At 56.3% G+C, this 57,671-nt stretch carries 46 protein-coding genes (1 of these 46 cut by a window edge); 18 read left to right on the forward strand and 28 right to left on the reverse strand.

The window, feature by feature from the left end; all coding sequences use genetic code 11:
- Window positions 1–27: 27 nt before the first annotated feature.
- A complete protein-coding gene (locus B3K78_RS15475; protein ID WP_204996649.1) occupies window positions 28–621 on the reverse strand; it encodes a metal-independent carbonic anhydrase family protein in 594 nt (197 codons plus the stop codon).
- Window positions 622–746: 125 nt separating this feature from the next.
- On the opposite strand from B3K78_RS15475, the gene B3K78_RS15480 reads away from it, so the two are divergent.
- From B3K78_RS15480 to B3K78_RS15515, 8 genes are all read left to right on the forward strand, one after another.
- Entirely contained in the window at window positions 747–2,360 is a 1,614-nt protein-coding gene (locus B3K78_RS15480) for a sensor histidine kinase (RefSeq protein ID WP_286696144.1), read from the forward strand.
- Window positions 2,357–3,034, forward strand: a complete 678-nt coding sequence (locus tag B3K78_RS15485) for a response regulator transcription factor (RefSeq protein WP_286696145.1) — start codon at window positions 2,357–2,359, stop codon at window positions 3,032–3,034. Before B3K78_RS15480 ends, B3K78_RS15485 begins: the two co-directional genes overlap by 4 nt.
- Window positions 3,035–3,215: 181 nt before the next feature.
- Window positions 3,216–3,731 (forward strand): DUF2939 domain-containing protein, encoded by a 516-nt coding sequence (locus B3K78_RS15490; protein ID WP_286696146.1) that lies wholly within the window; start codon window positions 3,216–3,218, stop codon window positions 3,729–3,731.
- A 105-nt stretch (window positions 3,732–3,836) separates the two neighbouring features.
- A complete protein-coding gene (locus B3K78_RS15495) occupies window positions 3,837–4,961 on the forward strand; it encodes a CaiB/BaiF CoA transferase family protein (protein WP_286696147.1) in 1,125 nt (374 codons plus the stop codon).
- A gap of 138 nt (window positions 4,962–5,099) precedes the next feature.
- Window positions 5,100–6,383, forward strand: a complete 1,284-nt coding sequence (locus tag B3K78_RS15500) for a YncE family protein (protein ID WP_286696148.1) — start codon at window positions 5,100–5,102, stop codon at window positions 6,381–6,383.
- Between the two features lie 195 nt (window positions 6,384–6,578).
- On the forward strand, window positions 6,579–7,652 hold the full coding sequence (locus tag B3K78_RS15505; RefSeq protein WP_286696149.1) for an efflux RND transporter periplasmic adaptor subunit: 1,074 nt from the start codon (window positions 6,579–6,581) through the stop codon (window positions 7,650–7,652).
- Window positions 7,649–10,786 (forward strand): efflux RND transporter permease subunit, encoded by a 3,138-nt coding sequence (locus tag B3K78_RS15510; protein ID WP_286696150.1) that lies wholly within the window; start codon window positions 7,649–7,651, stop codon window positions 10,784–10,786. Before B3K78_RS15505 ends, B3K78_RS15510 begins: the two co-directional genes overlap by 4 nt.
- Before the next feature lie 130 nt (window positions 10,787–10,916).
- Window positions 10,917–11,195: a DUF3081 family protein gene (locus tag B3K78_RS15515; RefSeq protein ID WP_286696151.1), complete on the forward strand. Its 279-nt coding sequence runs from the start codon at window positions 10,917–10,919 to the stop codon at window positions 11,193–11,195.
- Between the two features lie 71 nt (window positions 11,196–11,266).
- Here the strand turns inward: B3K78_RS15515 and B3K78_RS15520 are convergent, their stop codons facing one another.
- The 8 genes from B3K78_RS15520 to B3K78_RS15555 all read right to left on the reverse strand — a co-directional run bounded on the left by B3K78_RS15520 (window position 11,267) and on the right by B3K78_RS15555 (window position 18,772).
- A complete protein-coding gene (locus tag B3K78_RS15520) occupies window positions 11,267–11,662 on the reverse strand; it encodes a PaaI family thioesterase (protein ID WP_027874239.1) in 396 nt (131 codons plus the stop codon).
- Entirely contained in the window at window positions 11,663–12,160 is a 498-nt protein-coding gene (locus B3K78_RS15525; protein WP_286696152.1) for a PaaI family thioesterase, read from the reverse strand.
- 31 nt (window positions 12,161–12,191) lie between these two features.
- Window positions 12,192–12,836 (reverse strand): exonuclease domain-containing protein, encoded by a 645-nt coding sequence (locus B3K78_RS15530; protein WP_286696153.1) that lies wholly within the window; start codon window positions 12,834–12,836, stop codon window positions 12,192–12,194.
- Between the two features lies 1 nt (window position 12,837).
- The gene (locus B3K78_RS15535) at window positions 12,838–14,688 is read right to left on the reverse strand and encodes a putative nucleotidyltransferase substrate binding domain-containing protein (protein ID WP_286696154.1); all 1,851 of its coding nucleotides are present in this window, start codon (window positions 14,686–14,688) and stop codon (window positions 12,838–12,840) included.
- A gap of 23 nt (window positions 14,689–14,711) precedes the next feature.
- Window positions 14,712–15,230 carry a hypothetical protein gene (locus B3K78_RS15540; protein ID WP_051171202.1) on the reverse strand — a complete coding sequence of 173 codons (519 nt, stop codon included), beginning with the start codon at window positions 15,228–15,230 and terminating at the stop codon, window positions 14,712–14,714.
- Window positions 15,231–15,361: 131 nt separating this feature from the next.
- A complete protein-coding gene (locus B3K78_RS15545; protein WP_286696155.1) occupies window positions 15,362–17,095 on the reverse strand; it encodes a sodium:solute symporter family protein in 1,734 nt (577 codons plus the stop codon).
- A gap of 15 nt (window positions 17,096–17,110) precedes the next feature.
- Entirely contained in the window at window positions 17,111–17,380 is a 270-nt protein-coding gene (locus B3K78_RS15550) for a DUF4212 domain-containing protein (protein ID WP_204996638.1), read from the reverse strand.
- Window positions 17,381–17,476: 96 nt separating this feature from the next.
- Window positions 17,477–18,772 carry a DcaP family trimeric outer membrane transporter gene (locus B3K78_RS15555; protein WP_286696156.1) on the reverse strand — a complete coding sequence of 432 codons (1,296 nt, stop codon included), beginning with the start codon at window positions 18,770–18,772 and terminating at the stop codon, window positions 17,477–17,479.
- A 206-nt stretch (window positions 18,773–18,978) separates the two neighbouring features.
- On the opposite strand from B3K78_RS15555, the gene acs reads away from it, so the two are divergent.
- Together acs and B3K78_RS15565 are read left to right on the forward strand one after the other, a co-directional pair.
- The gene (acs, locus tag B3K78_RS15560) at window positions 18,979–20,940 is read left to right on the forward strand and encodes an acetate--CoA ligase (RefSeq protein ID WP_286696157.1); all 1,962 of its coding nucleotides are present in this window, start codon (window positions 18,979–18,981) and stop codon (window positions 20,938–20,940) included.
- Window positions 20,941–21,089: 149 nt separating this feature from the next.
- Window positions 21,090–21,740: a response regulator gene (locus B3K78_RS15565; protein WP_286696158.1), complete on the forward strand. Its 651-nt coding sequence runs from the start codon at window positions 21,090–21,092 to the stop codon at window positions 21,738–21,740.
- 35 nt (window positions 21,741–21,775) lie between these two features.
- Here the strand turns inward: B3K78_RS15565 and B3K78_RS15570 are convergent, their stop codons facing one another.
- Both B3K78_RS15570 and B3K78_RS15575 read right to left on the reverse strand, forming a co-directional pair.
- Window positions 21,776–23,728: a metallophosphoesterase family protein gene (locus B3K78_RS15570; RefSeq protein ID WP_286696159.1), complete on the reverse strand. Its 1,953-nt coding sequence runs from the start codon at window positions 23,726–23,728 to the stop codon at window positions 21,776–21,778.
- A gap of 152 nt (window positions 23,729–23,880) precedes the next feature.
- Window positions 23,881–27,432, reverse strand: coding sequence for a PAS domain-containing hybrid sensor histidine kinase/response regulator (locus B3K78_RS15575; RefSeq protein ID WP_286696160.1), 3,552 nt, complete (start codon window positions 27,430–27,432; stop codon window positions 23,881–23,883).
- A gap of 197 nt (window positions 27,433–27,629) precedes the next feature.
- On the opposite strand from B3K78_RS15575, the gene rapA reads away from it, so the two are divergent.
- Together rapA and B3K78_RS15585 are read left to right on the forward strand one after the other, a co-directional pair.
- Window positions 27,630–30,503: an RNA polymerase-associated protein RapA gene (gene rapA / locus B3K78_RS15580; protein ID WP_286696161.1), complete on the forward strand. Its 2,874-nt coding sequence runs from the start codon at window positions 27,630–27,632 to the stop codon at window positions 30,501–30,503.
- A gap of 24 nt (window positions 30,504–30,527) precedes the next feature.
- The gene (locus tag B3K78_RS15585) at window positions 30,528–30,797 is read left to right on the forward strand and encodes a hypothetical protein (protein ID WP_027874226.1); all 270 of its coding nucleotides are present in this window, start codon (window positions 30,528–30,530) and stop codon (window positions 30,795–30,797) included.
- Between the two features lie 27 nt (window positions 30,798–30,824).
- Here B3K78_RS15585 and trxC read toward each other — a convergent pair whose 3' ends face one another.
- From trxC to B3K78_RS15605, 4 genes are all read right to left on the reverse strand, one after another.
- Window positions 30,825–31,268, reverse strand: coding sequence for a thioredoxin TrxC (gene trxC, locus B3K78_RS15590; RefSeq protein ID WP_286696162.1), 444 nt, complete (start codon window positions 31,266–31,268; stop codon window positions 30,825–30,827).
- Window positions 31,269–31,329: 61 nt separating this feature from the next.
- On the reverse strand, window positions 31,330–32,397 hold the full coding sequence (locus tag B3K78_RS15595; RefSeq protein ID WP_286696163.1) for an alpha/beta fold hydrolase: 1,068 nt from the start codon (window positions 32,395–32,397) through the stop codon (window positions 31,330–31,332).
- A 42-nt stretch (window positions 32,398–32,439) separates the two neighbouring features.
- On the reverse strand, window positions 32,440–33,075 hold the full coding sequence (gene tmpT, locus B3K78_RS15600; RefSeq protein WP_286696164.1) for a thiopurine S-methyltransferase: 636 nt from the start codon (window positions 33,073–33,075) through the stop codon (window positions 32,440–32,442).
- A 39-nt stretch (window positions 33,076–33,114) separates the two neighbouring features.
- Window positions 33,115–33,381 (reverse strand): DUF2798 domain-containing protein, encoded by a 267-nt coding sequence (locus B3K78_RS15605; RefSeq protein ID WP_286696165.1) that lies wholly within the window; start codon window positions 33,379–33,381, stop codon window positions 33,115–33,117.
- Between the two features lie 137 nt (window positions 33,382–33,518).
- Here B3K78_RS15605 and B3K78_RS15610 point away from each other — a divergent pair, with 137 nt between their 5' ends.
- Together B3K78_RS15610 and B3K78_RS15615 are read left to right on the forward strand one after the other, a co-directional pair.
- Window positions 33,519–34,403, forward strand: a complete 885-nt coding sequence (locus tag B3K78_RS15610) for a LysR family transcriptional regulator (RefSeq protein WP_286696166.1) — start codon at window positions 33,519–33,521, stop codon at window positions 34,401–34,403.
- Window positions 34,404–34,501: 98 nt separating this feature from the next.
- Entirely contained in the window at window positions 34,502–34,858 is a 357-nt protein-coding gene (locus B3K78_RS15615) for a nuclear transport factor 2 family protein (protein WP_027874224.1), read from the forward strand.
- Between the two features lie 57 nt (window positions 34,859–34,915).
- Here the strand turns inward: B3K78_RS15615 and ilvN are convergent, their stop codons facing one another.
- Both ilvN and B3K78_RS15625 read right to left on the reverse strand, forming a co-directional pair.
- On the reverse strand, window positions 34,916–35,407 hold the full coding sequence (gene ilvN, locus B3K78_RS15620) for an acetolactate synthase small subunit (protein ID WP_022959484.1): 492 nt from the start codon (window positions 35,405–35,407) through the stop codon (window positions 34,916–34,918).
- A complete protein-coding gene (locus B3K78_RS15625) occupies window positions 35,407–37,155 on the reverse strand; it encodes an acetolactate synthase 3 large subunit (RefSeq protein WP_027874222.1) in 1,749 nt (582 codons plus the stop codon). The genes ilvN and B3K78_RS15625 overlap by 1 nt, the downstream gene beginning before the upstream one ends.
- A gap of 496 nt (window positions 37,156–37,651) precedes the next feature.
- Between B3K78_RS15625 and B3K78_RS15630 the strand changes: the two genes are divergently transcribed.
- Entirely contained in the window at window positions 37,652–38,098 is a 447-nt protein-coding gene (locus tag B3K78_RS15630) for a DUF4124 domain-containing protein (RefSeq protein WP_286696167.1), read from the forward strand.
- Between the two features lie 9 nt (window positions 38,099–38,107).
- On the opposite strand, the gene B3K78_RS15635 is transcribed toward B3K78_RS15630, so the two are convergent.
- The 7 genes from B3K78_RS15635 to rluD all read right to left on the reverse strand — a co-directional run bounded on the left by B3K78_RS15635 (window position 38,108) and on the right by rluD (window position 46,708).
- Complete coding sequence (locus tag B3K78_RS15635) at window positions 38,108–39,175, reverse strand: HupE/UreJ family protein (RefSeq protein WP_286696168.1); 1,068 nt, start codon at window positions 39,173–39,175, stop codon at window positions 38,108–38,110.
- Window positions 39,172–40,278 (reverse strand): hypothetical protein, encoded by a 1,107-nt coding sequence (locus B3K78_RS15640; RefSeq protein ID WP_286696169.1) that lies wholly within the window; start codon window positions 40,276–40,278, stop codon window positions 39,172–39,174. The genes B3K78_RS15635 and B3K78_RS15640 overlap by 4 nt, the downstream gene beginning before the upstream one ends.
- A gap of 58 nt (window positions 40,279–40,336) precedes the next feature.
- A complete protein-coding gene (locus tag B3K78_RS15645) occupies window positions 40,337–40,555 on the reverse strand; it encodes a hypothetical protein (protein WP_204996625.1) in 219 nt (72 codons plus the stop codon).
- Between the two features lie 20 nt (window positions 40,556–40,575).
- Window positions 40,576–42,117 (reverse strand): DUF4331 domain-containing protein, encoded by a 1,542-nt coding sequence (locus B3K78_RS15650; RefSeq protein ID WP_286696170.1) that lies wholly within the window; start codon window positions 42,115–42,117, stop codon window positions 40,576–40,578.
- 155 nt (window positions 42,118–42,272) lie between these two features.
- Window positions 42,273–44,861, reverse strand: coding sequence for an ATP-dependent chaperone ClpB (gene clpB / locus B3K78_RS15655; protein WP_286696171.1), 2,589 nt, complete (start codon window positions 44,859–44,861; stop codon window positions 42,273–42,275).
- A gap of 120 nt (window positions 44,862–44,981) precedes the next feature.
- Entirely contained in the window at window positions 44,982–45,755 is a 774-nt protein-coding gene (gene pgeF, locus B3K78_RS15660; RefSeq protein ID WP_286696172.1) for a peptidoglycan editing factor PgeF, read from the reverse strand.
- Window positions 45,752–46,708 carry a 23S rRNA pseudouridine(1911/1915/1917) synthase RluD gene (rluD, locus tag B3K78_RS15665; RefSeq protein WP_027874215.1) on the reverse strand — a complete coding sequence of 319 codons (957 nt, stop codon included), beginning with the start codon at window positions 46,706–46,708 and terminating at the stop codon, window positions 45,752–45,754. The genes pgeF and rluD overlap by 4 nt, the downstream gene beginning before the upstream one ends.
- A 97-nt stretch (window positions 46,709–46,805) precedes the next feature.
- Between rluD and bamD the strand changes: the two genes are divergently transcribed.
- Window positions 46,806–47,675: an outer membrane protein assembly factor BamD gene (gene bamD / locus B3K78_RS15670; protein ID WP_027874214.1), complete on the forward strand. Its 870-nt coding sequence runs from the start codon at window positions 46,806–46,808 to the stop codon at window positions 47,673–47,675.
- Between the two features lie 62 nt (window positions 47,676–47,737).
- Here bamD and B3K78_RS15675 read toward each other — a convergent pair whose 3' ends face one another.
- Window positions 47,738–49,366: an NAD+ synthase gene (locus B3K78_RS15675; protein WP_286696173.1), complete on the reverse strand. Its 1,629-nt coding sequence runs from the start codon at window positions 49,364–49,366 to the stop codon at window positions 47,738–47,740.
- Between the two features lie 126 nt (window positions 49,367–49,492).
- On the opposite strand from B3K78_RS15675, the gene B3K78_RS15680 reads away from it, so the two are divergent.
- Window positions 49,493–51,085 (forward strand): sensor histidine kinase, encoded by a 1,593-nt coding sequence (locus B3K78_RS15680; RefSeq protein WP_204996618.1) that lies wholly within the window; start codon window positions 49,493–49,495, stop codon window positions 51,083–51,085.
- 15 nt (window positions 51,086–51,100) lie between these two features.
- Window positions 51,101–52,453: a sigma-54-dependent transcriptional regulator gene (locus tag B3K78_RS15685; protein ID WP_286696174.1), complete on the forward strand. Its 1,353-nt coding sequence runs from the start codon at window positions 51,101–51,103 to the stop codon at window positions 52,451–52,453.
- A 43-nt stretch (window positions 52,454–52,496) separates the two neighbouring features.
- Here B3K78_RS15685 and B3K78_RS15690 read toward each other — a convergent pair whose 3' ends face one another.
- The 3 genes in view from B3K78_RS15690 to B3K78_RS15700 are tightly spaced (at most 37 nt apart) and all read right to left on the reverse strand, a layout consistent with a single transcriptional unit that may run on beyond the window.
- A complete protein-coding gene (locus B3K78_RS15690) occupies window positions 52,497–56,324 on the reverse strand; it encodes a pilus assembly protein (RefSeq protein ID WP_286696175.1) in 3,828 nt (1,275 codons plus the stop codon).
- A gap of 37 nt (window positions 56,325–56,361) precedes the next feature.
- The gene (locus B3K78_RS15695) at window positions 56,362–56,913 is read right to left on the reverse strand and encodes a hypothetical protein (protein ID WP_204996615.1); all 552 of its coding nucleotides are present in this window, start codon (window positions 56,911–56,913) and stop codon (window positions 56,362–56,364) included.
- Window positions 56,910–57,671, reverse strand: partial view of a PilW family protein gene (locus B3K78_RS15700; protein WP_286696176.1) — the 3' portion only. It continues 279 nt past the right edge of the window; the window shows 762 of its 1,041 coding nt (coding positions 280–1,041); its start codon lies beyond the right edge, outside the window; its stop codon occupies window positions 56,910–56,912. Before B3K78_RS15700 ends, B3K78_RS15695 begins: the two co-directional genes overlap by 4 nt.

The raw sequence follows: 57,671 nt of genomic DNA on the forward strand, positions 1-57,671 counted from the left end.
GGGGTGGCCTGGGTTGCTAGCCTCTCATTAGCCACTGTGAGGCAGCGAGGAGTGATGCACATTGATGCGCAGGTTGCCGTCTTCATCGCGAACATAGCCAAAGGTAAATTCCACCTTCACTTCGTCGCTCGCGCCCTCGGGCGTGAAGAAGTAGTTCCCCATCGCTACCGCCGAGTCGGAGTCGGTAATGATTTGCTGCTCGCCAAAGCGCACCTTCGACCACGGCTTGATAGCGAAGCCCTTGTCTTCTTCTATCTCACCGCCTACAAAGTAAGACAGTGCACCACCGAAGCTGTCGCGGAACTGCTGATCGCTGGCGAGCGTCGGCTTGAACAGCACTTCAGATTTGCCGTAGGAGTACAGGCTGCTGATGTGCTCACTGGCGCGGGCAGCGTAATCACCACCTTCTTCATAAACATCGCCAATCGCTACGATCCCGTCACCCCAGGCCTTTTGCGCGGCCAGAACATCCGCTTTAGAAATTGCCGCCGAGTTTTTATAACCGGCCTCTGTTTGGCTACAGGCAGTTAATCCCAGCGCGACTGATCCAACGATCACCGCGGTAGCCGCTTTGGCAGTAAAGCGCCCTTTGCCCAGTTTGTTAGATTTCATGGTTTTCATCGTTCATCTCCAGATGGTTTAGTAACACGCTCGGCGGTCATTGCCGCGCCTCGAGATGAATATTAAGGAGAGTTCGATGAACTGCGCCTGTTCAGAAGATGAACCGAACATGAACAGCGCCGCGTATGAAAACACCAAGCCACCGGGAACGTGCTATCGTTGTGTTCATGACTTATCGATCAAAAATTGGCGTCGTCGTCGCGTTTTCAACGCTTGCGGTTTTACTGGCCGCGGTCTTGTCTATTTGGTCGGTTAAAGCCACCGACCGCCACATCCATCAAGCCAACCTCGCACAAGACTTATTAAACGAACACTTGCAGCTTTCTGTTCACACATACCGGCTTTTCAAACAACTTACCGACGAAGTGCTACTGGGCAGCACGGCCAACCAGAGTGTGGTGCGCAACAAGCGTCAAGCGATCGCGGAATCGCTGGGCAAAATTAAAGCACTGGAGATAGAACAGCGCGACGCAATAGGCGAGGAATTTGCACCCGGCGCGGTAGAGGACACCGTAGAACTGGAACAGCTTATCGACCTGATCATTCGAGACTTTACGTCGGCACTGCAGTTACCGCCCAGCTCCGAACGCTCACAGCGCGTTGACGCGATCCTGGAGGAGCGCATTGACGTTGGATTTCGCGAACAAGTGAATGCAGCCCTGGCACGTCAGCGCTCGGTCGTTGCGCTGATGAACAACCGGATTCAAAGCGTTCACTCTCAAGCGCTGGGCGTTGCCGTTGGGCTGGTACTGATTACTACCGTGCTGGGTCTGGCAATGGCATGGGTATTGGTGCGAGGGATTGCGCGGCCGCTTGATACCCTAAACCACGCGGCCAACCTTTGGATTGACGGCAAATTTGACTACCGCATTCCATCCACCCCCGATGCGGAGTTCAACCAGATCAGCACCAATTTCAACACGATGGCTGAGCGCCTCGCGCGATTTACCGCCCAGCAGGCACGCACCGAGCGCGAGTTGCAGGAGGCCGTGGATTCCAGAACGCGAGAATTGATGGAGGCCAACCAAGCGCTGGAGCGCTCGGACAATGTGCGGCGGCAATTTTTCGCCGACGTTAGTCATGAGTTGCGAACCCCACTCACCGTCATTCGCGGTGAGGCACAGGTTGCACTGCGTGGCGACTCCCGAACCAAAGCAGACTATCAGGATGCCCTGGCCATTGTGCTCGAGCAGTCTATCGGCCTCAGCCGACTGGTTGACGACATGTTATTTATCGCCCGAACAGACGCCGAGCGAATTCGCTTAATGCGCGAAAACGTGGCGCTGAATACGCTACTGGAAAGCGTGGTCAAAGAGTCGAGTGTGCTAACGGCCGATAATCACGTCGCGATACACACAAACCTTGACCCTGCCATTCCCGATTTACTGCTCGACCCGGCGAGAATTCGTCAGCTGTTGGTAATTCTCATCGACAATGCCCGACGCTTTAGCCCCTCGCAGGGATGCATTCACCTGCAAACAAAACGCGAAGATCAAGGCGTTGTAATCACCGTTGAAGATCAGGGGCCGGGCATCGACCCTCAGGAATTGCCCTATATCTTCGACCGGTTTTTCCGCGGCACCTCAGCCAATAGTCGCGACAACAGTGAAAGTGCAGGGCTCGGTTTGGGCCTTGCAGTTGCCAAAGCGATCGCACTGGCCCACGGCGGCGATATCCGCGCAGACAGTCACCCCGATAGCGGCACGACGATGACCATCACCTTACCAATACGACCATGAAGCTGTTAATTGTTGAAGACGACAAACGACTGGCGGCAATGATCTCGCGAGGCATGTCCTCGGAGGGCTATTCCTGCTCGATTGCGGAAAATGTGGCAAGTGGGCTCGCCGCCGCAACAGACGTGGACCTTATTATCCTCGACCGCATGCTGCCCGGTGGTGATGGCGTAGAACTTTGCCGTCAGCTGCGCGCCAAAGGCAACCGCGTGCCGATTATTATGCTCACTGCGCTGGCCGACGTGGATGAGCGCATCGACGGCCTGCGCGCCGGCGCCGATGACTACCTGGGAAAACCCTTCGACTTTGAGGAGCTGCTTGCGCGCGTGGAAGCACTGGTGCGACGAGCCGCCCCCCAGGTTGAAAGCCCCAAGCTGCAATGCGGAGACCTGTCCATTAACACCGAGGAACATACTGCGCAGCTGCGCGGGGTGGACGTGCCCCTCACTGCCCTGGAATTCGACCTTCTTAAATTGTTAGCCCGCCACCCCAACCGGTTTTGGTCCCGTGAACGAATCATGAGCCGCGTGTGGCCCAGCACAGCGGAGCCCGAAACCAATGTTGTTGATGTGTATATCAGTCGACTGCGCCGAAAGCTCAGCGCAGCGGGCGCGACCTCCATCATTGAGACCCGGCGCGGCGTGGGCTATCGCTTGCTCAGCCCGGTAAACGACTAGGGCGCCTCCCCAACGGCTGTTCAGCCATCGTCATCTTCGATGCTCTCACGGCATTGCCGGGAACTGGCCAGAGTCGTGCCGAAACGTATCTTTGTTTACAATGCGCGCCCCGTGCGCAAATCAGCCAGGCAGGAAGTGGCCAAGCACTGATGCGAGCGCCGCGTGTTTTAATGGAGCCCCCATGAAGAAAGTTATCGTCATCGCGATAGTATTCGCTGCGTATGTCGCCGCATCGCCCTACCTCACCGCATACCAACTGTTCACGTCTGCAGAAAACAAGGATGCCGAGGCGCTGGCCGAAAACATCGAATTCCCGATCCTGCGGGAAAACGTAAAAAGCCAGTTAAACGCCTCCCTTTCGCAGCAGCTCGCCAGCGCGGGCAATGACAATCCCTTTGCCGCCATGGGCGCCGCATTTGGCTCGGTGGTCGTCAATTCTATGGTGGATGCGTTCATCACCCCGGAAGCCATTGGCCGCATGCTCGACACCAACGAGGGCCAGCAAGCCAAAAGCCGCGAGCAACAAGAGGCGCAAAAAGCAGAATTCAGAGAAACGTTTAAAGACGCCAAATTGGCATACGCCGCCTGGGACACCTTTCATATCACGCTGCATGAAGGCACTGCAGAGCAAGGCATTTTCGTGTTAAGCCGACGCAACCTGGACTGGAAACTGACCAATATTATTATGAATTTTTAATGCCTCGTAACTTGCTAAGCCGGCGATGAGGGTACAGGCTGAGCGCTGCGTATAGCGCATTTTAGACGCGACAAATAATAACGATTACTCGAGGTCAGCCATTTCATGGGACCACTCAAAGGCTTGCGAATAATAGAAATTGCCGGCATTGGCCCCGGGCCCTTTGCCGGTATGTTGCTGGCCGATATGGGTGCAGAGGTCATACGCATTGAACGGCCAACAGGGCCGACCTTCCCGCTCGATGCAAAACTGGACTTTATGAATCGCGGCAAACGCTGCATCAGCCTTAACTTAAAACACCCCCAGGGCATCGATGCGGCGCTAAAGCTGTGTGAGTCGGCAGACGGCCTGATTGAGGGCTTTCGCCCGGGCGTTACCGAAAAACTGGGCATCGGCCCAGAAGACGCAACCGCAATCAATGAGCGATTGGTCTACGGCCGTATGACCGGCTGGGGACAACAGGGGCCCTGGGCGCGCGAGGCCGGTCACGACATCAATTACATCGCCATTTCAGGTGCGCTGTATTCAATAGGCGAAAAGGGAGGTAAGCCGATACTGCCTCTCACCCTGGTCGGCGACTTCGGTGGCGGCGGTATGCTGCTTGCCTACGGCATGGTTTGCGCGCTGCTGGAGGCCAAAACCTCGGGGAAAGGGCAAGTCGTCGACGCCTCGATCTTAGATGGTAGCACCACACTGATGGCCACCTTCTTCTCGACGCTGCAAACCGGCTTCTGGCAGGAGCAGCGCGGCAGCAACATCCTCGATGGCGGAGCACCGTTCTACGACACCTATGAATGCTCAGACGGTGAGTACATTGCCATCGGCGCGATAGAACCCCAATTTTATTCAGCGATGCTGAGCGGGCTCGGCCTTAGTGAAGAAGCGCTCCCCCACCAGATGGACCAAAAACACTGGCCAGAGATGAAAGCCAAAATAGCTGCCGCGGTGGCAACCCGCAGCCGTGACGAATGGGCCGAGCAATTCAGCGGTAAGGAAGCCTGTGTAACCCCAGTGCTGAAAATGTCTGAAGTGGCGGAGCATCAACATGTTCGCGAGCGAGGGGTGTTGCTTGATATCGACGGCGTACAGCAGCCTGCCCCCGCCCCCCGCTTTAGCCGCACCCAACCGGACGTGCCCCACCAGGCCCATGTATTGGGGGCGGATAATCACGACATCCTATCCAGCCTGGGCCTCGACCCTGAGGCCATGAAGCAAGCGGGAGCAACCTAGGGCCAGTTAACAGGCCCCAATGCCCTAGCGACACTCGGCGAACTGTCACCAAGGCGACAATTACACACCTCCCCTTTTGATATGATTCAGCCCGAAAGCGCGATTGCTGCGCCTGACTAATAACTAAAGGGTTTCATCATGCGACTGTTTAAGACTTTGCTGCTGTCATTGCTGGTGGTGGTTGCCATCGCACTGTTTCTTCTCTCCCGACCGTTAAGCCCCGTAGGCCCGCAGCTGGCGGCAAACACGCCGATCGACCCCGACACAACCACGCTGCGCAACGCCGTTGTTGTCGGCAGCAACTGGGATGGAACGGCCGAAGTTTTCGACCCGGAGACCTTTGAGGTGCTGGCGCGTTTTAACCTAGTGCCAGATATCGACGAGCGCTTCGCCGAAATTAATGACAGCCTGTACCGCCGCATTGCCGCGCGTTTTATTCGCCACGTTATTGGTGAAGGCAACGACCAGTTGGTCGACGACTTGTTTCCATCTAAAGATGGCCGCTACCTCTATGTGTCGCGCCCCAGCCTTGCCGATGCCATCGCCCTGGATGTGCTGACCGGGAAAATTGCCTGGCGCACCAAAGTGAAGGGTGTGCGTTCCGATCACGCAGCCCTGTCGCCGGATGGCAGTATTTTCCTGATTTCCGCCTCAACGGGGGGCGTTGTACACGCCATTGATACCGCCACCGGCGAGATCGTCGACAATTTCTATCCCGGCGATCAGCCCCATGAAAGCAATTACTCCAAAGACGGCCAGCGCATTTATCACGCTTCGATTGGCCGCGTGTTCGTCCCCACCACGTCTGACTGGCTGGATTGGCTGAAGGGCGAGCGGCGCTTTGTGATAGCCGACGCCAACAGCTACAAGGTGCTCAACACCATTGATATGCGCGAAAAGCTCGAAGAGTACGGCATGGACTGGGTGGACTCAGCAGTGCGGCCGATGGCGGTAATGCCCGATGAGAGCTTTGCCTACCTGCAAATCTCTTTCTTTCATGGCTTCTTCGAGTACGACCTGAAGGCGCACCGCATCACCCGTCACATCGACCTGCCAGTGCCGCCACAAATCGCCGCCCTGCCACTGCGCAAATACCAGCTTAATTCCGCCCACCACGGGCTGGCGCTGAATCACGCTGGCACCAAGCTCTGCGTCGCGGCCACCATGTCCGGCTATGCCGCGATCGTTGACCGGGAAACCTTCGAATACAAGACCGTTACCCTGTCAGAGCAGCCGCTGGGCTCCAAGCCGTATTGGTCTACAGAAAGCGAAGACGGCCGACACTGCTATGTATCCAGTAGCGAGCAGGACCGCGTGGTCGTCATCGACTTCGAAACCGCCGAACAGGTCGCCAGTGTTCCCGTCGGCAACCATCCCCAGCGCATTCGCACCGGCCAGCTACTGCTCGCCAACCCACAATAACGCCGCTGCCGCCAATGCCCGGTCGTTGGCGGCAGTTCAAGCACAGCGATTCCCTATAGCCGGAAACCACTCTCCGGCTTCCCGTCACCCCTTCCGGCCTTATGGCCCCCGTTTGCAAACGGATAATTAATTCACTGGTAATTTATATTGTGAAGTAAACAGGTATCCTCTCCCCCTTGAGGAAGAGGACGAACAATGAATATAAAACCGTGGCTGCTGCTGGCAATCGTCAATTTTCTATCCGCCTGTTCCGAGCCGCCACCGCCCGTGCCCGAGGCTGCCGTTGAGCAGCTATCCGTCAACGTAAAACGCTTCCCCGCCGTCCCCTGGTCTTACCCACTGGAAACCTCCGGTGTGCTGCAGTCGGCGGAAACGGTCGATATTGCCGCAGAGGCTGCCGGCGTAGTGACCAAGGTTCTCGTCAAAGAAGGCCAAGCGGTTCAACAAGGCCAGCTGCTCATGCGCCTGGACAACGAGAAGCAAAATTTGCGTGTCGAGCGCGCCCGCGCCATTCGCGCCAGCAGTGAGGCCGACATGGATCAGGCGCAGCGGCAATGGCAAAAATTCAGCCAATTGCGAGAAACCGGCGCGGTCTCTGATGACCAGTTGGACAATGCGCGCTCCCACTACGACGCGCTTAAAGCACGGTTTCAGTCTGCGCAAGCGGAGTTAGAGCTGGCACAGCGTGAACTCGCCGACCGGGATATACGCAGCCCGATAGCGGGTGTGGTTGACGGCGAGCCCATCGAGCAGGGCGAGCGCGTACAACCGGGGCAGGCACTGATCGAGATTCAGGCCCAGGAAGCACTGCAAGTCATCACATGGGTCAACCAGGCCGAAGTGAATCAGCTAAAGTTGGGCACCCCCGTGGAAGTGCGCAGCGATGCCAGCAATAAGGTGTACCGCGCCAGAGTAGAGGCGATTGCCCAGTCAGCCCACCCCCGCACGGGAAACTTTGAAGTAAAGTGCCGCCTGTCCGACGCCGATGTGCTGCTTAGAGAGGGCATGTCAGCCAGTGTGCGCATAGACGTTGAAAGCAACCGTAAAGTGCTCTTTATTCCTCGCACAGCCGTGGTCGACAGACAGCGTAAGGCGGTAGTCTTTGTGGTCAACCAAGGAATCGCCGAGCGTCGCGAGCCGCGCTTTGGCCTACCCAGTGGCGACAAAATTCCGGTGTTGTCTGGCCTCGAGTCCGATGAAATGCTGATCCTTTCTCCCCTGGAACTGATTACCGACGGGCTAGCCGTTACTGTCGAGACTCAGCCATGAAGTCCTTTTACGCTTGGTTTATCGACCGCCCCCTGATCGTCAATCTGGTGATGATCATGGGCATTTTGCTGGGTTTTTACAGCCTGCAAACCGGCGCCATTAAAAGCGCCCCCGACCTGTCCAACGGCCGCTTTTCCATCACCACGCTGCGGCCCGGCGCCAGCGCCGAGAAAATGGAGCTCAGCGTTACCGTGCCGCTGGAGGAAGAGCTGGAGTCTGTCGACGGTATTCGCGAACTGCGCTCGAATAGCGCCGAAGGCATGTCGCTGATTCAGGTCAACGCCGACCCCGAGGCGGATAAGGCGCAGCTGGCCGAAATGGCCAGAGACCTGCAGCGCGCCATAGACCGCGCCCAATCCCGCCTGCCGACAGACCTGCTGGAAAAACCCTTGCTGGTGGAAGCCAAGTCGGCAGACTTCCCTGTGGCCATTGTGATGCTGTACGGCCAAGCGCCGGAAGCCACGCTGCGCAAACTGGCGCGCTCGCTGCAAGACCAATTGCGCTCGCTTCGCGGCGTTCGCGGTGTCGACCGCCTAGGGTATCGCGACCGCGAAATCCATATTCAACTCGACCCGCTGAAACTGGACCGCCTTGGCGTGTCCTACGCAGAAATAGAACGCGCCATCAAAAGCCGCAATGTCACTGAAACGGGCGGCTCGCTGGCCTCCTTTGTCGGGGAACAAGACATCGTTGCAGTGGGCGAGTTTAGCGAACCCAAAGAAGTCGCCTCGGTGATCGTCCGCAGTGACGGCTACGGCAACCACTTGCGAATAAAAGACCTGGCAAAGGTGACCGAGGGCTTCTCCGAAGCCACCGTCTCGTATTACAAAGGTGGCTTGCAGGGCATTGTGCTCACCGTTCGCGCGCAGGCAGACAGCAACGAATTGACGCTGTCGGAAGATATTAAAAGCCTGCTCAATACATTCAGGAAAAACCTGCCCAGCACCGTGCAGTTATCGGTCGTCGACGACGGCGCCGATATTACCAAGGTGGTGATCTCGACTCTGCTGGACAACGCCATGCTGGGCGCGATCCTGATCACTTTAGTGCTGTTATTCTTCTTCCCCTGGCGCTCTACCTTCTGGGTTGTCGTCGGCATACCCGTCGCCGTGCTGCTCGGCATCGCGCTGATGCCGATCTTCGGCGTGACCTACAACACCGTCGCCTTCGTCGCCATCATTCTGATGCTCGGCCTGCTCGTGGATGACGCCATTGTCACCAGCGAGAGCATCTACAGCCATTTTGAATCAGGTATGTCGATTCGAGACGCTGCTGTGAACGGGGTAAACAGTGTTTCCAGCCCGGTTATTACCGGTGCCTTAACCACTGTGTTTGCCATGATGCCCCTGCTCCTGATCGGCGGGGAAGACGCCAAGTTTATGTGGGTGATCCCGGCAACCGTCGTGCTGATTATTCTCGCCTCGCTTTTCGAGTGTTTGATTTTACTGCCCTCCCACATCGCCGGATCGCTGAAACGCGCCGAGGCCGGGCGCGATAAGGCAAGCTGGTTTCGCCATGTGCAACACTTTTATGCCGCCACCCTGACGCCCATGCTGAGGCGACCCATGATCGCCATGTCGGGTGGGCTGGCACTCTTTTTCCTGTCCATCGTCATGCTCTCGCACTACCTGCAATTTGAAAGCTACCCCGACACCGATGCCACCGACATCACCATTGGTATCGAGATGCCCGCAGGCACGACTATCGATACCACGGCCGCCGTGATCAATCGCATTGAGCAACGCGCGCTGGAAACCATTCCCGATGGCATTATCACCGGCCACTTCTCTGTTGTGGGTGAATGGAGCGATCCAAATAGCGACGATATGATCCAAGTTAAATCTCCGTCGCTGGGTAAAGTGCAACTTACCCTGGTGTCCGGGCGACACCGGGAGCTGAGCGCCGCCGAGATTCGCGACCGCCTCAAGCAACTGCGGCCGGAGTTTACGCAGGCGATTCGCTTTGTCGTCGACATTGAAAACGAGCAACCGCCGGTGGGTACGCCGGTTGAAGCGCGGGTGATTGCCCACTCCGATGAAGTGCGCGGCGAAATTGCCGACGCGCTGATGGCCTGGCTGAGCAAACAGCGCGGTGTTACCGAGGTATGGACCAGCTACACCCCCGGCAAAAACCTGATCGAACTCAAACTGGATTATGCCGCAACCGCCAATGCCGGTATCGCAGTCGCGGATGTCACCCGCGCACTGCGTATTGCCTATGACGGCCTACTGGTCGAGGAACTGCAAACCGTCGAGGAGCGCATTCGCTATCGCCTGGAGCTACAGGACAAGTACCGCAACGACATCAATGCGCTGCGCTCACTCACTGTATTGAACCCAAGTGGCGAGCAAGTGCCACTGCGCAATATTGCCCAATTCCAGGTGCGCCAGGGCCAAGCGGTTATCGCCCACTACGGCGGTCGCCGCGCTGAAACCATCCGCGCGGAGGTGAACCGCGACCAACTGTCGGTGGTGGACATCAATCACCGCCTACAAGCCTGGTTAGATGAAAAACAATTTGCAGCGAAATACCCGGGAGTCCGGGTTGAGTTGGGCGGCGAACTGGTCGCGCAGGCCGAAACCGCTGAGTCGATGGGCACCGGTCTGATGATTGTACTGGTCAGCATCTTTTTCCTGATGGTGTTGCTGTTCAATTCCCTCAGTCAGCCTTTGATTATTATGGCGGTCATCCCGCTGGCGTTTGTCGCCGTGCTGATCGTGCTAACCCTGCACGGTTTCGTGCTGGGCGTTTCGGCCATTGTCGGCTTCCTTGGCTTGGCCGGCGTGCTGGTGAACAGCTCACTGGTTCTGGTGGATAAAGTGAATAAGCTCCACCACCAAAGCGGGCAGCCAGGTGCGATTGTTGAGCGCAGCGCCATTGCCGAAGCCGCCGCCGTGCGGCTGCGCCCCATTTTAATTACCGCCCTTACCACCAGCGCCGGGCTCGGCCCTGCAGCCTACGGTATTGCCGGTGCGCACCCCACACAGACGCCGATGATCATGGTGATGTTCTGGGGCGGGATTGTCGGCGCGATCACCACCCTGTATACCGTGCCGCTGATGCTGGCCATCGACAGCGATATCCGCCTCTGGTGGCAAAGCCAGCGCCAGCGACGCAGCAGTGCCGTCCAGTAGTGCTACGCCAGACTCCGCGTTTGCTCGCCAGCAACGCGATGCGGCACAGCCTGTTGGGCAGCAAAGGCGGTAACATCCGGCCCTTCGCTTCGCGACGTATTAATACTGAACGATGAGAGGGCGACTTCCCATGGAAAAACGCAAGTTCAGGCCAGCCGAGCTGTTACGCAGCTTTGAACTGGTTCAGCAATACGGCGTGGCGAGCAGTGATGGCTGGGGGCGGGAATACGGCCCCATCAAGGTAAGTTCAGGGATCGATGGCTACACCATTACCCTGGAAAACCGTCGCGCATCGGTTACCGTTAATTTCCACAATACCCTGTCTTTTAGCACCACCGACCGCGCCGCACTGGAAAGCTTACACCGGGATATTGCCAACGTCAGCCGGGAGCTGAACGAGGTTGCCTAGCATCGCCGATAGCACGCTGCACGGGTAACGGCGGCCTGGCTTTTGCCCGGTCCGCCTCAAACTCACCCGCGCTAGTCTTTTACTAAGAACTGCGCCCGCGCCTTGGCAATGGGACGACCTGGGTCATCCTGCCAGGCTGTGATACTCACGTTGATCATTTTGCGCCCAAAAAATACCAACTCGCACCGGCAGAAGGTTTCTTCAAATTTTCCGGCACGCACGAAGTCCACCGCAAAATCGACGATTTTAGGCGTACTGTCGCTACCTCCCTGACTCAACACATGAATCATCGCCGACAGTTCCATAAACCCGGCGATGGCACCGCCGTGCAAGGCAGGCAGAGTCGGATTACCAATATTGCTTTTCCGCGCCGGCAGTAAAAAACAGCCGTCTTCGTTGATCATTTGGATGCCCAACGTTCGCGCATAGGGCACGCGGTCGATACGCGCTTGAAAATCGTCTGTCATTTACGCCCCTCCCTCTGTCGCTTCGGCACGTCGAAACTCTCGGCGCATCTCCTCAAACAGCGCTGACTCCATTCGGAAGAAATTACCTACCGCAGAGGCGATCGGGTGTTGAACATCACCGTGATGGGCAAGAGCGCGGGTAAATATCACGCTCTCACTAACGCGGTACACCTCGGCATCGGCAATCACGCTTTTGCCTGGCGTCGCCGCGCGCATGTAATCGATGCGCAGGTCGATCGTGGGTGTCATGCCCAGGTCATCAAGGGCGGTGGCCGCGGCAAACCCGCAGCAGGTGTCTAACAGCGCAGTAATAGCGCCGCCGTGAAGCACTCCTGTATCGGGGTCTCCAATTAGCAATTCTCGATAGGGCATACTCATTTGCACGTGGTGGTGCTCTACGGCCTCGACAGCGATACCCAAGGTCGTGAAGTGATCGCCGGGGTTCGACTGCAGTACCACATCCACAAAGCGACGTAACTCTTGAAGGTCCAGAGCCATACCAACTCCCATTACAATTCAGCGCGGCAGTTTACCGAGACTTAATCGCCAAAAACAACTCGGCCGTTGCCAGAGCATCACTGAGTGCATTGTGAGCGGGATAGGCGGGCAAATGGTAGTGTTCGCGGCAGTCAGCCAAACGCAGCTCGCCGTTGCGAACCGGTTGATGAGCGCGCTCACGGCGGCCGTGCTCAATTTGCAGGGTGTCGACATAGGGCAGCAGCAAAGGCGCCGCCAGGTGCGCTTGGCAAAGTGCGTTGAGAAAAGCGATATCCAGCTCAGCGCAGTGAAACAGCAACACTCGACCGGAGGCGGCCTTGAGCAGCGCTTGCAACACCTCCGCCGGGGGTTCACCGCCTACCCGGTCGCAATCGCGCAGTTGGTGGATAACGGCACTTTCGCCTACCAGCGATTCAGCGCGTAAAAGGTGGTGGCGCGCCGCCGACAGGTCGATCTCGCAATGAGTAATCGGCACCCAGCCAATACTCACGACTTCCCCTGTACTTGGGTCCAGCGAGGTCATTTCCAGATCGATTGCGAGGTAGGCGGCATCTCTGGCGGGCGACTGCCAACAGGGCGGTGACAACTGCCAGCAGTCGCGCAGCGCGCGCGCGGCACGCCGGCGATACTGATAGCGTTTAAATTGCAGGCGCAGCGCCTGACAGAACGCCGACATGTCAGTTACCCGCTCGGTAGCGCAGCTTGATAATATCCTCGGCCTGATGAACCACCCTGAATGCCTGCTTTAAGTGGCTGCGCTGCAACCGGGTAAGCTGGCGGGGGTCGCAGTAATTATCGGGCTCGTCGCCAGCGGCAATTTGCGCGGCCTGCTGTTGCAAACGGATGCCATTGATCAATGTAAATGCATCCTCAAGATTGCGACTATCTGCCAAGCTCATCTGACCAGCGCGCGCCAGTGCCTGCAAGCGCTTATGGGTATTTACCGCGGGAATGCCATTGGCCAGCGAGTGCAGTCGGGCGACCTCTATCACCGGCAGTACGCCGCGTTTTTTCAGGTCGAGGCTGTGTTGGTGCTCGCCGCTACGCTCCAACAGAAAACGGCCAAACATGCTTAGCGGCGGCGAGCTTGCCAGAACATTCTCTGCCAGCGCGGCAAGGAAAATGGTATTGCGCTGGCTGTGGGCCAACATATGTTGCTGCAAGGCCTCAGCCAGGCTGCGGCTGCCGGCAATGGCGCGCAGGTCGAAGAAAATACTGATGTGCATCACTGCACTGGCGCTGGGGCTGGTCATCCAGCCGTCGACCATCGCCTCCCAATCGGCGGCGCGCTTGCGCCACTTTTCCGACTTGGCCATCACGTCACCCGGGCAGTAGTCATAGCCGCAGTCATTAAGCCCAGCGCAGACAAAGTCGGCGAGTTTCGCAAACCACGCCATGTCGTCGTCGGTTGCAGAATTATCAATCAGCAAACCGTTGTCCTGGTCACCACCGAGTAACTGCTCGCCCCGAGCCTGGGAGCCAAAGCCCAACCAGCAGTAGTCGCAGGGAGCGGGGCCAAGCGATTGTTCGGCAAGGTCGATAAGCCGCCGCGTCAAGGCATCACTTACCGCGGTTGTCATTTGCGTAATCTGCGTCACCGGCGTATCGGCCTCTACCCATTGGCGGAACAGGTTCGGCAGGCGCGCTAATTGCTCCTGAAGCGCTGTAAGAGTGCTCAACCGCGATACCCGCTGCACAAAGTAGATCGGGTCGTCTTCCCTTGCCACGTTGACATCGGAGGTGGTCAACACACCGAGCAGCTGTTGCGCCTCGCCCAATACCGGCAGGTGGTGCACGCCGCGATTGGTCATCTCCAGCACGGCATCGAAAAGTGTTGCGTCACTTGCCAGGGCGCAGGGGTTCTCGGTCATGATGCTGGCCACGGTTTGATCGGGCGATAGCCCCAGGGCCAATACGCGGCTGCGCAAGTCGCGGTCGGTGACGATGCCCAGTAGGGTTTCATCGCGGGTCACAAAGGCCGAGGACACGCGGCGCTCGGTCATTGCCTGTGCGGTTTGCGCTATCGATGTCTCGGGGCCAACTTCGAGCGGCTGTTGACTCATTACTGAGGTAACCGGCTGCATTAGAAACGACGGCTGGCCGCGAAAGCGCGCGGCGCGACGCAATAGCCGCTCACTGCGCGCATGGAAAAAGCGGTCTATATGGCGATGTTGGCGCCGCAAACTGCGCAGCGCATCGTCCGGCAGGCGGTATATCAAGCAATCTTCTATGGCAACGAAATAGCGCGACTGTGTGACTTCGCCGTCGCGACTGTGGCCATTCAGGGAAAAACTTTCCCCGCTCTCAAAGCGCTGCAGCAAGCCGCTCTCCTGCTGTTCATCAACAACGCCGCTACGCAGGATATACAGGCCGTCACCATCCATCGCACTAAAGCGGTGATGGCGTCGCACATATTTGATACGGAGCTGACGAGCAACGTCTTCCAGTGTCTGTGGGTCAAGGCTATCAAAGGGCAAACATTCGGCGAGAAAATCACTCACCAATGCCAGCTCTGCTTTATCACTCATTTTCGCCCCCTGGATCGAAAGTGCTACTGCTGACCGCCGCGAAAATCTCGCTCAAAGCTGGTTTGATAGACGGTAAATTCCAGCCCTGTTTGACCAAAGTACTGTGCGCCATCGGCGGTCGCCACGACGCGCAGCTGTGGCGCCTCGGTCGCAGGTACTGAGGTGCGAATTAACCAGACCTTGCCATCGGCAGATTCGGCTTCCATATCCATAGGTGGGTAATCCACGGCACTGTCCGGGGCAATGGAAATTTTAGCGCCCTGCAAGGGGAAGGCAGATTCTAAACGCAGCTTAATCACGTGCTCACTGCGAAACTCCGGCCGCAGCGTCAGTGCAAAGTTGCCGTTCTTGAGGGTACATTCGCCACTCTGATATCGGCATTTAGACATCGCAGCCAATTTATATACCGCGCCTGCTTCGGCTTTATGGGGCCGCTCGCTCACCATTCTATCGACACCAAAATAAGCGATGATCGCCAAAATCGGCGTAACAATTAATGCGGTAATCGTGTGTTTGCTGGTAAGAATTGATGTCGCACTCATTGCGCAGATCCCTTGTTATTGTGTGTTCGACTTTTACTATCATCCTTGGTCGAGTGAATTTCCATACTCGTCGAGGAAAAAAAAAGCAGGCCCCTGACGGTGCCTGCTTTGTATCGACCGCTAGTGTCGGCTTAGTGATCCTGCGCCGCACTAACACCAACAGGAACGCGGATGTGCTCAACAAGTTCCTGCACTTCTGCTGGCGGTGCTTTGGTCACTGCAGACACCGCAAAGGCAACCGCAAAGTTCACCACGGCACCCACTGCACCAAACGCGTTGGGTTCAATGCCAAAGAACCAGTTCGCTGGCATATCGCCCAAGAAGGCGGTGCTGGCCACGAACATAATGCCTTTGTGCTGGAACACGTAGAACAGGGTGACACCGATACCTGCAACCATCCCGGCAATAGCGCCTTCTTTGTTGATGCGGCGATTAAAGATACCCATCATCAACACGGGGAAGATCGAGGAGGCCGCCAAACCAAAGGCCAGTGCTACCGTACCCGCCGCGAAATCAGGTGGGTTGAAACCGAGGTAGCCCGCAAAGCCAATCGCACCTGCCATGGCAATTCGGCTGGCTCTAAGCTCTGCTTTTTCGGAGATGTCAGGCATTAATACGCCCTTCAACAGGTCGTGGGAGATCGCCGATGCAATTGCCAGCAACAAGCCTGCCGCAGTAGACAATGCTGCTGCGAGACCACCCGCTGCCACGAGTGCAATAACCCAGTTGGGTAGCTTGGCTATCTCAGGGTTTGCCAACACCATGATGTCGCGATCGACTTTGACCATTTCATTGGTCTCCGCACTCGCGGTGTATTGAATGCGGCCATCACCGTTTTTATCTTCGAACTCAAGAAGACCGGTTTTTTCCCAGTTTTTAAACCACTGTGGGCGCTCTTCGTAGGCGAGGTTTTGTTCAGCACTTGGCGGCGCAATGGTGTTGTGCAGGTTCAAACGTGCCATGGCTGCCACTGCCGGCGCAGTTGTATAGAGAATGGCAATAAACACCAGTGCCCAACCCGCTGAGGTACGCGCGTCTTTTACTTTAGGTACCGTGAAGAAGCGGATAATGACGTGGGGCAAGCCCGCCGTACCGATCATCAGCGACAGGGTGTACACAAACATATTCAAGGTGCTGCCGCGAACATTGTTGGTGTAGTCGGCAAAGCCCAACTCGGTAATCACCTGGTCCAAGCGATCGAGCAAGTATACGTCGGTACCACTGATCGTGCTGCCCAAACCAAGCTGCGGGAAGGGGTTGCCGGTTAAGTTAAAGGAGATGAAAAAAGCGGGAATGGTGTAGGCCAGAATTAACACACAGTACTGCGCAATCTGCGTATAAGTAATGCCCTTCATGCCACCGACAACGGCGTAGACAAAGACGATAGCCATACCCACCAGCAGGCCGACTTCATAACTCACTTCCAGGAAGCGCGAGAAGGCAACCCCTACCCCTTTCATCTGGCCGATAACGTAAGTCACCGAACAGATAATCAAGCAGACAACGGCAACGATACGCGCAGTCCTTGAGTAGAAGCGGTCGCCAATGAACTCAGGTACCGTGAACTTGCCGTATTTACGCAAGTATGGCGCCAGGAACATGGCCAGCAGCACGAAGCCGCCCGTCCAACCCATTAGGAAAACTGAGCCGCCGTAGCCCATATAGGCGATCAGACCGGCCATTGAGATAAACGACGCCGCGCTCATCCAGTCAGCGGCAGTTGCCATGCCGTTAGCAACGGGGTGAACACCACCGCCGGCTACATAAAAGTCTTTCGTCGAACCGGCGCGCGCCCAGATGGCGATGCCGATATAAATGGCGAAGGTAAACCCCACCACAATATACGTTAATGTTTGAAGTTCCATGATGGCTGCCTCTTATTATGCGTCGTCATCTACGCCGTATTTACGGTCGAGATCGCCCATTTTTTTTGCGTAGATAAATGTCAGTGCCACAAAGGTGTAAATTGACCCCTGTTGCGCAAACCAAAAGCCCAATTTGAATCCACCCAAGCGGATGGCATTGAGCTGCTCTACAAACAGGATTCCGCATCCATAAGACACGATGAACCAGATCACTGACAGCCAGAGCATCAACGTGAGGTTTTCACGCCAGTATGCTTTCGCCATTTCTTTCGATTGAAACGCCATTGTTATTCTCCTTTATTCGTCTGAATCACGGCGACATACTCTTTATGCGCTTTGTTGTCGCCGCAAACCATTCGACTTTAGTCAAGAGCGGGACGCTCAGAACACGTACTTCACACTAAACTGCAAGCGATCCAGCTCACCGCTGTCGTCGCCGTTAATGCTGCCTTCAATGTGTTTTTCGCCGTGGATCAGCTCAGCGCCCAGGGTAAGTGCCTTAACCGGCGAATACAGCAAGTTGGCGTGAGCACTGCGGTAAGCGCTTGGCGTGCCAGCGGGCGCGTTGCTGGGCTGGTCGGCTTCGCTGGCTGACAACACAAAGCTGCTGCGCCACTTGGGTGCCCAGAAGTGGCGGTAGGCGATAAAGCCACCCACAGTGTCCAGCAGATCGATATCGCCATTGCTTTCAATGTAACCATCGCGGAAGCTCTGCAAACCCAGGTAGCGGCCGAGGTTACCGGCGTTCAGCTGGAACTTGAGGTCATCCTGACCCAGCTGCCATTTACCCGAAAAGCTCACCCCATAACCGATCTCGCTCTCGTCACCTTCAATGGGTTGCGCAAGGTTATTGGTAAAGTTTTCTTTGTAAGCAATCTCACGCAGCACTGTTGCCACGCTATAGCTCAGGTCGCCTGATTTACCGTTATAACGAACAACGACATCGGGCAGACTATTGTTGTCAAAATCACCGCCGCCCGCGGCGCCGCTAGTGCCGCCATAGAGCCCAGTGGACGGGTTTTCCACAGCAACCATCAACGAACTGCCGTTCCCCATACCGTGGGTCCAACGCAACTGCGCCTGGCGCTCAAATACTGTGGCCACCGGGCCAACAAAGTCGAGGGTCTCTGGCAGGCTCGCCACATTAAAGAAGGTGCCCCAGGTTTGACCGGCAAGGAAGGAGCTGTTTTTGTCGTACTGCCAGCTTACAAAGGCATGACGAATGCGCGATACCGCAGAATTACTGAGCCGCTCATCGCCGATTTGGTTAACACCGAAGTCCATCTCTACATGGGTGGAGATGGTACCGGCGTCGGTCTGCGTCGCCGTTTTAAACCAAATGCGCGAGTACGTGGCCTGCATATCGAAATTGGCGTCGCCTGATTCACCGCCGATGGGAATAACGGAAGGTACTAGGAAGTCATCGCCGACAGCCGCCAAGGCTCTTTCACCACCACTGTATTGGCTCGCCATAGCATCAAGTTTTATATAGCCGCCAAACTTGAAGCTGGTATTGCTCGACGCCTGCGCCGTGGATTCAGCCAGCGCCGCTTCTAAGCGCTGCACGCGCTGCTCCAGCGACTCAGCGGAAGCGGAACCCGCGGCAACGGCCAGTGGCAGTGCCGCAAGAGCAGGTAGATATCGAGATGCGAAAGTGCGCTTTTTATTGCTTTGCATAAGAGTGTCTCCCGGTTGTTTTTATGTGTCACTAGAGGTTATAGGCCGACTTTGCAAAGCTGCGTATTAGCCATTAGTCAAATATCGACGAAAGTCTAAGAAGGGAGGGATCAGCCGCTCGACCAAGGTCTAATAGCGAAAAAAGCGCTCGCGGAGAATACTGTGTGACATAACAAGAACGCACACCTTGAACCGAGGGCACAGCCATGACAGAGCAACGCTACCCCATCAAAGAGTCGATTCGCGAGAATGCTTATATCTCTGCAGACGATTACCAGGCCATGTATGAACAATCGGTCAATGACCCCGATGCGTTCTGGAAGCAGGTATCGGAGCGAATCAGCTGGCACCAGGCACCGAGTAAAATAAAGAACTGCAGTTTTGATAAAAACGATCTTTATATTAAGTGGTTTGAAGATGGCGTACTCAATGCCTCTGAAAACTGTTTAGACCGACACCTCAGTGAGCGCGGCGAAAAACTCGCGCTGCAATGGGAGCCGGATGAAGAGGGCCAAGCCTCACGACAATTCACCTATAACGAACTTCATCAAGAAGTCTGCAAACTCGCCAACGGCCTGAAGAGCCTGGGCGTTAAAAAAGGTGATGTGGTTACTCTTTATATGCCAATGGTTCCGGAAGCCGTTTTCGCGATGCTCGCCTGCGCACGCATTGGCGCCATGCACTCGGTGGTTTTTGCCGGCTTCTCGCCAGAAGCGCTGGCAGGACGCATTAGCGATGGTCAATCGGCATTGGTAATCACCGCCGATGAAGGTCGTCGCGGCGGCAAAACGGTTCCCCTGAAACAAAACGTCGACGAGGCCATAGAACTGTGCTCTCCGGCCTGCGTTGAAAAAGTTCTGGTGCTCAAGCACACCGGCGCCGATATTCACTGGCGCGCCAACCGCGACGTGGAATACCACAGCCTCGTTGAGCAGCAGTCAGCCGTTTGCCCTCCCGAGCCGATGAACGCCGAAGATCCGCTGTTCCTGTTGTATACCTCTGGCTCAACCGGGAAACCCAAAGGCGCGGTACACACCACCGGCGGCTATATGGTGTACACCTCTCTGAGCCACCATACGGTGTTCGACTACAAAGCGGATGAAGTCTACTGGTGTATGGCCGATATCGGCTGGATCACTGGGCACAGCTACGCGGTATATGGCCCGCTCAGCAACGGCGCCAGCTGCATCATGTATGAAGGTGTTCCCAACTACCCCGATTGCGGCCGACTGGGCCGGATTATCGATAAATATCAGGTGAACACCTTGTACACCGCACCTACCGTGATCCGCGCACTGATGGCCAAGAGTGAGGAAGCCACCGCTACCAACAGCCGTGCGTCACTGCGCCTGCTCGGTACCGCCGGAGAGCCAATCAACCCAGAGGCCTGGGGCTGGTTCCACGACGTCTTTGGCGAGGGCCGCTGCCCTATCCTGGACACATGGTGGCAGACCGAAACCGGCGGCATGATGATTGCCCCGATGCCCGGCGCCACAGAATTGAAGCCCGGCTCAGCCACTCAGCCGTTCTTCGGTGTACAACCAGCACTGCTGGACAACGACGGAAACGTATTGGACGGCGCCACCGATGGCAACCTGGTCATTTGCGACAGCTGGCCCGGGCAAATGCGCACCATCTTTGGCGACCACCAGCGCTTTATCGATACCTACTTCTCCACCTTCAACGGCTACTATTTCAGCAGCGACGGTGCCCGCCGCGACGCTGATGGCGACTACTGGATCACCGGCCGCGTGGACGATGTGCTCAATGTCTCTGGTCACCGCATGGGCACGGCCGAGCTGGAAAGCGCATTGGTTGCCCACCCGAAAGTGACCGAAGCCGCCGTGGTTGGCTTCCCCCATGAGATCAAAGGCGAAGGCATTTATATCTACGTTAGCCTGCAGCAGGGCGAGCAAGGCGACGACGCCCTGTTGCAAGAGTTGAAGCAGTGGCTGCGCCGCGAAATCGGCCCGATTGCCTCTCCCGATGTGATTCAATGGGCCGACGACCTGCCTAAAACGCGCAGCGGCAAGATCATGCGCCGAATTCTGCGCAAGATCGCGGCCAACGAGTACGACGCCCTGGGCGATATCTCCACGCTTGCCGATCCCTCAGTTGTTGCACGGCTTATTGAGGGACATCAACACATCAACGAAAACGCTGCGTAAACTGAATGTGCAGATGCGGGGTGGTGACTCTCTCCTCCACCCCTAGAAGCCGGGTCTTTACCACAGGCTTTTCCTAAGCGCTTGCCCCGCACTGCGGGGCTTTTTTATACTGGCCTAATCGAAAAACAATAACGGAACAATGAGGCCCCATGACCCAGCGATTTCTGATCGCCGACGATCACCCGCTTTTCCGCTCGGCCATGCGCGGTGCCCTGAGCGCGAGCTTTCCGACTGCACGCATTGACGAGGTCGGCGATATCGGCAGCCTTCAACAGGCCATCGACGAAGACAGCGACATCGATCTACTGCTGCTCGACTTGCATATGCCCGGCGCACAGGGCTTTAGTGCCTTAGTCCACCTGGAGGCCCAGCACCCGGAAATACCGATTATGGTGGTGTCTGCCTCTGAAACCGAGGAAGTGATGTGCCGCGCCATTGATTACGGCGCCAGCGGCTTTTTGCCCAAGAGCAGTTCGCCAGAACAGATCAGCACCGCCATTGCACAAGTGCTGCAAGGAGAGCGCTGGCTGCCGGAAAATGTGCGTTATCAGCAAGCCAGCAGCAGCGATGAGAAATCGATCGCCGAGGTCGTGGCAAGCTTGACGCCTCAGCAGTTTCGCGTTGCCAGTTATTTGGTGCAGGGACTGCTGAACAAGCAGATTGCCTGGGAGCTGAATGTCACCGAGGCCACGATCAAAGCCCATATCACTGAAATTTTTCGCAAACTCAGTGTGCATTCGCGAACACAGGCCGTACTGATGCTGAGCCAGTTAGACGTGAACACGCCCACTGTAGAGTAAACGGAGCCGCAAGGCGGCTCCGCACCGTCGACGGCCTAGCGGCGTATCACCGCGATCTCGGTATCGGCATCCAATACTGCCCACCACTGTCTGGCGTTGGTATCGTAACCCAGCAGGGGCTGACTCTCACAAGCCGCTGCGCGGTTTGGCATGGCGCCGATAAAGCCCTCCTGCCAGGCACTTTCAACAACACACTCCGGCGTGGCGATAGCCTGCCAACCTTGCGCCGTTTTCTGCGCCAGAATACTGCTGGCGAAGGGCACAGACTCATTCACTGTAAAAGCCACCGCATAGGGGTCGGCCTTGGCCGTGCTGATATCCCAGCTCTGTGTCGCGCTGCCAGGCAACACGGTGGGCGCCTTGGCCGTGCCATCTGGTTGCGACAGTGGCAGGCCGGTATCAGCGGCAATATCCCGCTCACCACCATAAGCCCCCTGGTAAACCCCGGTTTGGTTTTGCATGCCGCTGATAAGCAACCGATCCGTCAAGGTGTCTGCGGTCTTGCCTTGCCAGCTCAAGGTCACGTGCTCTTTCAGGTCGATCGTCGTTTCAGGAATCAGCAGCACGTTCTCGGCTTCATCGGGCACCGCGCGATAGCGGTTATTCAGGTTCGGCGTCCAACTCTCGTGGTATTGGTAAAGCCACTGATAAGCGAGCCGCGTTAAATCCATCAGGGATTCCGCGCGAGAGAAGCCGGGCACATATTCCATATCGCGGGTGCGTGTATCCGTGCGGTTAAAGGTGTCATTATCGCCACCCACCAAACGCGCAGACGAGCCGTCATCAGCAAGGCAGGTATCGGTAATATATTCGGTCTGGAACACCAGCACTGAGCGCGTGCCGTCGGGAATCGAGTTGGGATAGACCACGGTTTCACAGCGGTTCTTGGCCCGCGAGAACTGATCCATCAACACCCACTGCGCGTCAAAGTCCTGGCTTGAATCATTGCTGCGCGCCTGGTGCTCCGCGTAGTAGGACTGATAGTCAACGCGGTCGCCATCAAAGCGCAATATCGACGAGTTCACGTCAAAGTGATCCGAGCCTTTGCTTTCACTGTACGTGGCATTTTTCTGAGACACGATCGCTTGCACCAACTCGCGCTCGCCATAGCGAAATTCATAGCCCTTGTATGAGGCATTACCCGCCATGATCTGGGTATACACCCCCATTTGGTAGTTGCCTCCCGAAGGCGTGGAGCTTGCGGGAAAGGTTGTTTGCATGGTCGTGGCGGAGATCAACGAGCGCTGATACTGATGCTCATGGCCTTGCACATAAATAACATCGTGCTCAGCAAAGAACTCACGAATGTCTTTTTGAACACCGTATACCCAGTCATCGCCCTTGGTACCTTCTACAATTTGCTCGCGAGTCTGGCCGTATTTCGCACCGATCAAACCGTCGTGACTGGCAACAACAATGTGCTCGACATCGGCATTCTCAGCCACCACGTCTTTTATCCAGTCGATCGCCAAGGGCAGGTTGTAGTAAGCCAGACCAATAATGAGTACGTTGCTGCGCACAACGTAGTAGTTCACCCATTCGTAACCGGGCATGTGCACCGCGTCCTCGGGAATGTAATTGCGCATATTGGCAATCCACTCCGTCGTGTAGGCATAGTTCATTTCGTGATTGCCCATTACCGGCAAAAATTCAATGCCGCCGTCTCTGAAGTCTTCGGCAACCGATGTCCACTCGTCCCATTCAACCGTGCTGCCCTTGTCGGTGAGGTCACCGACAGCGATGACTAAATCCACGCCCTTGGCCGACTGATGTTTCAGCACCTCCCGCATCGGATACATCGCAACGTGCGCCTGGCCCTGTGCATCGGATCCGCCCTGGGTATCCGGAAGTAAACCAATGCTGAATGGCTCGGTACGCACCGGCGAGGAGTTTGCGCCACTGGAACTGTCGCTATCTGAGTTACAGGCCGTTAGCGCGCTGGCAAAAAGAAGACCGCCGAGTAAACGACGGAAAATTGAGAAAGTCATAGTAAGTCCGCTGTAGTGAGGTGTTTTTGGTGGATTGCCTAAAAAACAGCGGACATTAGACCGGCGAGAAGTGACAACCCCATTGCAGGGTTGTGAAACTCTGGCGACGTTTTTATGACACAGCAACTATGTCGCAAAATATCCTATATGCGCTAACTCAGCCCCCTCGCCATTTTACGCATTAAGCCACGCAGCGCCGCCGGCTTAACGGGCTTAGCAAGGAAGCGATAGCCCGCATCAATGACCGACCGGCGAACCCCATCACTGTTGTCGGCACTGATAACAATTGCCGGGAGCGACTTGCCCCAGTGATAGCTCAGGGTTTGCAATAACTCTAGCCCCGTCTCACCGCCGTCCAAGTGATAGTCTGCCAGCACAATATCGGGCGGCGTATCCAGCGGCCACTGACTCAATACATCGCTAAGCGATGCTCCGGCAAATACGCGGCACTGCCACTGCGCCAGCAGGCTCTGCATTCCCGCGCGAATCGCCGCTTCATTGTCCACACACAGCACCGTTAGCCCCGCGAGTTCTGACTGCAGGGCCTCTTCGGCGACCGTAGCAGCTTCGCTCGCGGCAACCGCATTGACGATAGGCACCGTGATAGAGAACACCGTGCCGCGCCCCGGAACAGAAACCATGCGCAAGTCATGCCCTAGCAGGCTACTAATACGGCGAACAATCGATAAACCCAGTCCCAGGCCAGCTTCAGTTTCACGGTGAGCGGCGTCGTTTGCGCGCTCAAACTCGTCAAAAATACGTTGCTGATCCTGCTCGGCAATACCCGGTCCGGTATCGAGCACCTGAATACTCAGTTGCTCTCCCTGTCGCCGACAACCCAATAACACCGTGCCCTGCGGGGTGTATCGCAGGGCATTACTAAGTAGATTTTGCACTACCCGGCGCAGTAAGTGGCGGTCACTGCGAACCCAAAGCGAACAGGGTGCAACGCGCAACGTCAGGCCGCTGCGCTGAGCAATCACCGAAAACTCACGGCCCATGGTGTCGAGCAATGACTGTATGGCAAAGCTTTCAAGCTGGGGCTGCATTCTCCCGGAGTCCAGGCGCGCAATTTCGCGCAGGGAGGTGATCAGGGTTTCCGCGCCAGCCAGTGCTTCGTCAATGTGTTTCACATCGCTGCTTAGCGAACTGGCGCCAGCCGCCTGCTCTTCCACTTTGCCCGACAGCGCGGCGGTGAAAAGCCTGGCAGCATTGATGGGTTGCAATAGGTCGTGACTGGCCGATGCCAAAAAGCGATTTTTACTGGCGTAAACGGTATTCAATTCCCGCTCAATGCGCGCTCGCGTGGCGTTTTCCTCTTCCAGGGACTGATTCACGGTCTCTAGCTCGGAGGTTCGAGCTGCCACCCTTTCCTCCAATTGTGACTTGGCGGCTTCCAGCTCGTTAAAGATTCGCCGGTACTCGCTGATATCGGTATAGGTGGTTACATAGCCACCATTCGCCATCGGAGTCCCGCAAATTTCAATGACCAGACCATTGGGTAGCAGGCGCTCCAGGCGATAGGGTTTTGCCCCCTGCAGCAGCCCCAGGCGCCGCCGAATCGCCGCATCAACATCGCTATCGGCATCGTGCAAATAACCGCGCTCGGCATTGTATTGGTAGATCTTGGCAATTGGGCAACCGACATAAAGCAGGCGCTCAGGAAAATTAAACAGATCGACATAGCGCTGGTTCCAGGCGACCAGGTTGAGGTTACCGTCAACCACGCTAACCCCTTGTGGGATAGTCTCTAGCGTGATTTGCAGCAGATCCTGACCAAACTGAATTTGCCGCGAGGTCGTCCCGATCAGCGACACAAATTCATCGATATCCAGCGGCTTGCGCTTGGCCAGCAGCTCCAGTGTTCGGTGCGCCGACACCGCGCCGACAATCGAAGCCAGCGACTCTTCGACATCTTTAATAACAAAGCGCGGAACGCGGTCACTCGGCAATAGGCGATGGCCCAGTCGCTGCTCAAAGCGCTGCCACATTCGCTCGCTGCGCCCGTCTCCGAGTAGCGGCACTAACAGGCGGTGAAGCTGCCAGGCATCGATATCAGTGAGTTCCAACTCCGCTTGTAATTGGCGGCGCTCGACCCGCACCTCGGTAAAACTGCGTGCCTGACGCATATCGATGCTGCTAAAACGACAGCGCCGGGAGATCAGCACCATTAGCAAACTGTTGACGGCCAGACTCCAAAACACGCCGTGACTCAGCGCGTCACCAAAATCAAAGCCCATCAGCGCTTCCGGACGCAGCCATTGCCAGCCCATCGGGCCGCTGCTCACCAAACTGTGGTCCTGCCCCAGCACCGCCGGCAGTAGTAGCGTGTAGGCCCATAAAAAGCCACCGGCTAGCAGGCCAACCACTACCCCCTTGGCATGCCCCCGATTCCAGTACAGGGCACCGATAATACCGGGCAACAGCTGCGCTGCGGCGGCGAACGACAACAAACCAAGTGAAGCGAGGCCGCCGTGAGCACTGAGCTGCTGCTCCAGCAGCCAGGCAGCAAACAGTACCGCCGCAATGGCAATGCGCCGCACTTGCTGCAACCACCGAGCGTTGATCTCGTGCCCCTGACGAAAGCGCTGCCAGAGTGGCACCAGCCATTCATTACAGACCATTACCGACAAAGTCACACAGGCGACAATCACCATGCCGGTAGCGGCTGACATCCCGCCTAGCAGCGCGATAACCGCCAGCTGGTTGTTCCCCATATGCAATGGCAGCGAAACCACCAACATGTCGGCGGTGCCCACACTGGGCAGCAAGCTCATTCCCGCGATCGCAATGGGTGCGATCATTGCGCAAAAGGCGAGCAAATACAGAGGAAAAATCCACCGAGCCAGGCGCATATCACGGCGGCTGTGGTGCTCGACAACCATCACGTGAAACTGGCGGGGCAGGCAAACAATTGCCGCCACAGCCAACAGCATCTGCGTAAAAAAGTTGGTCAGATCCGGTAATTGCGAAAAATGCCCCCAGTGTAATGGGGCCGAGTCACTGCTCCACAGCAAGCCCAGCGCAAATACCCCTACCATGACAAATGCCGCCAGCTTAACGATGGACTCAATCGCTACCGCCGCCATTAAGCCGCGATGTCGCTGCCGCTTCTCGACAACGCGCGTACCAAATGCAACGGTAAACAGCACAAGTATTAACGCCGCGATAAAGCTGGTGCTCCCGGGGTCGACAAATGACACCGTGCCAAACATCTCGCCGGTAAAGCTCTGCGAGCCCACATCTTCGGCGCGCTGGTCCCACAAGTGCTTTACACTGGTCCACGCCTGAGTAATCGCCTTCAATTGCAGGGCGATATACGGCAGGCTCCCCAATACCGCCAGAAAGGTCACCAGCGCGGCCAACAGTTGGTTCTTGCCGTAGCGCGAGCCCATGAAGTCGGCAATCGACGTTACCCGATTGCGGGTACTCATCACCGACAGGCGACGCAAAAACGGCCAGCCAACCACAAACAACAAAATTGGCCCGAGGTAAATTGGCAAAAAGCCCCAGCCACTCTCCACGGCCTCGCCCACGGCACCGAAAAAGGTCCAGGAGCTGCAATATACCGCGAGAGACAAGCTGTAAATTAACGGTCGAAAACGACGCGGCCATTCGGCGCGGCGGTCAGCCCACCAAGCGATGAAAAACAACACCCCAAAATAGAGAAAGGCCAGTAGCATGACCCACTGATTTGCTGGCACTGTATGCCTCTTATTCGTTATTGCTGTCGACGGCCCAGTCTACCCCAGCGTTTACAGCTGTGCATGCGACTAAAGTCTATGGCCGAAAAGTGGCCCTATTCCCGACTTCCCCGGGACGCCAAGCCTTCCCCTCAGCGGCTGCGACGCGTAAGATGCCTGCCCGAAAATCGCCCGACGAGACTAGACCAAAGCCCGTTATGCCAGAGACTTTTTATCCCGGCCAACGCTGGATTAGTACCCCCGAGCCAGACCTTGGCCTCGGCATCATTCTTGAAGCAGCTAACCGCCGGGTGGTGATCGCCTTCCCCGCCGCCGAGGAAGAGCGTACCTACGCTGCGGATCGCGCGCCGCTGTCGCGCGTGCAGTTTCAGCCTGGCGATGAAATCAATGTGCCCGAACTGCCGCCAATGACGGTTGAAGACGTTCAGGAACACAATGGCTGCCTGGTATATTTTGCCGCCGACAGCAACGGCGAACTGCAGCCCATTCCGGAGCAAATCCTCAGCGCGCAAATTCAACTTCACAGCGCGCGTGACCGCCTACTGGCCGGACAGCTCGACCACACCAAACGCTACGAGTTGCGCGTAAGCACGCTTGAACAACGCAATCGCGCCCGCGCCAATCACAGCCGAGGGTTGCTCGGCCCGCGCGTCGAGTTACTTCCCCATCAGTTCTATATTGCCCGCAACGTCGCCCAGCGACACCAGCCACGCGTGCTGCTGGCAGACGAAGTCGGCCTGGGCAAAACCATCGAAGCTGGCCTTATTCTTCACCAACAGCTGCTGGAAGAGCGCATTCAGCGGGTATTGATTTTGGTGCCCGACAGCCTGGTTCACCAGTGGCTGGTGGAAATGCGCCGCCGTTTTAATCTGAACTTCAGTATTTTTGACGAGGCCCGATGCCGGGAAATCGACCCGTATCGCGACGACGCCGACAGCGTGTTTTTTGACGAGGAAGAAGAAAAAGCCCGCGAGCAAAACCCCTTTGAAAGCGAGCAGCTGCTGATCGCATCAATCGACTGGCTGGCCAGCCACCCTCGTCGGGTGAGCCAACTTGAAGCCGCGGGTTGGGATACGCTGATAGTTGACGAGGCCCACCACCTGCAATGGCAGGAGACCGGCGAGCAAACACCGGGCTACGCCATGCTGGAAACCCTCTGCAGCGCCACCCCCTCTGTGCTGCTACTGACGGCAACCCCAGAGAACGCTGGTATCGACGGCCACTTCGCGCGCCTGCGCCTGCTTGACCCAGAGCGCTACAACGACCTGCAGGCCTTTCGCGACGAGCAGCGCGACTACACAGACATTAGCGAGCTGATTAATCGGGTGCGCGACAAGGATGCCGACAGCGGCTTACAAGACGCGTTGCGCTCCTACCTGGATAGCGACTTACTCACCGCTTTCGCCAATGACCCGCAGAGCCATCGCCAGGCGGTCGTCGATGCACTGCTTGATCGATTCGGCACCGGCCGCAGTTTGTTTCGCAACAGCCGCGCCTCAGTGGGTGGTTTCCCCGCCCGGGCCCTGCACGAGCACCCGTTGTCGGCCCCTGCACTCTATACCGCAGCGGCCGATGAGCTGCCGCTGCACGACCGCCTGCACCCTGAACCGCTGCTCGGAGATGACTGGCCGGACATCGACCCTCGCGTGCAGTGGCTGGAGAAATTCCTCCTCGCCCAGCCCGACGCTCGCTGCTTGCTGATTTGCGCCGATACCAATACTGCCCGCGAGCTCGAGCTCTACATGCGGTTGCGCCGCGGTATTGCCAGTGCGGTATTCCACGAAGAAATGAGCCTGATGGAGCGCGACCGCGCGGCGGCCTACTTTGCCGATCCCGACGACGGCGCTCAGCTTTTGGTATGCAGCGAAATCGGCAGCGAGGGCCGCAACTTTCAGTTTGCCGAACACCTCGTTCTATTCGATCTCCCGCTGAACCCGGACCTGCTGGAGCAGCGTATTGGTCGTCTGGACCGCATTGGCCGCCAAGGGGATGTCAATATTCATGTGCCCTACTACAGCGGCAGTGCACAGCAAGCGCTGCTGAACTGGTATCGCGACGCCATGGCCATATTTACCGAACCATGCACCATCGGTAGCGCCATGATGCAGCGCTATGAAAGCCAGCTGGTCGCGGCGCTGGAAGATTCCACCGAAGCCGTCGATGCCCTGCTGTCAGAAGCGGCAAACACCGCAGCAAGCCTGCGCGCTGAGCTGCACTCTGGTCGCAATCAACTGCTGGAATTAAATTCCTGCCGCCGCGACCAGGCTGACGCGCTGGTAGCCCAAGTGGCTGAAGAGCAACGCAGCGAGGAGCTGGCCACCTACCTGGAACAACTGGCTGACCAGTTTGGCCTTGAGCACGAAGACCACAGTGACCAGGCTATTATCCTTCGGCCCGGCGATCATATGCTCAGCGATGCTTTCCCACAGTTACCCGAGGAAGGCCTGACCGGCACTTTCGACCGACGTCGCGCGTTGAGCCGCGAGGACATGGCGTTTCTCACCTGGGAGCACCCGCTACTGCGCGATGCCATGGAGCTGATCGCCAACGGCGATTTCGGCAGTGCCACAATGTGCACTCTCGCGGTGAAGGGCTTACCCGCCGGCAGTATGCTGCTGGAAACCTTCTTTAACCCTTCGCTGCAAGCCCCTGCGGCATTGGCACTCGATCGCTTCCTGCCCGCCCAGAGTGAGCGGATATTGCTGGATACTCAGGGTCGGCAACTCAGTGACAAGGTCAGCCACGCCCAACTCAACAGCCTCTGCCAACACGTTAAGAAAGGCCTGGTGCCGGCGTTAATGCGGCAAATCCGCGAGCCCTTAACCGCGTTGCTAAACAACGTGGAGGGCATTGCCAAACAGCTGGAAAGTCAGTGGCGTGAGCAGGCTCTAACCGCCTACGAGCAGGCGCGCAGCAGTGAGCGCGCGAGACTACTGGCACTTGCCGAGCGCAATCCAGACATTGACGAGCAGGCCGTGCAGCGCTTCGATAGTGAAACCGAACAGGGCCGTACTCATCTCGGGGCCTTACGGCTAAATACCCACGCGCTGCGACTGGCCATTATCAGCTAAGTTGCCACCGACAGGAGAGCGCCGATGTTTCTTTTTTCCATGAACGCCAGCTCACGCAAGGACCAAGGTGAGTTTAAAAAAGACGAGGAAGTGCCCTTTATTGTCTACATCGACTTTAAAGACCTGTTTGGCGCAGAGCAGCTCGCAACCCTATTTGTGATGCGCGAGGGCTTTCGCGACGTAAAGGTGCTTAAACGCAGGCAGATTAAGGTCGACGCCGCCTTGGAGAAGGACCCGCAAGTTCAAGAGGCCATTAACAAGGGCTACTGCGTGCAGGCCTTCAGCGCCCACTGATTTACCGCGAAAAAGTCGTCGCCCACGCTACGCCGCGGGCACATGCTGGCGCAGCCACTGCTGAAATTGGGCCTTCGGCAAAGCGCCTGACAGGCGAGCGATTTCTCGCCCCTGGTGAAACACGACCAACGTGGGAATGGAGCGAATTTGATAGGCTGCCGCTGCCTGCGGCTGGGCCTGTGTATCCACCTTCAGAAAGCGCGCACGCGTCGCTTCTTCTGCAGCAACGCTGCTATACACCGGCGCGAAACTTTTGCAGGGGCCGCACCACGGCGCCCAAAAATCCACAACTACCGGCTGGCTACTGTGCTGTCCAAAGCGCTGCAGGGTTGCGCTGTCCGCCGTGACGACCTGTCCATCTAATAATGGCGCACGGCATTTTCCGCATACCGGACCGTCATCTAAACGACTGTCGGGTATACGATTGATCGCCCCGCACGCAGGGCATGGCAGTTGTTGGCTCGCCGTCACGACAATTCCTCTTACATCCACAACAGTAGTTATCGGGACGAAAAACCGGATTTCAAGTGGCTCACGCCCCTGCCGCGAGCAAGGTTAAAAACGCGCTAATGGCGCTGTTTACTGGCTCTGGCTTTTCCAATTGGACGAAGTGACCGGCATCCGGCACCAGAACAAGTGGCTGCAAATCGGGAATACGCTGACGCATTCTCGCGACCATCTCATCATCTAACGAGGCCACCACGGGGTCGGATTCACCGGCAATAAAAAGTGCAGGTACGGTAATATTCTGCGCAGCGTAGGCCGCGCCGATGTGCCAATTTTCGTCGGCCACCCGGTAGCTTGCCAAGGCACCACTGAAGGCGTTATCGGCACCGGCGCGCAAATAATCGTCGACGATGACCGCCATATCGTCCTCACTCATCCACGGCCACGGCAAGCTCGGTGCCGGTGGCAGCACATCCAGATATGCAGTGTCCTGGGAGGGGAAGCTCGCCCAATCGCCGAGGCTGCCCTCAGCGCTTAACGCCCAGTATATGCGGCGTAAAAATTCGCTGGCATTATGGCCGAGCTCGCGATCGGCCACACCGGGGCGCTGAAAATACTGCGCGTGTAAAAATTGCTGCTCTGCAATTGCAGCAAAACCCACACTGGGCGGATGTAGTGGCGATGCCACCAGCAGGGAGTCGGCATTGAGCGCCTGCAGTTGCGCGTCAGGCAAATGCCCCATACAGCTGCGGCCGTAGTAATCGTGATCAAAGGGCACGCTAATACCGACCACAGCCCGAACGCGCTCGGGCTGCCGGAGGGCGAGATTCCACACCAGTGATGCACCAAAATCCTGCCCGACAAACACCGCTTGTTGAATACCAAACGCATCCAGCAAGCCGCACATATCGCCAATCTGCTGGTTCATGTTATAGGCCGAGACGTCATCTGGGCGGCTGCTCTGACCGTAGCCGCGCATATCGGGCACCACAGCGGTATAACCAGCATCGGCCAGAACCTGCATTTGGCTGCGCCAGTTTGACCAATGACCGGGATACCCATGGCAAAGCACAACCCAGGGGCCTTCTCCCTGACACCGAATGTGTAAGTGAATCCCGTTAACCTCGACCCGTTGCTGGCGCATGCCGGCCATAACATTATCCTCTGGTTGCAGCGTTTACCATCCGCCCCAACCTCAAGGAGTCAACAGCCAGACTTTCTCCTGTGCGGGGCACTGCCCCTTGAGTCCTCCAGGCACCGACTCGCAGTACAATGGCTCAAGGGTATAGCGCTGCGCGTAGTGCCTATTTAGCTCGTCGTCACTAATGGCGAATGGCGGCCCCGGCATCGCGCTTTGCTGGTAGTCATAATTCACCAATAACTGCGGGGCCGCATCGGTCATTTGAATGAGGTGTTGTGTATAGTTCTCGCGCATTTCTGCTGGCAGAGCGACCAGTGCGGCTCGATCATAAATGGCATCAACTGCTCCTAGTAAAGGCGCTGTTAACGCAAAGATGTCGCCCAAGTAGATGTCCAACCCGTCGGCCGCATAGACGCTGAGCTCACCGAGCTCGGAGATCACCGGGGTTTCACCTAGCTCACTGAATAATTCTTCGACGGCAATGCGACTTAATTCAGCACCAGCGACGTGCATCCCCTGCTGTCGAAGCCACGCAATATCACGTGTTTTCCCGCACAGGGGCAGAAAAATACGCGCTCCTCTGCTCAGGGCCAAGGCAGAGAAATAACGCTCCAGCATCGGGTTCGCCCCCGACGTATGAAAAGCGATATCTTTATCCGCCCATTTTTTGTGCCAAAACTCCGCGTCCATTTCCCTACCTCTTCCACGCGCGCGGCGACTACCGCGCTATCAATTTGACCCCGGCACACCACCGGGATTCGCCTCAGATTTTGGTGCTTCAACACAGATTACCACCAGGCGGCGAACCAACGGTGACACCGCCGTTACCGTGGGAAAAGCCACCGTAAATGCCAACGCCCAGGCGCGCAGCCAAATACCGACAATACCGTCGACCGCGCCAATATTGATCAGGGAAATAAACAGCGACATCACCCCTGACATGATAAAAGACATAAAAAAAGCAAATACATAGCCAGCGTATTGTTGCGGTATCACGGCGTCCTCCTTTGCGAGCAGGTTGCTCAGCGTAGATTTTTTTGCCCAACAAGGGCATAACGCCTATGATAAGACAGCTACCATTTAAGGAACTATACGAAGTTTAATAAGCTTATATTTCATATTTGAAATTATATATGTATGACGATATCGCAATTTTTATCCATATCGCTCAGCAGGGCGGCCTCAGCAATGCAGCCAAGCATCTGGGGCTACCGCCAGCCACGGTGACCCGCCGACTGCAAAAATTGGAATACCAGCTGGGGTATAAATTGCTGCAGCGTTCAGCCCGCCAATGCGTGCTCACCGTCGACGGCGAGGCGCTATACCACGCCTACGCCGAATTAATCGAACAATTTGACCAAACACGTCAGCAGCTGCGCAGTGACATGCAACAGCTGCGCGGAAAGTTGCGAGTCCTCGCGCCAAGCAATATTTCTCACGGCACACTGCGCCCCATGTGGCTGGGCTTTACCCGCGCCTACCCCGACATTCAGCTCGAGCTGCAACTGAGCAACCAGCTGCAGGATATGATTAAAACCAAGGCAGATATCGCCCTGCGCATCGGCCCTCAAGCTGACTCGTCGCTGTATCAAAAGAAACTGGGGCAGATCGATAAGGTGGTAGTGGCGGCAGCCAGCTACCTGAACAAGGCCGGCGAGCCCCAGCACCCCAGCGAATTGAAAGACCACCGTTTAGTCGGCACCACCATTTCCAGCAAATGGACACTGCGCCACGTTGAGACAGGGAACCTTCAGGAAATCCTCCCGCGTTTTGTCGCTCAGTTTAACGACACCACTTTCGCCAAATACATGGCTGTCGACGCGCAGGGGATCACATTGCTGCCGCTCAGCGAGGTGAAACCCGAGCTCGACTCCGGGCAGCTGGTGCAAGTCCTGCGCCAGTGGCAGGGGGAGCCGCGGGAGCTCTTTGCGGTGTGGCCAAGCGGCCGTCTATTGAGCGCCAAGGCGAAGTGCCTGCGTGACTATATGGCTGAATACATCGCGCGCCACTTGTCCTGAAACACGCTGCACGCCATCGGCAATGCCTTGACCGTATTCGTCATTACGGTGCCGAGAGGCCATCATTATACTGGGCGAATCACTGACAGGAGCCCACTATGGAAGTCCAAGATAAACTGAATGCCGTGCAGCGCTATGTCGATGCCTTTGAAACGGCGGACATCAACATTATTAAAGAACTCTACGCCGCCGATGCGACAGTCGAAGACCCCGTGGGAAGCGACATTCACAATGGTATCGACGCGATTGTGGCATTTTATGAGGGCGCACTCAGCGCAGGGATTAAATTGCAACTGAGCGGCACGCCGCGCTGTGCAGGCAGCGAAGTGGCCTTCCCTTTTCAAGTGAAGGGGCCAGGCATGAGTATCGATGTGATTGATGTGTTCAAATTTAATGCCGAAGGCAAAGTCGTGTCTATGCGCGCCTTCTGGGGCCCGGAAAATATGGCCAGCTAATCATTCCAACCGAAAAAAAGGCGCCCAAGGGCGCCTTTTTTACTGGCCAAGTCGCAACTACAAACTCAACACTTTCTCGCCGCGGGCAATACCCGACACACCACTGCGCACTACTTCCATAATGGCAGCTTCGCCAACAGCCTCCAGGAAGGAGTCCAGTTTGTCCGCTGCGCCGGTCACCTGAATGGTGTAGACACTGGGGCCGACGTCGACAATCTGTCCGCGGAAGATGTCAGTGCAACGCTTGATCTCAGCGCGCTGCGCACCTGTCGCCCGCACTTTCACCAACATCAGCTCGCGCTCAATGTGCGCACCCTCTGACAAATCGACCAACTTCACCACATCAACCAAGCGATTGAGATGCTTGGTGATCTGCTCGATCTTGTGATCGTCGCCAATCGTTGTCAGCGTTAGCCGCGACATCGTTGGGTCTTCAGTCGGCGCCACATTCAGCGTTTCGATGTTGTAGCCGCGCTGAGAGAACAGCCCGACAACACGCGACAGTGCGCCGGGCTCATTTTCCATAAGTACTGAAATAATCCGCCGCATTAGGTTCGCTCCGTTTTGTTCAACCACATGTCGCGCATCGAGCCATTCGGGGCCACGTGCATGGGATACACGTGCTCGTGCGGGTCGACATGAATGTCCATGAATACCAACTCATTCTTGCGGGCGAAGACTTCTTTCATCGCCTCTTCCAGATCACTCAGCTGCGTGACCTTAACCCCCGAGTGCTGGTAGGCCTCGGCCAGCTTGATAAAGTCTGGCAATGAGTCTTCATAGACACTTTCTGAGTAGCGACCGTCGTACTGCATGTCCTGCCACTGCTTAACCATGCCCAAGTAGCCGTTGTACAAGTTCAAGATTTTCACGGGAATCTTGTACTGCGCACAGGTAGACAGCTCCTGAATATTCATCTGAATACTGCCCTCGCCGGTAACGCAGGCAACGTCCGCATCCGGGAAGGCCAACTTAACACCCATCGCGGCTGGCAGGCCAAAGCCCATCGTTCCCAAACCACCGGAGTTGATCCAGCGGCGCGGCTCGTCGAACTTGTAGTACTGCGCGGCAAACATTTGGTGCTGACCTACGTCCGAGGTCACAAAGGCCTTGCCACCGGTTACCTTGCACAGCGTCTCGATAACCTGCTGAGGTTTGATGTAGGGCGTTGTCGTATCGTAGCGCGGCGCCGTCCACAGGCCGTGGTGGTCACGCCACTCGTCGATCTGCTTCCACCAGTGACCCAGCGCATCTTGATCCGGCAGCGTCGGTTCCTCGGCCCGCAGCTCACGCACCAGCGCAATCAATTCAGTTAACACCGAATCGACGGGGCCAACGATGGGAACATCGGCGTTGACCGTTTTAGAGATCGCCGCTGGATCGATATCGATGTGAATGATCTTGGCACCCGGGCAGAACTTGCTCGTGGTGTTCGTCACCCGGTCATCAAAGCGCGCGCCTACCGCCAGAATCACATCGCTGTGATGCATGGCGTTATTGGCTTCATAGAAACCGTGCATCCCGAGCATCCCCAGGAACTGGCGATCACTGCCAGGATAGGCACCAAGGCCCATAAGCGTATTGGTAACAGGGAAGTTCAACTCCTGGGCCAACTCGCGCAGCTGCGGTGAGGCATTGCCTTGTACCACACCACCGCCCGCGTAAATAACCGGACGCTTGGCCGCCAGCAGCAGGCTCGCCGCCTTTTTAATTTGCCCACTGTGCCCACGGCTCGCCGGCGTGTAGGACCGCAGCTTCACCTTCTTCGGGTAGTTGTACTCGTACTTGTCATGGGGGTTGGTGAGATCTTTCGGCAGATCCACAACAACCGGCCCGGGGCGACCGCTGGAGGCGATATAAAACGCCTTCTTGATCATCTCGGGGATCTCTTCGGTTTTCGTCACCTGGAAGCTGTGCTTCACAATCGGCCGCGAAATACCGAGCATGTCGGTTTCCTGGAAGGCATCCTCACCGATCAGGTGACTCATCACCTGCCCGGAAAGTACCACCATCGGAATAGAATCCATATACGCCGTGGCAATACCGGTAATGGCATTGGTGGCTCCGGGGCCGGATGTCACCAGCACCACACCGGGTTTACCCGTGGCACGGGCATAACCGTCTGCCGCATGGGTGGCCGCCTGCTCATGGCGCACCAGAATATGCGGCACCTTACAACTTTTGAAAAGCGCATCGTAAATATGTAATACCGCACCGCCGGGATAGCCGAAGATGAACTCAACACCTTCGTCTTCCAAAGCACGTGCGATCATTTCGCCGCCAGATAACAACTCCACTGAAAGACCCTCGCTTCAGTTTGAAACTTAAATTCCGTCGCCACGCCTCCGGCTGCCCACCGGAAACGCTCAATGTGAACGCCTAGATGCCGAAACACATACCTTCCGAGCACATTTGCTGGTGCTCGGGCGAATCGCCTAATGCCGCTGCTAGCGGCTATCTTTGCTTTGCGGGGTACGCAAAGCGGGCAATCTCGCAACACAGGTCATGTGTCTGCAGAGTGAATGGAACTACCTTGAGTAGCAGTGCAACAGCTTTAGTCACACTCTGTATATTGGCCGCAGGTAAGCAGCGCGGAAAACAGCCATCGCCACCCTAATTGGGAGGACGGTATATTTTTTAACCTCACCTGTTTTTTGTCAAGGCAATGGGTGCGCCAAGACCGTGTTTTTTCTGGCAATCTGGCTGTTTTGTGGTTTTGTGACAGCGCTTTTTGCGGCCCCGCTAGAATCTGCCATAATCAGCCCATCAATTATGTTGTTGTGGCCGCTGAATATGCGCAGAAATTTGCTGTTTTTATCCCTGATAAGTGTGAGCTTATTGACCAGCCACGCCGCCCTTGCGGCCAAGTCCGGTTACTACCGCTGGACCGATGCAGAGGGCGAGGTGCACTTCAGCCAAAAACCCCCGGTAGGGAAAGCCTACGAGTTTATCGAATCGCAAACCGGCAAACGCTCAGCCGCGACTGAAAGCGCTAACGATTCAACAACGCCCCCACCTGAGTCCGAGCAGGACTTAGCCCCGGACGCAAAAATGGAAGTGCTTCCGCCCAAGGACCCGGCAATTTGCCAGCAGGCGAAAAGCAATATGCAATCACTGAATGCCGCCGGGGCGCGAATTCGCGCAACCGGGAAGAATGGCGAAGTCCGCTACCTGACGCCGGAAGAGATTGAAGTGCAAAAACTGCGCGCTCAAGACGCGATTAAAGTGCACTGCGAATAACGCGCTCTGTTAAACACGTTGCCACGCCCACCACAATCCTGTGGCGGCAACCGCAAGTAATACAGCGGGATATCCCCAGCGGGTATAAAAGGGCTTTTTCTGGCAGTACACCAGAAGGGGTACCAGAGCCACCGTTACCACTAATTGCGCCGCCTCCACACCAATATTGAAACTGGCTAATGCCAGAACCGCACTGCTGCCCTCATCCATTAATCCGGCCAACATACTGGCAAAGCCAAAGCCGTGAATGAGCCCAAACACCCCCGCCAGCTGCCATTGAAACCGGTGGCGTTCGCCGACCAAGGCGGCCAACGCCGCAACGCTTATTGATAGCGCGATGACTATTTCGACAGGCTGAATGGGTAGCTGCCACCAACCCAGGGTTGCTGCAGTTAACGTAATACTGTGAGATACCGTAAAAGCCGTCACAACGCCTGCGCAGCGCCATAGCAACGGTCTAAGCGACTCATCTGAGGAGGATGCCCTTACCAGAGGCAATAGCAAAGCCAACAAGAAAAGAAGGTGGTCGTAGCCCAACACCATATGCAGGACACCTTCCTTGAAGAAGGCGGTTACGGTCGCCCAGGGCCCATGAGACTGCAAAGCCAAGGTTCTTTCGGAAGGTGTCAGTACACCGAGCAGCGGCTGCTCTGCCACATCATTGCGGTAGAGCAGCCTGTGAAGTGGATCGACATCAAAGAGCAAGTCGTAATTCAGCGTCAGCCTGTCCGGTTCAGCAAAACAAGGTGACTTAAGCTCCCATGCTGCATAGTACTCGCCACTGTGGCTCGCTACGCCCAGGCGTTGTAATTTGAGGGGGCAATCGCCACCTTCCCGCGTTACACGTATACCTTCTAGAACAGACGCCTCAAGCCCCATCGCCGCACCGCGAAGCTCCTTGGCTGTCACCCGTCCATCCACCGGATTTGTATCTAGATCGTAGGTTCGCTGCAGATCTTCCACAGCAATATCGAGCCGCCATTGCTCCGAAGCGATATACAGATAACTGTCACTATTTTTATGCGCAAATAAGCTGGTACTGGCAAAGCAAAGAAAGAGAGCAAACCACCGACTCATTGTTGTGCTCCCTCTGCCGACCGACTGCGCGCCAGTAACTGCTCGTCCGGCCATTCGCGCTGCTCTTGCCAATTACTGCTAGCAACACGCAAAGCCAGTTGCGGCTTGTCTACAACATCGAGCAAAAAGTGCGCATAAGCACGCTTGTGGAGCCGCTCCCCGCGCCACTGAGCATCCTCAAACTTTTCGAGGAGTTCTTCCTTGAGCTGTAAATACTGCTTTTTGTGATCCACTGCGTTGGTTGCTGCCAGACTTTTTAGCGCGACTGCGCGACAAGTGAGTACGCCATCTGAGAGCGCTCCCTCGCTGATATCCAGTACCAACGCGTACTCACGCTGCTGCAATGCCGCAAGGCAAAAACGATCACGCACGTATTGATCACCTGGCGACAGCGCAGCGGCGGAGCGCCATAGCGAGAGCGCATCTGCACGGCGCCCCCGGTCAGCCAAGTCAGCCAGGCTGACCAATGACCAGTGTAATCCAGGGCCTGTGCCTTGCAGCATTTTTGCTCTTACGAGACCTTGCAGCGCCTCGAAAGCTTGCTCAATATCACTGGTGAGACCGCGCAAGTATTCGCGGCATGCTTGGGAATACAACGTTGGACTGACGACGCCCAGTTTCTCACAGTGCGATTTCGCAGCGTTGTATTCACCTCGCACAACGGCCAAATTCATGAGGGAAAGCAGCGTTTGCTCGTAGGGGCCATCGACTTCAGCCTCGCCTGCATTGCTAAGCACTTGCCATGCACTTTCGAGACCTCGCTGGGCCTCGTCAAACTTGTGAAGGCTCTCAGCAATTTGAGCCGTTAAAAAGTGAAACCGCCATTTCAGAAGAGGAGAAAGAGTCGTAGGCGGCTCTAATTTGGCTAATACGCCGCTGGCCTCGCCCAATCGCCGGGGGTTACCCTCACGCCGGTATTGCTGAAGATAATCTTGCACCTGAGCCAGCTGCTCTGCAGGCGGTCGATCTGCACTATCCACAGACTCAGTCTTAGCCTCAACGGTGATTAGTTCGGTACTCGGCGCGGGCCAGGACGCGGGGGGGAAGGCGTATATACTCGCGCTAAAAAAGCCGATAAAAGCGGTAAGGATGAGTCCTTTCATATTATTTACTCAATAGTAAAAGGGGCAGCCCAGCTGCCCCTGCCTGCCAGTAGACTGGCTAGCGAATAAAGCCGTCGAAAGACTGTTTATCCAGTGTTTCAGGCTTAATATCGTTGACCTCCACAGGTGCGTCATTCGGCTCCTGAGAAAAGGCCTGTGCAAAAGTGACAGCAAAGACGCCATCGCGCTTGGCTTGCGCAGGTCCATCGCCGTCGTCGTCAAGTGAGCACGCCGACACCGCTGCCGCCACAATTGCTATTACGAGTCGCTTTTTCATAGGTAAAGTCCTCGTATTATTCAGGGTGAGCCCGCAATGGGCGTAGCGAGGTAGGGGAAGCCACCGAGGTAATCAAAGCGGTCGGGCTTCGCCCCGTCATTGACGACGGCGCCAGCATTCACCACCGCCGGTGCTGCTCCTGACAAATCGCATGTCTGCAAGCCATTAGGGTTGGCCGCGGTAATCGCGCCTTCAGCAACACTTAACGCAATGTCGACGACATCATCGACTGGGCGACGCCCATTTGGGAAGCCCGCTAAGTCACAATCTAAAAAGCCCAACTCCCCCTGACTCACTAACGCCGTTGGCGCAATCGCGGTATTCAAGCGAAGCATTTCGCCCGGCTGTGCGGCAGCGGCTTGGTTCAGGCCGTTAACACCGGTCACGAATGCCGCGAGCAAATCGCTTCGCGGAGTGTCGGGTACGACCGTTGCACCGGGGAACAGAACATCCACCAAGACTGGTAATGTGGGATACAACACATAGGCGCCGAAGTTTTCGACATCATCTTTTGGATGGCTGGCGTTAAACTTATCTTTGTCGGTGATCCCGATGACGACTTCATTAACTAGCGGGCTACCCAGACGAGACACCTGAGTCCAGGCACCACCCTCCACACTGGGCCCCTGCCCGTCAGCCGAGGCAGTCGGCCCAACGGGCTTGGAGTTCAGCAATCGTGCCTGTGGCTTGCTTGCCGTTGTCCAGGCACCAATAACGGTTTCGCTGCCAGCGGTCACACAACTGATCGGCAGCTCAAGCGCCAGCGACGTTACGTTTTTATCAGCGATTGTATTTGAAGCGCTGTCTCGAGCACCAAGAGGGTTGAGATTCACTTGATCGAAGACTTGACCCAGGTTTACAACAAATCCTTCTTGGCGCTGGCCGACAAACATCTTGCCAGGAGACATGCACCCGGGAATATTAATATCGTATACGAACTGCGAGGCGTAGCCCTCGTAGTCAGGAATGGTCTTGTTGCCGATATTGTCCACCGGCTTTGCGAAGCTTGTAGAACCATCAGCCAGATTCGAAACCGGCGTCGCGTTACCGCTGCGGCGTGGTCCGGCAACCAGCCCCACAGAGAAAGTCTCTACGACATTCAGCAAGCCCGTACTCGTGCCACTGCCACCGCCCACGGCGGCTAACGGCACCTGTACCAAAATGTCATTGCCCTGATCGTCCTCACCGGTTTTAACCGTACCCGCATCAATCAGTCCCGCCGCTGACGCTTGACCGTAGTCGTTACTGAACTGAAACTGAAACGTCAGGTCCTCAACAGCGTCGCCATCATTGTCTATGTGAATTTCATAGAGCGCTTGCGGGTCCATAGTGAAGTAATTTGGGCCACCGTAGGCGTCTTGGAGTGGCTGATAATTGGCGATCAACGTCACGAATCCGTCACGCCCAGCCTCGTAACTGCGGAACATATAGAAATCGGTACCGTCGACCTTGGGAGAAGACGCTATGAACGGCGCTTCTCGGTGGCTTGACGCTAGCACTTGGGAACTAAATATCGTCCCGAGCACAGCTAGTGCCAGGCCACTCTTGACAGGGGAACCCATAATATCACCTCGATTTCGTACACGGTTTTATAATTGTTTGCCGTTACGGCGTACGCTATGAACCAGCGTTTCGATCACCAGATGAATGGATAGGGCAAAAAAAAGCCCGGTGGGAGCCGGGCAACTGATAAGGGTGGGTATGTTTTGTCGCAGGTCTACTGTAGCGTAGCCGCCTTAAATGCCAATTGATCTCCATCAAGTTCTGCGCGAATTTGCTGGCCCGGGGTAAACTCCCCCTGCAGCAGACGCTGCGCCAAGGGGTTTTCCAGCTGTTGCTGTATCGCACGCTTGAGCGGGCGGGCACCAAATACGGGGTCAAAGCCCACATCCGCCAGGCGATCCATCACCGCATCGCTGAGCACCAGTGACAGTTCCCGCTCTGCCAACCGTTTATTGAGTATACCCAGCTGGATATGCGCGATTTCACGCACTTGCTCTCTGCCCAGCGGCTCGAATACCACAAGCTCATCGACGCGGTTAACAAACTCTGGACGGAAGTGGCCGGATACCACGTCGAGCACCGCGGAACGAATCGCCGGGTAGTCGCTACCGCCGCGCGTCATTTCCTGAATCACATCGGAACCCAAGTTCGAGGTCATCACGATCACCGTGTTGCGGAAATCCACCGTGCGGCCCTGACCATCGGTCAGGCGGCCATCGTCGAGCACCTGCAGCAGGATGTTGAACACATCGGGGTGGGCCTTTTCAACCTCATCCAGCAACAACAGTGAATAAGGGCGACGACGCACCGCCTCAGTAAGGTAACCGCCCTCTTCATAGCCGACGTAGCCCGGAGGCGCACCAATTAAGCGAGCGACTGAGTGCTTCTCCATAAACTCCGACATATCGATACGGACCATCGCCTCTTCGCTGTCATACAGGAAGGTTGCCAGCGCCTTGCACAGCTCGGTTTTACCCACACCGGTTGGCCCCAGGAACAGGAACGAGCCATTGGGGCGATTCGGGTCACTCAGGCCCGCGCGACTGCGGCGCACCGCATTGGAAACGGCGTCCACCGCTTCGCTCTGGCCGACAACGCGTTTGTGCAGCGCCTCCTCCATGCGCAGCAGCTTGTCTTTTTCGCCCTCCAGCATCTTACTGATGGGAATACCCGTCCAGCGCGATACCACCTCGGCGACTTCCTCGTCCGAGACCTTGTTACGCAGCAGCTGCATTTCGCCGTGCTCTGCGGCATCTGCCGATGCAAGACGCTTTTCCATATCGGGGATCACGCCGTACTGCAGCTCCGACATCTTGGTTAGGTCGCCACTGCGACGCGCGGCCTCCAGGTCCAGCTTAGCTTGCTCGAGCTCACTCTTAATCTGCGCGCTGCCGTGCAGGGTCGCCTTCTCAGCCTTCCAAACTTCGTCGAGATCGGCGAATTCCTTCTCCACTTTATCGATATCGGCATTGAGCAAGGCGAGTTGCTTCTTAGCCGCCTCATCGTCGTCTTTCTTCACCGCTTCACGCTGAATTTTCAGTTGAATCAAGCGGCGCTCCAGCTTGTCCATCACCTCGGGCTTGGAGTCGATCTCCATGCGAATACGGCTGGCCGCCTCGTCGATCAGGTCGATGGCTTTATCCGGCAACTGGCGGTCGGTGATGTATCGCTGCGACAGCTTGGTCGCCGCAATAATGGCGGAGTCAGTAATGTCGACGCCGTGGTGCACCTCGTAGCGCTCTTTCAGGCCACGCAGTATCGCGATGGTGTCCTCTTCAGAGGGTTCGTCCACCAAGACTTTTTGGAAACGACGTTCAAGCGCCGCATCTTTTTCGATGTACTGACGGTATTCGTCCAAGGTTGTGGCGCCCACACAGTGCAGCTCACCGCGCGCCAGCGCAGGTTTGAGCATATTGCCTGCGTCCATCGCGCCGTCAGCTTTACCGGCACCGACCATGGTGTGCAGTTCATCAATAAACAGGATGACCCGCCCCTCTTCCTTGGCGAGTTCGTTAAGCACCGACTTCAGGCGCTCTTCAAAGTCACCGCGAAATTTGGCGCCGGCAAGCAGTGCCCCCAAATCCAGAGACAGCACGCGCTTGTCTTTTAAGCCCTCGGGCACCTCACCGTTAATAATGCGCTGCGCCAAGCCCTCAACGATGGCAGTTTTACCCACGCCCGGCTCGCCGATCAGCACCGGATTGTTCTTGGTACGGCGCTGCAACACTTGAATTGTGCGGCGAATTTCATCGTCACGGCCGATCACCGGATCCAGCTTGCCCGACTCAGCGCGCTCGGTCAGATCAATGGTGTATTTATCCAAGGCCTGACGATTTTCCTCGGCCGATGCGTCGTTCACCGACTGCCCTCCTCGCAATTGTTCTATCACGGATTCAAGGCGGCTTTTCTCTATGCCAGCCGCTTTCATCACTTTGCTAATCGACGTCGCCGACTCCAGCATCGCCAACACCACAAGCTCGCTGGAAATGTAGGCATCGCCGCGTTGTTGGGAAAGTTTGTCGCTGATATTAAATACCCGCGCCAGGCCCTGCGACACATGAACATCGCCAGGGTTGCCCTCGACTCGGGGTAGCTTGTCCAGGGCGTCATTGACCGCAGCGTCCAGCGCAGCGGCATTCGCCCCCGCCTGGCTGAGCATGGGTTTAACCGCGCCGCCGGACTGTTTTAACATCGCCGCCAACAGGTGCTCGGCTTCAATATATTGGTGGTCGCGTCCCAGCGCCAAGGATTGGGCATCTTGCAGCGCGGTTTGCAGTGAGTTGGTAAATCGATCTATACGCATTCGCGGCTCTCCATCCATGCGGCCCAGCTCACGCAGAGCGATAACCGCACTATTAATAAGGTCTTTCTACTTATTAGATGGGGATGCTTCGCTGGCTTTCAAGCCTGACTGGAGAGATTTTTAGTTGTCGCGCAACAGAATAATGCTGGCCTGGCGCCCACACTGGGGCTGTCGCCGATAGGAGTAGAACAGGTCCTCGTCGGCCACCGTGCAGTACTCTCCTCCATAGATGGCGTCGACACCGAGCGATTTCAACTGCAGCCGCGCTAATTGATACAAATCGGCGAGATATTTTCCAGAATAACCGTCTACCGGCACAAAGGCGGCGCGAATGGCCGCGGTATCCGGGCCGGAAAATTCGCACTCAAACGCTTGTAGCACCTCTTCGCCAACTTCAAAGTGTTTAGGGGAAATCGCGGGCCCCAACCACGCCATTAATTGCTGAGCGGGGCGATCAAAGGCGGCAACGGCATTGGCGACCACACCGCTACACAGACCGCGCCAACCTGCGTGAACAGCGGCCACCTGACGCCCTGACCGGTCGCAGAGCAACACCGGCAGGCAGTCGGCGGTTAATACGGCCAGCGCCTGGCCAATGTCCGTTGTGATGGCGGCATCGGCATCGGGCAGCGCCTGCACATCGGCCTGAGATCGATACACGGCAGTGCCGTGGGTTTGGTTCAGCCATTGAATACGACGCAAGCCCTGCGGCTGCAATTGGTGGAAAAGCGCCGCGCGGTTTGCGGCGACCGCCAGCGGCTTGTCGTGAACATGCTGGGCAAGATTAAAATCCGCATACGCCCCTTCACTGGCGCCGACAGTGCCCGCTGGCGCATGCCGCGTTGTGTTCAGCGCGACCACATTGTCGGGCGCTGGCCAGGCGGCGCGAATCACAACTTTTCCTCAGCATCCAATACGGCTAGTAGTGCTTGCATGTCGTCGGGCAAAGGCACTTCCCAGCTCATGGTATCGCCACTTATGGGGTGCTCGAGCTCAAGTTTACGGGCATGCAGCGCCTGCCGGGGAAAGCTGCGCAGCATATTCACCAGTTCATCGCTCGCACCTTTGGGCAGGCGCGGCCGACCGGCATAAGTGGCGTCACCCACCAAAGGGTGGCGAATATGGGCCATATGCACACGAATCTGGTGGGTGCGGCCGGTTTCAAGAAAACACCGCACATGGCAGTGGTCGCGATAACGTTTTTGCAGGCGATAATGCGTAATCGCCTCCTTGCCGCCAAACTGCACCACCGCCATTTTTGTGCGCTGCTGGGGGTGACGCCCCATTGGCTCCTCAACCTTACCCCCACCGGTCATGCTGCCCATCACAACGGCGTCGTATTCGCGGTGAACATCGCGCGCTTGCAGCTGCGCCACCAAGTCGGCGTGGGCTTGCAGCGTTTTGGCAACCACCATGAGCCCGGTGGTATCGCGGTCGAGACGGTGAACAATACCCGCGCGCGGCACGCTATCAATACTGGGACAGTGACTGAGCAGAGCATTCAGCAGGGTGCCGCTGGGATTACCGGCACCCGGGTGAACAACCAGGCCAGCGGGCTTATTGATCACGATAATATCGTCGTCTTCATAGACGATATCCAACGCTATCGCCTCGGCCTCAAAACGCCCCTCGGGTTGCAGCTCCGCTTGCAGGGTCAGCACGTCGCCTTCGTGAACCTTGTCCCGAGGACGGCAGCTGCTGTGATTGGCCGTTAATTGGCCGCCTTTTATCCAGCTTTGCAGGCGCGATCGCGAATATTCGGGGAACAAGGCGCTGGCGGCCTGGTCGAAACGCGCATAGTTGAGGTCGGCGGGAACGATTTCCTGGCGATTGATGGTTTCTGTCATAGTGATTCTCCGAGGCCTTCTTTATACCACTGACACGCTGTGGTTAAATAGCAGGCCCTCGCAAATGCGGGGTTCTTCCGCCATTTGGAACGGGTAAATGAAAGCGTTTAACAAGCTCCTAGCACTCCTTCTCATCGCCACCCTCGCGGGTTGCGCCAGCGAACCTGAACGACAGGAACTGTCGGAGCGGGAGATATACGAAACCGCGCAAGGCTACCTGAACAGCAAGAACTTTTCACTGGCTATTCAGAACCTGCAGCTTTTGGAAAGCCGCTACCCCTTCGGCCCCTATGCCGAACAAGCGCAGCTGGAGATTATCTACGCCTACTATCGCGGCGGTGACAACGAGGCAGCGATCGCTGCTGCCGATCGCTTTATTCGCCTGCACCCACAGCACGAGAAAGTCGATTACGCCTACTACATGCGCGGCCTCTCGAACTACACCGAGGGCGAGGGCCTGCTGGAGCGCTTCATCCCCACTGACATGACTCAGCGCGACCCGGGTTCGGCGATCCAATCCTTCGAAGATTTTCGTCAGCTGTTGCAGCGCTTTCCAAACAGCGTGTATGCCGACGATGCGCGCGCCCGGATGATCTACCTGCGCAACCGTCTCGCGCGCTACGAGATCAATGTGGCGAATTACTACTTCAAGCGCAAAGCCTACTTGGCCGCGGCCAACCGCGGGCGCTATGTTATCGAAAATTTGCCGCAAACGCCGGCAGTGCCCGATGCACTAGCGGTAATGGTGCAAGCCTATCTGCTGTTAGGCATGGATGATCTGGCGGAGCAGTCACTTGCCGTGTTGCGCAAGAACTATCCTGACCACCCCAACCTCGACAAAAACGGTAACTTCATCAGCGAAGTCGGTATCGAACAGGAAGGCTCATTTATCAATAAAGCCACCTTCGGCCTGTTTGACCGCTATGAGCCGCCGCGTTTTGACAACCGCAGCAAAAGTGAAGAATAGGTCGTCGCGACAGCTAGGTACAAAAAAGGGCGCCATAGGCGCCCTTTTTTATTTCCGGTCTATCAATCGCCAATCGGCCATTTCTGAGTGATGGGATAGCGACGGTCACGCCCGAAGCCTCTCTCGGTGATGCGCGTACCGATCGGTGCTTGCCGGCGCTTGTACTCGTTTAAATCGACAAGGCGCAGTACCCTGTACACGGTGTCGCGGTCAAAGCCATCGGCGATAATCGCTTCAGCGCTTTCATCGCGCTCGATATAGCGCTCCAGGATTTCATCCAGCGTATCGTAGGGCGGCAGGTTGTCTTCATCTTTCTGATCTGGCGCCAACTCGGCCGAGGGCGGCCTGTCGATAACGCGCTGCGGGATCGCTGGAGAGCGAGTATTGCGATAGCGAGCCAGTTCAAACACCCGGGTTTTGGCGACATCTTTCAGTACGTCAAAGCCACCGGCCATATCGCCGTATAGCGTCGAGTAGCCGACCGCCACTTCGCTTTTGTTGCCCGTGGTGAGGACCAAGTAGCCCTTTTTGTTGGAGATTGCCATCAACAGAACACCACGACAGCGGGCCTGTAGGTTCTGCTCCGTGGTATCGACCTGGGTGCCGGCAAACTCGTCTGCCAACGTCGCCATGAAGGCGTCGTACATCGGCTCGATCGACAGACAGGAGTAGCGCACACCCAACATATTCGCCTGTTCCTCGGCATCTTCAACGCTCATGGACGCCGTGTAGCGAAAGGGCATCATCACCGCCTCCACGCGCTCAGGGCCCAGCGCGTCTACGGCAATCGCCAGCGTCAAACCGGAATCAATACCGCCTGACAAACCCAACACCACGCCCTTAAAGCCATTTTTCTCAACGTAGTCGCGCACCCCCAGCACCAGCGTTTCGTAGACATCGTCCAGCACCGGCTTAAGGTCGGTCACCGCCCCTTCATCAATGCTCAGCGTGCCGTCCTGCCAATGTGCCGTAACACAGGCCAGATGCTCGACATAGGCGGGGCTTCGCGCCAGTAATTCGCCCTCTTTGGAAACCACCATTGACGCGCCATCAAACACCAGTTCGTCCTGCCCTCCCACCAAATTGCAGTAGACGATGGGCATGCCGCCTTGCCAGGCCCGTTGCGCCAGCAGGGCTTCGCGCTCTATCTGCTTACCCGCATGGAAGGGCGAGGCGCTCATATTCAACATCAGCTGTGCCCCGGCGGCTCTGGCAGCCGCGGTGGGGCCATCCTGCCAAATGTCTTCGCAAATACTCAGCGCCGTGGGCACACCAAACAGGTCAAAGACGACGCTTTCACGGCCTTCTTTGAAGTAGCGCTTTTCATCAAATACGCGGTAGTTCGGCAAACATTGCTTGTGGTATTCGTGGAGCAAACGGCCGCGGTAGAACACCCCGGCCGTGTTGTACAAACCCTGCTCTCGGCTGCGCGGATAGCCGACGACGATATAGGTCTCTTTCGCGGCGTTGGCAATGCGCGCCAACGCGCGCTCTACCCGATGGCTGATGCTGCTGCGCAGCAGCAAATCTTCGGGCGGATACCCCGTTACAACAAGCTCTGGGAACAATATGAGCTGGGGGTTGTGCGCCTGCATTGCCTGTTCAACGGCGTTGAGAATTTTGTCGGTGTTGCCTTCGATGTCCCCTACTACCGGGTTGATCTGAGCAGTAACAATACGAAGCGTGGTCATGAATCTGTGTATCCCCGTTAATAGGCGTTGGCTTACCGCGGTGCGCAGGCATTCTATCAAAACTCGCGATGTGCATCCGCAGGAATTGCCAGATACACTTATTGGCATTATCTGAACGAGATCATCATGCATAGCGCCAGCATCGACCACAGCCAACGCCGCGCCGTCATGCGGGTATATGCGGTGTACCGCCTGCTGCTAGCCAGCGCGCTGTTTTTCATCTTCATTTACGGCTTCAGTCAATCGGTGCTGGGAAGCACCGCCCCCGGCATCTATTCGCTGATTTCCTTTGCTTACCTAGCTTTTTCACTGCTTGCCTTGTTCCAGCACTTGCTGACCAGTCGTCACTATCACGACACGGGGCTGTTCTTCGAGTTTTTCATCGACATTGGCTGCATCATGCTGATGAGCTACTGCTCGGCAAGCGCCGACTCTGGCCTCGCCTCCCTGCTGATGGTTAGCATCAGTGCAGCCAGCATGACCTTACCCGCCCGCTTGTGCCTGTCTTTGGCCTCACTGGCGACCATCAGCGCCATCGCCGAGGTCGCAGCCAACACCCTGTACGAGCGCGTAGAGACCCAGCAATTTGTCGTCGCTGGCATGATGGGGATGGCCTATTTTTCGACAGCCATTGCCATTCGCTACCTCAGCCAACGAATTATTTCCGCTCAGCAGTTGGCAGAGCGCCGCCGCAGTGACTTAGAGCGGCTCTCGCAAATCAACCAAAGCATTGTGCAGCGAATGCAGACTGGCATTGTGGTCATGTCACGCAGTGGCCGCATCAAGCTCTGCAATGCCGCTGCCGCAGAGCTCTTGCAAGTCCCCTACCAACGTCGCCCCGATTCACTCTATGCTCCCCCGCAAATCACCGCCCTCACTGCACCGGGTAGCAGCTTGTCGAAAATCATTCAGTTACAGCCCTCGGGCGTGGAATTACACGTCAACATCGCCCAGCTGGACCAAGACAACGACGAAGACTTCCTGCTGTATATTGAAAATATCAGCAAGATCAATCAGCGCGCGCAAAACTTGAAGCTCGCCTCGCTTGGGCGCTTCACCGCCAGCATCGCGCATGAAATACGCAACCCTCTTTCGGCAATCAGCCATGCGGCGCAACTGCTCGCCGAAGGCCCTCACCTCGACGACGGCGATGCGCGCTTTGTCGGCATTATCCAAAACCATGCAAAACGCATGGACGATATTGTGAAAAATGTTCTCGAGCTGTCTCGCGGCCGACTGCCCAAACCTGAAGCCTTCGCACTAATGCCCTGGTTGCAGCGCTTTTGCCGCGACTGGCACAGCATTCATCAGGGGCAAATTCAGCTGCTAACGGACGACTCACAATGCAGTAACGACACGGTGAATGTCGACCAAAGCCAGCTAAACCAGATACTGAGCAATATTACGGAAAACGGTATTCGCCATAGCCTGGCAGAGGCCGACAACGCCGTTATCCGCTACCGTTTGAGCAACGGTATTAGCGGCGGTGTAACACTGGATATCATCGATAATGGCCCCGGCATTTCACAGGACAATCAAGACAAAATCTTTGAGCCCTTTTTCACCACGGAGTCTCAGGGCAATGGGCTCGGCTTGTACCTTTGCCGCGAGCTCTGCCTGGCGAACCAAATCGCTATTAGCTACCGACGGGAACCCAGCGGCGACAGCTGTTTTCGATTACAATTCGCCCACCCGCAGCGCAGCGCGTTCCCCGATTAAGACTGACAAGCCGATATGACACAGAAAACCGTACTCATCATTGACGACGAACCGGATATTCGCGAACTTCTGGAAATTACCATCAGTCGCATGGGCCTTCATACCGAGTCGGTCGGCTGTGTCAGTGACGCTATCGCGCTCCTGCAGCAAAACACTATTCAACTTTGTCTTACCGATATCAAATTGCCAGATGGCTCGGGCTTGGACGTCGTTCACCACATCCAGCAGCACTGCAGCGAAACCGCCGTTGCGGTGTTAACTGCCTACGGCAGCACAGAGCTAGCGGTTGAGGCGCTAAAGGCGGGGGCATTCGACTTCATCAACAAGCCGGTGTCTATTGAGCAGTTGCGCAACCTGATCAAAACCGCCCTGCAACTGGAGAGTAGCAGCGCCACCGCCATCGACAGCAGCCGCAACACCCGCTTACTCGGCGAAACCGACGTTATCAGCCGACTGCGCCAGCAAATCACCAAACTTGCCCGCAGCCAGGCTCCCGTTTACATCAGTGGCGAGTCGGGCAGTGGCAAGGAAGTGGTGGCGCGCATGATCCACGCCAATGGGCCGCGCCGCAATGCTCCCTTTGTCCCAGTGAACTGTGGTGCCATCCCCGACGAGCTTGTCGAAAGTGAGTTCTTTGGCCATGTTAAGGGCAGTTTTACTGGCGCCTACGGTGATAAGGAAGGCTTATTTGAAGCCGCCAATGGCGGCACTCTCTTCCTGGACGAAGTCGCCGACCTGCCGCTGAATATGCAGGTTAAACTGCTTCGCGCCATTCAGGAAAAGGCGGTGCGACGTATCGGTTCAAATGAGGAAATAGCCGTCGACGTTCGCATACTCAGTGCCACGCATAGAGACCTATCCCGCGAAGTCGCCTCAGAACACTTCCGCAGTGACCTGTTCTACCGGATTAACGTTATCGAGGTCGCGGTGCCCAGCCTGCGGCAACGGGTCAGCGACATCCCGTTATTGGCCAATTTTATGCTAGAGAAAATCGCTAGCGAGTGGGGTATACCGGCCCCCCGCCTCAGTGAAGATGCTCTTAATGCGCTGAGCAGTTACCCCTTTCCCGGCAATGTCCGCGAATTGGAAAACATTATTGAACGCGCCGCAACACTGTGCGACGACGAGATCATCACTGCCAAGGATCTATCGCTACCGGCATCAAATAGCAGCGTGAACCCGGATAAACACGCCGACCACCTATCGGCAGCTATCGGAGACGTGGAGGGGTATCTGGCGAGCATTGAACAAAACATTATCAATGCCGCGCTAAAAGCCCAACAGGGCAATAAGACGGAGTCAGCGAAGTTGCTGGGGCTCACCTTCCGGCAATTTCGCTACAAACTAAAGAAGTACAACCTCGACTAATGAACTCATAGAATGAAAAAGGCAGCCGAGGCTGCCTTTTTCTTTATTCGTAATACCAGTAGGTGCGTTTTCGCCCGCCGGACAGGTCGAGCGCGGGGGTGCTGGGATCAAAGGGTGATGGCCCCGCCCCACCAATCACAAAGGGCACGGTTTTTCCGTCAATCGTCACAAGCCCGGCAATGGGCGACGGTGGAAGTCCACCACCAGAGAATTCATTTCTCTGCCGCTCACCCGTCACAAGGTTCACGACATAGGCGCCGGCGTTACCCAAATTTGCACTGCAACTTTCAGCATCGGGCACATCCGGCTGGTTGGTACCAAAATAGACTTTCCCGGCAACCGCCAATGGTGCGTTAACGCCTTTTTCACCCACCAACAGGTCAAAGTAATACCCTGCGACACCGCTATCCAAACCACTAAAATACAGTTCGGTCGCTCCTTCGCTACCACAGGACACAATGCCACCGCTGCCGTCGGTACACTGCAAAGTGCTTTGGTCAACGAGGTCACTTACGGTCACTGCCGAGTGAGTCGAGGGCATCGACTTACCGGTATTTTTGTCCATAATCATGAAAAACTTATTCTCGACATTGTAGGCAAGCCCGGCGGTGGTACTACTGGTATAAAGCGGGTGCTCACGGTCGCCGGAGACCGCCACCACAGCGTCGAAATTATTCGTGGGCACGACATCCGGGGCGAAGAGGAATTTGCGAGCACTGTTGCCACTGCCCCCCAGGCTTGCGAACTTATTGACTTCAATGTCGCTAAAGGCGGTTGTCGCGGGGCTGGCTGCCTCAAGGTCAACACGCCATATATTCCCGCCCACATCTGCCGCATAGAGGCGGTCGGTGAAGCCATCTAAGTCCTTATCCAGAACCGTTACATCAGCGGGAAACGATTTCGTCATCGCGGAAACGGTCTCGCAGTGTCCGCCTGTTGCCACGGTGACACCGGTACAGTCAGCCAGCGCTGCCCACAGCACTCCTCCGGTCATCGCATCCAGTATGAGAATACCCCGCCCCTGGCTATTCGTTGCAGGTGCTGGCTCTTGGTCCTCGGCGGGGTCGTAGCCCGCCCCCAAGATCAATACGGGGTTGCTGTGACCTTTGATTAAGGTCAGCTGGGCCTGCGACCATGTCTGCCCCAACTCCGGAACCTGATCATTCGTCAGCGACCACAGATAACGCGGTTCCGCGACATTGCTGACATCGAGTGCATAAAGTAAACGTCCGCCACGGCGCGCCGACATAAAGATCAAGGACTTTCCAGACGTGGGCTTACCGGTGCGCTTGTCCTGCAGAATCGTGGTGTTTCCGTCGAAAAAGTAGTCGCGCGGCTGAGCCCGGCTGTCGAGCACATTTGGGTACTTCACCAGCGGGTCGTTATTGAATTGCCGCTTAAACTTGCCAAAGAACTCCGGCGCTATAAAGCTCCATAACTCACCACCGGGTTGTACGCCGGCGATATTACCTGCCTGATTACCATTGATGGCGTGGAAGTGACCATCGTTGGAGCCGTAGAACACAACAACCCCGGTAGTGCCGCCGTAGTTGATAACCGCGGGGCGCGAGTGCAGGACATCTGCATGAATCGACCCCCGCGCGGTGATCGGACAATCGCTCCCGCGCAGCTCGGGTGGGCATGGGCCTCGACGGCTTTCATTGCCGATAATATCTTCCCCCCGTACCCAATCGATGAGGGTCTCGGCGGTTAGCGACACTGCACTGCTGCCACAACTTACATTGTTGTTTTCGGCAAGCACATAATCGCCAAGTCTGAGCAGGTAGTTATCAGCATCAGTAACTGCAATCACACTGCCAAGCACCGTACCGTTGAGCAAGGCGCTATTGTGTGTATTGGCGGTAGAGCCGACAGTACAGCCCTCTAATTCAACCTGGTCTCCCAATGACAAGCCATGGGAGGTTTGCGCCACACGGGCAGCTCGGCTCACTTCAACAATCACTGCACCATTGTACGTTTGACCATCGGGGATATTGCGAGAGGCAACGTCAAAGCTAGTGGCCGTGACATTGCTGATGCTGCAGGGTGCGGCGAAGGTACAGCTCTGCTTGTTGGCCTGCAGCGATTCGTTCCACGCGTTTAGTATCACCACTCTGTCGGTTGCGGCGTCAAGCTGGGTACCGCCACTGCCATCGTGAGCGATGGTGCAGGTAATATTATTCCCTTTACCTGAACAGCTTGTTGATATCATTTCGCCATCGTCATAGCGGCCAACGCTTATCGATGCATTACCACCCTCTTCGGCAGCGCCCAGCTCCGCATCTAGCTGGGACACCAAAGCAGTATTCGTCGTTTTAAACTCGGGTAGAGCCGACGCACTCGGACAATTTCCGACACTGTTACAGGTATACACTTTGCGGCCTGACGATGTGGTCAGGTTGTTCACGCGCAATAACTGGCCCGCACCGCCTTTCTCAACTAAATCGCCGTCAGGGTGGTCAAAGGCAAAGCCCTCTCCTTCCGGGCTATTACGCCAGAAGCCATCCAGCGGCCAATCCGCCACGGCGACGCCTGACGCATCCTTGGGCGTGTTTGTCGTCCAGAAGCTCACTGCATCATCAACAATTGCTCCGGTGATGGGGTTAGTAACAGAAGTAACCACCGACGCCACATCCTGGGTCGAATCTGTTAAAACGATATTTCCACCGGCGTCAAAGCCGAGCTGATACTGTTTAACGTTGCCGTTCCAACGAGGCGCCGCATCGCTGTCTGGCCGAAAGCTGGCGATATAAACTTGGTTCAGAAAGGTGCCTTGCGTGTTAGCACTAACAGGCAGCGTCGCCGATGAAAATGCACTGTTAATATCCTGCACTTCATTAAATATCTGCAGGAGCACCTCCGCCAGCCCCGCATGATTATCGGCAGTCACCTTGAAGGCCTTGCCGCCACCGACATTGGCTAAATCTGCGAGGAAGTTGATCTCGCCAGCCAGCTTTGTTTCTAAGCTAGGATCGTAAACCGCTATAGAGTAGGTACTGACATTGCGATCAGATTGTGCGCTGTCACTGGTATCTACCAGATTCATAAACTGCGCCCATTCATCCCCCCAATATTTATTATTGGATGAGTCTGAATTGGTGAGCTGGGTAACTGCGCGCGGTGTGGCAAAAAACTTGTACTGAGAAGAACCGGTGCTGTAGGAAAACTCACTTGTTAACTGGTTTTTCAATAGCGTATCGGGGCTTCCCGTGCCATCGGCAACACTGGAGTTTTCCTTCGTGGCATTGCCAATATAGACGAGCACGGCGTCGCGGCATTGGGTCGCCGTTTCCGCAAGACCGGAGTAGTCAACGCCTGAACAAGAGGTTGCCAGACCATTCAACATGGCCCAACTTTCGGCAATCAGATCACCCAGCCGCGACTGGTTTGCCAAGTTGTTTTTATCAATACTTTTAAGCTTGCTAATGAAGCTGTTAATGCCAGAGCTGTCCATCAGTGTTGGTGGCACAAGCAAATAACCACACCGGTTATCGCCATTACCTAAACCCGTGCCATTATTGAAGCTGCTGTAACCATTTTCATTGAATACCATCAGGCCAATCTTAATTGCACCTAGCAAGTAATCATTTTCGGCGTCTAATAGAGAGAGCATGGTGTTCACCAGCGCACACTGCTCCATACCGCCCACCGTATCACCAAGCGATGGGGCCGCGCCGCTATCTCCGTAAACGCAGCCGTGGGTGACATTGGCATTGGAGTTCGCCGTACTGTGCCAACCCAGCAACACCGTTGGGGGGTTGGCACCGCCAGGGGTGATCCCAGCGAATAAATCGATATCCTCGGCCTGTGTCGGCGCAGACATCGCGATAAATAGAAGCGACAGACGGATCCAACTAATTAGCGTTTTCATGGCCTTCACTCTTTCTAACACCGGTTAAACCGGAGAATTAATTCAAACAGGGCGTCCCAATGACTTCGCGCAAATACACCCCTTGGTGCATTTCCAAGCGGCTTTCAGTCTTAGCGTCACCCACTGTTGCGGCGATATCCCAGCGCATTTTGGTACACCAGGAGTTGCCTTGGAGGGCAACGTCGTCATCCGTCAGCACACCGCTGGTATTATTTTTACCCGTTCCTAGGCACTGAGCATCTGCTGGGTCGGCGACATCAAGTTCAACCTGTTTTATTGGGTCTGTACTCAGACAGGTTGGCGGCGCGACCACAGCAACCATGTCGTCGCTACCATCACCATTGAAGTCGCTGCCAAACTCCGTATTCCCGTCGGGCAATGGAATTGCGAAATTAGCCGGGTTACTGACAAAAGATTCTATGGCGTTACTCGCCGCATTTTTTGACTCGATGTGATACTGCTGATTACCGGCTATTTTAAAATTGATATTGCTGCCGCTCAGCATGCTGACAATGATAATGCTGAATATCCCCAGCATGACGAGCACTACGATCAATACCAAGCCTGACTGTCGCTTTACGCTTATCATTCTCTCGGCCCCGCAACATTAGGTATTAACACAACGGTCGACACAACTTGCCGTTTAAAACGGTCGTCGAAAGGCCCCACCCTGTCAGCGCGACCAAGGTCAAAGGTGTCTTCAAGTGGCTCCGCTAAAATCGGTTCTTCAGAGCGAATCAATAAATGTACTCGCACAGCAACGGTATCCCGCCAGTTTTCCGTTGCCGTACTAGACCACTCTGCGGCCGGGCAGCCACCGGGCGCAACGGCGGCTCCGGGATCACTCACATAGCAATCGGGGCCACCGTCGATATCTAAATCTAATCCGTATTCGATGTGCAGGTCTTCGACGCCGGAGACCAGTGGCAGTACGCGCCGAACCCCACTGCTGTACTCCAGCATTTTAAGTGTGGGGCGACCATCACCACCATCGGCACAATCCTCACAATCGCTTATAAAGTAGCTGCGAACGAGGTAAGGGCGAGCACTTGCTAATGACGCGCAACCCTTTGCCCGCAAGGTAAGCGCAGCAGGGTCTGTATTCAGTACATAAGGCAGAGCATCTAGCTCACAGTTGGAAACCTGCAGATACGGTGTCATGTTTCCCGCCGCGATGCTCGCCACGTCCACCTCGGCAACGTCCACACGATGAATGTTCAGCATCGGCGAGTTCGCCACCGGACTATCTGCACCAATACATGCCGGCATTGCGGCACCGCTGACAACGCCAGACACCGCAAGCGGCAGCGCAAGCGTACTCGGATCAAAACCTAGGTCACTCGCATT

Origin of the sequence: Spongiibacter sp. UBA1325 (assembly GCF_002306875.1) — a bacterium.
GTDB classification, from domain to species: Bacteria; Pseudomonadota; Gammaproteobacteria; order Pseudomonadales; family Spongiibacteraceae; genus Spongiibacter; species Spongiibacter marinus.

Coding starts and splice junctions, on each gene's coding strand:
- B3K78_RS15475 (WP_204996649.1), bottom strand. CDS start 621: ATGAAAACCATGAAATCTAACAAACTGGGCAAAGGGCGCTTTACTGCC.
- B3K78_RS15480 (WP_286696144.1), top strand. CDS start 747: ATGAAAACACCAAGCCACCGGGAACGTGCTATCGTTGTGTTCATGACT.
- B3K78_RS15485 (WP_286696145.1), top strand. CDS start 2,357: ATGAAGCTGTTAATTGTTGAAGACGACAAACGACTGGCGGCAATGATC.
- B3K78_RS15490 (WP_286696146.1), top strand. CDS start 3,216: ATGAAGAAAGTTATCGTCATCGCGATAGTATTCGCTGCGTATGTCGCC.
- B3K78_RS15495 (WP_286696147.1), top strand. CDS start 3,837: ATGGGACCACTCAAAGGCTTGCGAATAATAGAAATTGCCGGCATTGGC.
- B3K78_RS15500 (WP_286696148.1), top strand. CDS start 5,100: ATGCGACTGTTTAAGACTTTGCTGCTGTCATTGCTGGTGGTGGTTGCC.
- B3K78_RS15505 (WP_286696149.1), top strand. CDS start 6,579: ATGAATATAAAACCGTGGCTGCTGCTGGCAATCGTCAATTTTCTATCC.
- B3K78_RS15510 (WP_286696150.1), top strand. CDS start 7,649: ATGAAGTCCTTTTACGCTTGGTTTATCGACCGCCCCCTGATCGTCAAT.
- B3K78_RS15515 (WP_286696151.1), top strand. CDS start 10,917: ATGGAAAAACGCAAGTTCAGGCCAGCCGAGCTGTTACGCAGCTTTGAA.
- B3K78_RS15520 (WP_027874239.1), bottom strand. CDS start 11,662: ATGACAGACGATTTTCAAGCGCGTATCGACCGCGTGCCCTATGCGCGA.
- B3K78_RS15525 (WP_286696152.1), bottom strand. CDS start 12,160: ATGGCTCTGGACCTTCAAGAGTTACGTCGCTTTGTGGATGTGGTACTG.
- B3K78_RS15530 (WP_286696153.1), bottom strand. CDS start 12,836: ATGTCGGCGTTCTGTCAGGCGCTGCGCCTGCAATTTAAACGCTATCAG.
- B3K78_RS15535 (WP_286696154.1), bottom strand. CDS start 14,688: ATGAGTGATAAAGCAGAGCTGGCATTGGTGAGTGATTTTCTCGCCGAA.
- B3K78_RS15540 (WP_051171202.1), bottom strand. CDS start 15,230: ATGAGTGCGACATCAATTCTTACCAGCAAACACACGATTACCGCATTA.
- B3K78_RS15545 (WP_286696155.1), bottom strand. CDS start 17,095: ATGGAACTTCAAACATTAACGTATATTGTGGTGGGGTTTACCTTCGCC.
- B3K78_RS15550 (WP_204996638.1), bottom strand. CDS start 17,380: ATGGCGTTTCAATCGAAAGAAATGGCGAAAGCATACTGGCGTGAAAAC.
- B3K78_RS15555 (WP_286696156.1), bottom strand. CDS start 18,772: ATGCAAAGCAATAAAAAGCGCACTTTCGCATCTCGATATCTACCTGCT.
- acs (WP_286696157.1), top strand. CDS start 18,979: ATGACAGAGCAACGCTACCCCATCAAAGAGTCGATTCGCGAGAATGCT.
- B3K78_RS15565 (WP_286696158.1), top strand. CDS start 21,090: ATGACCCAGCGATTTCTGATCGCCGACGATCACCCGCTTTTCCGCTCG.
- B3K78_RS15570 (WP_286696159.1), bottom strand. CDS start 23,728: ATGACTTTCTCAATTTTCCGTCGTTTACTCGGCGGTCTTCTTTTTGCC.
- rapA (WP_286696161.1), top strand. CDS start 27,630: ATGCCAGAGACTTTTTATCCCGGCCAACGCTGGATTAGTACCCCCGAG.
- B3K78_RS15585 (WP_027874226.1), top strand. CDS start 30,528: ATGTTTCTTTTTTCCATGAACGCCAGCTCACGCAAGGACCAAGGTGAG.
- B3K78_RS15595 (WP_286696163.1), bottom strand. CDS start 32,397: ATGGCCGGCATGCGCCAGCAACGGGTCGAGGTTAACGGGATTCACTTA.
- tmpT (WP_286696164.1), bottom strand. CDS start 33,075: ATGGACGCGGAGTTTTGGCACAAAAAATGGGCGGATAAAGATATCGCT.
- B3K78_RS15610 (WP_286696166.1), top strand. CDS start 33,519: ATGTATGACGATATCGCAATTTTTATCCATATCGCTCAGCAGGGCGGC.
- B3K78_RS15615 (WP_027874224.1), top strand. CDS start 34,502: ATGGAAGTCCAAGATAAACTGAATGCCGTGCAGCGCTATGTCGATGCC.
- ilvN (WP_022959484.1), bottom strand. CDS start 35,407: ATGCGGCGGATTATTTCAGTACTTATGGAAAATGAGCCCGGCGCACTG.
- B3K78_RS15630 (WP_286696167.1), top strand. CDS start 37,652: ATGCGCAGAAATTTGCTGTTTTTATCCCTGATAAGTGTGAGCTTATTG.
- B3K78_RS15635 (WP_286696168.1), bottom strand. CDS start 39,175: ATGAGTCGGTGGTTTGCTCTCTTTCTTTGCTTTGCCAGTACCAGCTTA.
- B3K78_RS15640 (WP_286696169.1), bottom strand. CDS start 40,278: ATGAAAGGACTCATCCTTACCGCTTTTATCGGCTTTTTTAGCGCGAGT.
- B3K78_RS15645 (WP_204996625.1), bottom strand. CDS start 40,555: ATGAAAAAGCGACTCGTAATAGCAATTGTGGCGGCAGCGGTGTCGGCG.
- B3K78_RS15650 (WP_286696170.1), bottom strand. CDS start 42,117: ATGGGTTCCCCTGTCAAGAGTGGCCTGGCACTAGCTGTGCTCGGGACG.
- clpB (WP_286696171.1), bottom strand. CDS start 44,861: ATGCGTATAGATCGATTTACCAACTCACTGCAAACCGCGCTGCAAGAT.
- rluD (WP_027874215.1), bottom strand. CDS start 46,708: ATGACAGAAACCATCAATCGCCAGGAAATCGTTCCCGCCGACCTCAAC.
- bamD (WP_027874214.1), top strand. CDS start 46,806: ATGAAAGCGTTTAACAAGCTCCTAGCACTCCTTCTCATCGCCACCCTC.
- B3K78_RS15675 (WP_286696173.1), bottom strand. CDS start 49,366: ATGACCACGCTTCGTATTGTTACTGCTCAGATCAACCCGGTAGTAGGG.
- B3K78_RS15680 (WP_204996618.1), top strand. CDS start 49,493: ATGCATAGCGCCAGCATCGACCACAGCCAACGCCGCGCCGTCATGCGG.
- B3K78_RS15685 (WP_286696174.1), top strand. CDS start 51,101: ATGACACAGAAAACCGTACTCATCATTGACGACGAACCGGATATTCGC.
- B3K78_RS15690 (WP_286696175.1), bottom strand. CDS start 56,324: ATGAAAACGCTAATTAGTTGGATCCGTCTGTCGCTTCTATTTATCGCG.
- B3K78_RS15695 (WP_204996615.1), bottom strand. CDS start 56,913: ATGATAAGCGTAAAGCGACAGTCAGGCTTGGTATTGATCGTAGTGCTC.